We start from the raw sequence: 56,023 nt of genomic DNA, 5'->3' as shown, positions 1-56,023 counted from the left end.
CGTGCGCGTGGTCTTCAGATCCGTGCTGTCGCTCAAGTTCAACTCCGCGCCTCGCTTGGGGAGGCTTCGTGTGAGGGGGATGAGCGCGCAGCCTAACCGGGCGCGCCCGCGAAATCGAGAGGCAAGAGATGCTTGCGTCGCCCGGCCGCGATTTCGCGCACGTCGAGCACGGCCATGTCGCGCGGGCCGGTGTCGATGCGGATGGGCGCGAGGGCGGAGGTTGGGGCATCGGCGCCCGCGCGGCCCGGCTGGCCGACCGTGAAGACGAGCCCTAACCCGAGTTCGGGCTGGTCCGTGCGCGCCTCGGGGTGGCCCATGTCGGCGACGAGCGCGAGGCGCACGAGCGGTACGAAGAAGCGCGCATTGCCTTCATTGACCGCGCGGATCGCGCTCAGCGGGAGTTGCAGTTCGCCCTCGTGCACGATGTCTTCCCCCTCGGCGAGGCGCGGGATCGCGGCGATCACGGGCAGGCTTTCCAGCGCGGGCGCGAGCTGCTCCTCGCGGCTGGCCGATCCGTGCGCGGAGGTGAGGTCGGCGTGGAGGTTGGCGGGCGGGATCTCGGTCAGCGCGCGCAGCGAGAAGCGGAAGCGCAGCGAGGCGTAGACCAGCGAGAGGCGCAGCGAGACGGCCTCGAAGGCGATCTCTCCGTGTGCCCGCGGGCGGCTGGAAGCCGGAGCCGGGGCGGGCACCGGAGCCGGATTCGCAGCAGGCGGGGTCACGTCCGCGGATGGTGTCGGGGCGGCTGCGGGGCGCGGTGTCGGCCGGGGCGCGGGACGCGGTGCGGGCTGGGGCGCCACCTTGCGGCCCTCGTCCTTGCGCCGCGCGCGTGCGAAGCCGCCGAGAAGAAGCAGCGCCAGCAGGCCGGCAGGAAGAGCCCACCACCACAAGGGCCATGCCTCGGACGTGGCTGCGGGAAGCGCGGGCGTGGGAGATACAGGATCGGGCGGAGCGGGGCTGCTGGTGGTCTCGGTAGCCTCGGCTTCGTCCGGTGTCGGTGTGGCGCGGGGCGCGGCGGGTGGCGGCGCAGTCTCCTGCGCCGGGCGGGCGTGTCCAGGGCCGCTGGGCTCGGGACGAGGCCGCTCGGACGGGGTGGGGGAAGGGGCTTGCCGGGCTGCCGGGCGTGCGTCGGTCGGGAGTGCGGGCGAAGGCTTTGCCGCAGGCGTCGGCGCAGCGGATGGCGATGGGGTGGGCGCAGCTGGCGCGCGGGTCTGTGTCGGGATGGGAAGGGGCGGCAAGGGCTGCACGCCGCCCGGCAGCGTGGTCGGGTCCTCCGGATCGACCGGCCCGGCCACATCGGGCGCGCTCGGACTGGCCGGGCCAGCGGGCAGGCTCCAGGGCGCGCGCTCCTGTGCGGATGCGGCCTGTGCCAAGGACAGCGTAAGCAGCGCAAAGGCGCTGGCGGTGGTGACCTGATCGATTCCCCTCATGCCTCTCTCCCAAACGTGCGCGCGGTGAACCGTGTCTTAATGCCTGCGCCGTGGTCGTGGGCGGCGCGATGGACAGTTGCGGTTGCGAGACCTCTTGCCTCGCACGGCCTCCCGGTCCATGCGCAGGAGCATGAGCGATACACCCTCTTCCCCGTCGCTGGCGCCCGTGCATCTGGGCCAGCAGAGCGCGCTTCCCGCTTCCCCTAAGGAGGCGGTTCTCGACTATGTGCCCAATCCGCGGGCCAAGTCCCTCTATCTTGTCCGTTTTGCCGCGCCCGAGTTCACCTCGCTGTGCCCGGTGACCGGCCAGCCCGACTTCGCGCACCTCGTCATCGACTACGCGCCGGGTGAAACCATCGTCGAATCGAAGAGCCTCAAGCTCTTCCTTGGCTCGTTCCGCAACCACAACGGCTTCCACGAGGACGTGACGGTGGGGATCGGCCAGCGCCTGTTCGACGAGATGAAGCCCCACTGGCTGCGCATCGGCGGCTACTGGTACCCGCGCGGTGGCATTCCCATCGACGTGTTCTGGCAGTCCGGTGCAGCGCCCGAGGGCCTGTGGGTGCCCGACCAGGGCGTGCAAGGATATCGCGGCCGGGGGTGATGCGGGCTGGGGTTGCCAGATTCGTGTAACGTAGAAGATGAAGTTCCGAGGGCCATCGCCCTCGGGCTCCCCAAGCCTTTGAAAGATTGCGCTTGTACGCGCTTTTTCTCGAGAAGCGAGACGCTCGCAGCGGCCGAAGGCGGTTCGTGCGGCGTGAGAAATAATCTTTGATGTCCTGTTCCGCCCCTTGTTGGACGGACAGCAGGCAGAACAGGCGGCTTGCCAACCTTTCACCGCCTTCGTCATTCCCGCGAAGGCGGGAATCCAGTAGCAACCTCGCCATGAAGGATACCTTCGCGCCCTCAGTCTACATGCTTGCCTCGGGCCGAAACGGCACGCTCTACACCGGAGTTACGTCGAATCTGATCCACCGCGTCGCCCAGCACCGCAGCGATCATTTCGATGGCTTCAGCACTCGTTATGGAACCAAGCTTCTGGTTTGGTTCGAAATGCACGCCACGATGGAACATGCGATCAAGCGAGAGAAGCGGATCAAGAAATGGAACCGGGGTTGGAAGCTCCGACTGATCGAGGAAGGCAATCCACAGTGGCGTGACCTGGCAACGGATCTGGGTTTTGAAGCAATGCGCTGATCTGGATTCCCGCCTTCGCGGGAATGACGAAGAGTTGGATGCCCACTCATGCGGCGGCAATCGACTTTACCAGACCGTGATCGGACGTTCCGCTTCCCACCCATCCCAGATGCCGCATTTGACGACCAATTCACGCACGCATGGTCAGTTCTGCGCGAACTGAACCTTGCCGACACGGGTGAGATCCACTTCTCCGGTGCCCAGCGCGGCAAGCTGGGCGGAAGGGAGGCACTGGGCGTAGACGGTCGGCGCATCGGCGCGCAGGGCCGCGTCGGTCTCCAGCGCGTCTTCGAGACTGCGGTCGCATTCGGCCCGCGTCTGGAAGGTCGCGACCGGGGCCTGCGCCTCGAGGCGGCGGCACGCGGTGCCATCGTCACTGCATCCAAACAGGGCAAGGGCGATCAGGGTGGCGCTCATCGGTGTGTCTCCTTCCTTCCCCAAGACAACGGGGGCGCCCGCCAAAAGTATCCCGGAATTCTGCGAAAAATTCGGGAACTTTTGCCAAGGGAATGAATTCGCGCAGCTTTTTGTCGGTCGGTGAGCGGACTCGTGTGTGCGACGAGCCGTTTTGCCGGGGCCGCATGTCGTGGTCACCAGAGAGCTGCTCCCAAGTGCGTGCAATCTCTCGGGAATGGTGAACTCTACACTGGAACCCGTGGGGCTTTGGCGCGTATTAAGGCCCGCATGGACCATACCAAAGCCAAACTCATCATCCGCGAGGCCACGGTCGGGGACGCCCCCGCGATCGCGGCGCTGTCCGTCAAGGTCTACGGCAAGGCCGACGCCTTCACCCGGGCCGAACTGCGTGGGCAGATCATCAACTTCCCCGAAGGCCAGTTCGTGGCCGAGTACGAGGGCGTGATCGTGGGCCACTGCGCCACGATGATCATCACCACCGCGCTCGCCTTCAAGCCGCACACCTGGGAAGAGATCACCAACGGCGGCTACGGCCGCATCCCGGACCCCGACGGTGACGTGCTCTACGGCTTCGAGGTCTGCGTCGACCCGGACTACCGCCGCCTGCGCATTGGCCAGCGCCTCTACCGCAAGCGCAAGGAACTGTGCCAGCACTTCGAACTGAAGGGCATAGCCTTTGCCGGCCGCATGCCTGGCTATTACCGCCGCAAGCGCACCTTCCCCAACCCGTCCGACTATCTCCAGGCCGTCATCGACAAGAAGGCCAAGGACCAGGTCATCAATTTCCAGATGAACGGCGGGTACGAGCCGCGCGGGATCCTGCGCGACTACCTGCCCAAGGACAAGGAAAGCGGCGGCAACGCGGTCCTCATGTACTGGACCAACCCGCTCGCCCCGCGCGACACCGGCAAGGCCGTGCCCGGCCTCAAGGAGCGCGTGCCCTCGCAGGTGCGCGTGGCCACCGTCCAGTTCATGATGCGCAAGATCTCCTCGCGCGACGATTTCGAGGAGCAGGTGGAATACTGGGTCGATGTGGCGGCGGACTACGAGAGCGACTTCGTGGTCTTCCCCGAGCTCTTCACCCTCGCGCTGCTCTCGGTTGAGGAGAAGAAACTCCAGCCGGTCGAGGCGATCGAGAAGATCTCCACTTACACCAAGCGCTTCGTCTCGTTCATGCAGAACATGGCGGTGAGCTACAACATCAACATCATCGGCGGTTCGCACCCCACCCGCGTCGAGACCGAAGACGGCAAGAGCGAGATCCGCAACATTGCCTACACCTTCCTGCGCGATGGCTCGGTGCACGAATCGCAGAAGCTCCACCCCACGCCGTCCGAGGCAAAGTGGTGGAACATCAAGGGCGGCTATGGCGCCAACGTCATCCCCACCGACTGCGGCCCGATCGGGGTCATGGTCTGCTACGACAGCGAGTTCCCCGAACTGGCCCGTCACCTCGTCAACCAGGGCGCGCTCATGCTCTTCGTGCCCTTCTGCACCGACGAGCGGCGCGGGTACCTGCGCGTGCGCTACTGCTGCCAGGCGCGCGCGGTGGAGAACCAGTGCTACGTCGTCACCTCGGGCGTCGTGGGCAACCTCCCCAACGTCGAGAACATGGACGTCCATTACGCCGAAAGCGCGATCCTGACGCCCTCGGACTTCCCGTTCTCGCGCGATGGCGTGGCGGCCGACACCGCGCCCAACACCGAGACCATCGCGATTGCCGACCTTTCGCTCGATTCGCTGCTGACCGCGCGCCAGTCGGGCGCGGTGCGCAACCTGCGCGACCGTCGCTTTGACCTCTACCGTGTGGAGTGGACACAGGCGCAAGGGTAAGGCAAGGCCAAGTCCATGATCCTTCCCGGCTTTCACGCAGCGAGTGCGATGCTCATCGCGCTCGCCATGTTCTATGGCTTCTTCAATGGAAAGCTGCGGGTCGAGATCGTCTCGCTGCTGACCATCGCGGCCATTGCCCTCCTGCTCTACGTCATGCCGATGCCTGGCGAGACCAAGTACGCCGGGCTTGAACTGGCGTTCCAGGGCTTCGGGCACTACGCGCTGGTCACCATCTGCGCGCTGATGATCATGGGGCGGGGGCTGGTTGTGACCGGCGCGCTCGATCCGGCGGCGCGCGCGCTGGCGCGGGTCTGGCAATTCAACAAGAGCCTGGGCCTGCTCTTCACGCTTGTCGTGTGCCTGTTCATGTCGATGCTCATCAACGACACGCCCGTGCTCGTGCTGATGATCCCGATCCTGGCGCAGATGGCGACGCGCGGGGGCATGCCCGCTTCCAAGACGCTGATGCCGGTCAACGCGGCGATCCTCATCGGCGGCATGTCGACGACCATCGGCACCTCGACCAACCTGCTTGTCGTCTCGATTGCGCAGGACCTGGGGATGCGCACGCTTTCGGTGTTCCACTTCACCCCGATCGTGCTGATCTCGGTGCTGGTGGCGCTGCCGTATCTTTGGCTGGTCATGCCGCGCCTGCTGCCCGACAACACCAAGCAGGTCTCGGTGGAGAGCCGCCGCTTCCTTGCCAAGCTGCGCCTCTCCGACGATGCGCCGATGCGCGGCAAGACCATCGAGGAAGCGCGCGGGAACCTGCCCGAGGACGTGCGCGCCTGGCTGCCGCCGGGCAACCGCAGCCACGTCGGGCGCCGCCTTCTGGCCGAGGGCACCTACAAGGGCCTCCAGGAGGCCGCGCGCACGCTCTCGGCCACGCTGGCGCCGCGCTGGCTGACCGAGCGGATCAAGGCCGATTCCACGCGCTCGCGCGAGGACCTGATGGTGGCCGAGATGATCCTCGCGCCCGATTGCCGCCTGATCGGTCTCACGCCCAGTACCGCTGGGTTCGAGGGCGTGGCGATGCTGGGCATCCACCACGTCCACCAGCCCCTGCGCGACACCCGCGCGCACACGCCCGACACCGCCATGGCCGAAGGCGACGTGCTCCTGATGATGGGCATGCCCGAGGACCTGCGCGCCTTTGCGCAGGCCGAGGGGCTACTCCAGATCGAGGGCGGCGAGGAGATCACCCGTTCGGGCAAGGCGCTGCTCGCGGTCGCGATCATGCTGGGCTCGGTCGGTCTGGCCAGCTTCGGCCTCGTGCCCATCGCGATCTCGGCGCTGGCGGGCGCGATCCTCATGTTCGTGACGGGCTGCGTGCGCTTCGAGCGCGTGGGCCGGGCGCTTTCGGCCAAGATCATCGTCCTGGTCGCCAGTTCCATCGCGCTCGGGCGTTTCATCCTGGTTTCGGGCGCGGCGGAATGGCTCGGCCAGATCCTCTCGAGCGGCCTCCAGTACCTGCCGCCCGCCGGCGTGCTCGCCGCGATCATGGTCTTCGTGACCCTGATGACCAATTTCGCCTCGAACACCGCGGCCGCCGCCGTCGGCACGCCGATTGCCTTCAATATCGCCAAGCAGTTGGGCATGCCCGAAGAGCCGCTGGTGCTCGCCGTGCTGTTCGGCTGCAATCTGTGCTACGCAACCCCGGTCGCCTACCAGACCAACATGATGATCCTCACCGAAGGCGACTACACCTTCAAGGATTACCTGCGTTCGGGCGTGCCGCTCGTGCTCATCATGGTGGCCGCGCTCTCGACCACGCTGGTCTTCTGGTACGGGATCTGATCGGTCCGGCTGCGGCCCGAGAGGAGCGCTTCACGCAGGTCCTCCGGGCTCGGCAGGTCGAGCGCGTCGAGGTCCGCCACGCCCACGATGGCATCCTCGCCATAGCACTCGGCCAGCGCGATGGTTTTGGCCCGCACGTGCTTGTTCGTCTCCAGTGAGTAGAACGCGGTGACCGTGGGGAGTTCGGGGTCGCCGGGGCACTGGTCGACGACGAGCGCGATGCGCGCGGAACGCAGCTGCACGAACGAGCCCACCGGATAGACCCCGAGCGCTTCCTTGAAGCGGGCGAGGATCTCGGTGTCGAGCGAGCCCGACAGGCCCATGAGGGTTTCCATGGCCTCGGACGGGTCGAGCGCGCGCCCGGTGACAGCGCCCGAGACGATCAGGTCATAGCTGTCGCAGATCGCGGCCATGCGCGAGAAGACGTCGAGGTCGCGGGTGTCGAGCGCCTGGGGATAGCCCTCACCATCGAGCCGTTCGTGGTGACGCATGACCGCTTGCAGCACTTCCTCGGGCACGTCGCCCGCCGAGGCGAGCATCTCGCGCCCGATCAGGCAATGGCGGCCCAGCAGTTCGCGCTCCTCGCCGCGCGCAGGGGAAAGGACGGCCTGGGCAACCTCGGGCAGATCGGCCTCGACCCGCGCGAGGCCGACGTCGAGGAGAAGCCCGGCAAGTCCCGCGAGGCGCATTTCGCCCGGTGGCAGGCGCATCTGCCGGGCGAGCGAGACCATCAGCGCGCTGACCGCCAGCATGTGGTGATAGGTCGCCTCGCTCTCGGCCTTGCAGCGCATGAGGCCCGAGAAGGCGTAGGGGTTGCGCTGGATCGAGGCGAAGATGTCCTCCACCACCGGCGCGACATCGGCCACGCGCGGCGCCTTGCCCAGGCGCGCCTCCAGGAAGACCCTGGAGATGATCTTGTTGGCCTTGCCCGCAAGCCGCCGGGCCGAGCCGAATTCGCGGGTGAGGGGGACAGGCCCCGAGGCGGTGCGCGGGGAAGGCCGGGCGGGCGGTGCCGGGAAGACTGCGGCGGGTGGCGATGCGGGGGCCGGCGCGGGCGTGGCCACCAGCGGACGGCGCAAGGGGCGAACTGGCGCGGGCGAGGACGCGGCGGTTTCATCGCCGGGCAGGTCGCGGCCCTTGTCGGTGTCGATGACGATGGCGTCGAGCCCGCTGGCGCGCAGTTCGCTGCACCGCGCGGCGTCCTCGACCACGAAATGCGCGCGCCAGAAGGGGTGGGCGAACCAGTTGCCCTGGAAGGCGTGAATGTACATGCCCTGCTCGACCTGCGAGGGCGCGATGCGCTTGAGAACCATGGATGAACTGTCCCTGTGCCGGGGGGCGATGGTGTCAGGACATCGTCTCTTTCCCGTGATCGCGCGGCCTGGGGGATCTACGTGGTCGAGGCGCCGGACGAGGCCATGGACAAGTGGCTGGCAAGGCGGCACCATCGCGCGTGGGAAGGCTCCGCAAAGAGGGCCGTGGTCGCTATCCTGCCTCTGGGAGATGGTCTTCGTGTTCAGCGCTGTCGGCCTTGTTGCCGCTCTTGCTCTCCTCATTCTCCTGACCGTGCGCGGGGTGCATATCCTGCTCGCCGCGCCCGCCTGCGCGGCGGTGGTGGCCGCGACCAGCGGTCTGGCCTTCCTGCCGCCGCTGGCGGTTACGGGAGAAGGGGACTTCGCGACAAGCTACATGGCCGGGTTCACCAGCTTCTTTGCCGACTGGTTCTGGATGTTCCTGCTCGGCGCGATCTTCGGCGAGGTCATGGCCGCGAGCGGGGCGGCGGCGAGCGTGGCGCGCGGCGTGGTCGCGCGCATCGGCCTTCGCCACGCGGTTCTGGCCGTGGTCGCGGCGGCGGCACTTCTCACGTATGGCGGGGTCTCGGTCTTCATCGTGGGGTTCGCGGTTTATCCCCTCGCGGTCCATCTCTTCCGCGAGGCGGACCTGCCGCGCCGGTTCATCCCGGCCGCGCTCGCCTTCGGGTCGGTCACCTTCACGATGACCAGCGCGGGCTCGCCCGAGATCCAGAACCTGATCCCGATGCAGTACCTGGGCACCGATGCCTATGCGGCCTGGCCGGTCAGCCTGCTGGTCGCGGGCCTGATGGCGGGGCTGGGCTATCTCCTGCTCGACCAGATGGTGCGCCGAGCGCAGACGCGCGGCGAGCGCTTCGAGGCGCGCAAGGGGGATAGCGCGCACGATGACCATCCGCACCTTCCCCCGCCGCTGCTGTGCCTGGTACCGCTCCTTGCCGTGCTGGGCGTTTTCCTGCTGCTCCAGTACCCGCAGGGCGTGCCGGGGCTGGCCTGGGCGCTGCCGCAGCAATCGCTGGGCAAGTGGGCGCTGGTGGTGGCCCTGGGCGCGGGATGCCTGCTGGCGCTGGGCGTGGGCTACCGGGCCCGCGCGGCCATGCCGGGCGCGTTCACGCGCGGGGCGGGCGGGGCCGTGGTCGCGATCACCAACACCTGTGCGGTCGTCGGCTTCGGGTCGGTTGCCGCGCTGTCGCCCGCCTTCCAGATGGCGCTCGCGGCGCTGCAGGGTCTACCGGGTGATCCCCTCATCGGCGCGGCCGTGGCGGTGACCGTGATCGCCGCGCTGACCGGCTCGGCCTCGGGCGGGCAGACCATCGCCCTGCCGCTGCTCGCGCCCGGCTATCTGGAAGCCGGAGCCGACCCTGCGCAGCTCCACCGCACCGTCGCGATCGCCAGCGGCGCGCTCGATAGCCTGCCGCACAACGGCTATGTCGTGACCACCATTCGGGCGATCTGCGGGGAGACCCACAAGGCGGCCTATCCGGCTCTCGGCGTGCTGACGGTGCTTGTGCCGCTGCTCGGTCTCGCCCTTGCCATCGGCCTGTTTGTCCTGATCTGAGGCGCGGAGTTAACGCTAAAAAAAGGATATTGCGTCGGATTATACTCGCGTCCAATAGTTAGACGTTCGAGATTATGGAAAAAATGAACTCGCAATGACAAAGATACCAAGCGAAGCGGTGAGCGAGCGCGTGGCCGCAATTCTGGCCCGGCGCATCCTGTCGGGCGAACTGGCGCCGGGCCTGCGGATCAAGCAGGACGAACTGGCCGCCGAACTGAACACGAGCCGCATCCCCGTGCGCGATGCGCTGCGTATCCTGGAATCGCGGGGACTGGTGACGATGCGGGCCAACACCGGCGCGCGGGTCGTTGCGCCCGCGCGCTCGGACATTGCCGCCGCGTTCGACATTCGCGAGCGTCTGGAGCCGCTGCTGCTGGCCGACAGCATGGCCAACTTCGGCGCGGAGGACGTTGAGGCCCTGCGCGCGGTCGTGCGCGCAGGCGAGACCGCGACAACGCCTGAGGACATGATCGAGCACGGGCGCGAATTTCACTGGATGACCTACAGCCGTCACACCTCGACCCTGCTGGCGACTATGGTCGAGCGCGTCTGGGACGTGGGCCAGGCTTTCGTCCTGGGCACCTGGAAGACGATGGACGCGGTCGCCGCCGAGCATGCGCGCCAGGATCATCTGCGCGAGCACCACATGCTGTGCGAGGCCATCGCCCGGCGCGAGCTGGAAACCGCCCAGGCCGCGCTCGTTCTCCACGTACGGCGCATCCGCGCGGTCGTGCTGGGCCAGGTCGAGGCCATGCACAGGGCGCAGGCCGCCCGGGTCTGAAATCCGCCTGCGGCGCCGTCAGGGCGCCGAGAAGCTTTCCTCCAGAGCCGCCGCGCGCGCCGCGGCCTCGCGCTCGGCGCGCTGCGCTTCGAGGCGCGAGGGGCTGGTCGCGTAGACCGCAATCGTCGCGGTGATGGCGCGGGGGCTGGCGGGGGGGCTGGTACGGGCCCCATCCTTGGCAGGCGCCTGCGAAGTCTCGGGCGGGGGGGCGACCGCGCCATCGATCTGCGCGGCAATCCCGGCATCGGCGAGCAGGCGCGCAAGCGCCGTCAGCCGCGCATGATCGGCGCCGGAAATCGTCACTTCACCAAGTCCCCAGCGCTGGAGCGCCCAGATGCCGAGGTCGGTTGCGATGGCGTCCTCGGGAACCTGCGCGTCCTCGCTCGCCTCCAGCAGGACGGTAAGGCGCGGCTGGGGCGGGGGCATCAGGCGCACGGTCCAGCCGTTGACGCCCTGGCTCGCCGCCTTCTCGGTGGCGCGGTAGTCGGCCAGGGTCCAGTCGGGCGCGGGGACGGGCTCGAGGTAGACCATGCGCTGCGCGCGGTCGGTCCAGATCGAGCGGGTCGGCAGGCCAACTTTCTGGCGGATCGCCTTGTAGGGCGGAACGTCGGCGGCAATGCCCGCGGTCGTGCGCTCCATCGCGGCATCGACCATGGCCTGCGTCTGCGAGCGCACGTCGGCGGCGAGCACCTGCTGCAAGGAGACATCGACGTCTTCGCCCAGGGTTTCCTTGAGCGCGTTCTCGGCGGCGATCTCGGCGTTGCCGGTGTAGCTGGTGGCAATGACCAGCGCCTTGACCTTGGGCGAGCCCAGCAGGCTGGAGCTGACGTCGAGTTGGGCAATGGTCACGCCCCTCTCGCCGCAGGCCGCGATGATCGCTTCCTGCGCGGCCGAGCGGATGCGCGCCTCGTTGGTGAGCTTCATCAGCGTCATCGTGAGCGGGGTGGCGAGCGCGAGGAAGGCGGCAACAAGGATCGTCGCATAGCGGGGCGTCCACTCGACCTTGCCGAAGGGCCGCGCCGCGCCCGAAAGCCGCGCGATGAGGGCAAAGGCGAAGGTGATCGCGGCAAGGTTGGTCAGGAACAGGAGCAGCGCGCCCAGCGCGAACATGGGCTGGAGCACACCGATGCCATAGCCGATGACGGTCAGCGGGGGCATCAGCGCGGTTGCGATGGCAACCCCGATGGCGGTGCCGCCCTTGCCGATCACGGTCGAATAGCCGCCCGCGATGCCCGAGAACAGCGCGACCGCAAGGTCGAGCAGGTTGGGCTCGGTCCGCGCGAGGATTTCCGGCGTGGCGTTGCGGATGGGCGAGAGCCAGGTGAGGACGATGCCGGTGGCAATGCCGATGCCGGCACCAATGGCGACGACGCGGATCGAATCGCGGATGCGGTGCCCGTCGAGCGAGGCAAAGCCGAAGCCCATGGCCGCAATCGGGCTCATCAGCGGGGAGACGAGCATCGCGCCGATAACGACCGCGGTCGAGGACTGGAGCAGGCCCAGGATCGCGATGCCCGCCGCGAGCGCGCACATCAGCACGTAGCCGTGGGTGAGCTGGCCCTCCTGGCGGACCGTCTGGCGCAGGTCATAGGCCTGGTCCGGGCTGAGTTCGGGCAGGAGCACCGCGTGCGCGAACTTGACGCGCAGCACGTGGAAGAACGCCTCGCCCCGGCGCACCCAGTGCGGGCGGGCCGCCCACATCTCGTTGATCGGGCCCTTGGGCGTGAACGGAGCCTCGGTGTCGGGGCCGCTTGTGCCATCGCCGGGAAGCTGGGTCTCGGGCATGGCCGGATCAGGACCTTGGGCGGTATCAGGACCTTGGGGGGGATTGGTCGATGTCACTGGGAGGGTTACCCGACTTGGGCCGTGCGCGCATGGCGCGACTGGATGGTGGAAATGAGGCGGGCGATGGTGCCGCCCTGGATGACGACCGCGAAGACCACGACGATGTAGGTCACCGCGAGCAGCTCGGAGCGGATCTCGGCGAGCGGGAGCGAGAGGGCCAGCGCAATCGAGATACCGCCGCGCAGACCTCCCCAGACCAGCGTCGGGAAGGCGAGGGGGCCCATGTCGATAGCCCGCTTCATCGCCAGCAGCGGCGCGCCGACCGCCAGCGCGCGGGCCAGAAGGACGATGCCCACGGTGGCGAGCCCCACCAACATGTAGCCCGGCTCCAGGTCGAGCGCGATGACCTCGAGGCCGATCAGGAGGAACAGCACCGCGTTCAGGATCTCGTCGATGAGCGCCCAGAACTTGATGACGTGGTCGCGCGTGGTGTCGCTCATGGCATGGGCGATCCCGGCGTTGCCGATGATGAGCCCGGCAATCGCCATCGCGACAGGGCCGCTGACGTGGGTCGCCATGGCCAGGCTGTAGCCGCCCATGACAACGGCGAGCGAGATCATCACCTCGATGTTGTATTCATCGATCGACTTCATCGCGGCATAGCCGATGCCGCCTACCGCAAGGCCCAGGACCGCGCCGCCCAGCGCCTCGCGCGCGAAGTGGCCGAGCGCGAAGGACCAGGTGAATTGCTCCGTGCCGGTCGCGAGCGCGATGAGGATGGTGAAGACGACAACGCCGATGCCGTCGTTGAACAGGCTTTCCCCCGCGACGGTCGCCTGGAGCGTCTCGGGCATGGCCGCGCGCTTCATCACCGCCATGACCGAGACCGGATCGGTCGGGCTGATGAGCGCCCCGAAGACGAGGCACCAGGTGAGCGGGACCGGGATGCCGACGGCCAGCGAGAGCGCGTAGAACCCCGCGCCGACAAGCCCGGTCGAAAGGAGCACGCCCACGGTGCTGAAGACCAGGATCGGCAGCGCACCTTTTCGCATGTGTGCCCAGCTGACGTGCATCGCGCCCGCAAAGAGCAGGAACGAGAGCATCCCGTCCATCAGTGTCTTCGAGAAGTCCAGGTCGGCGAGGAACCGGCCGAAGGTCGCCGAAAGGGTGCTGGTGGGCACGAGATGGTCGTAGGCGACCAGCAGCAGTGAGGCGAGTGTCCCCATGATGGTGAGCCCCACGGTCGAGGGCAGGCGCAGCGTGCGGTAGTTGAGATAGCCCAGCGCCGCGGCCATCACGATCAGGAACGCGGCGGCATCGAAGGGGGAGAGTTCGTGCATCGCCCATCCTTAGCCCGCGCTCCCGGGCTTGCCTAGCGGTCTCGGCGGCGGCGGACGTGGCGGGAATGCGGGCAAGTGCATTGGAAAGCGGGGTTCTTTTGTTCGGCGCTGCACAATTTGGCTTGCTGCATTGCAACCTTGTGGTAGCCATGGTGCCTCGTAGTTTCGGATTCCCGGGCGCGGTTGCGCTCCGTTCAGGCTTTTGGCCGTGCATGGGCCAGTTCTTGGGGTTCTCCTGCGGGCGGGCTTCGGAGCCGGGTCCTTGCCGTTTGAGGAGAATCTCCGTGGCAGGCAGTCCTTCCGAGTTCGACGATCACATCGTTCGCGTATTGCGCCACCGTGTCGGCAAGGACGAACGCGCGGCCAAGCACCACGACTGGTACAACGCGGCGATCTACGCGCTTCGCGACCACATCATCGACGACTGGATCGACTCCACGCGCCGCACGTACGAGACGGGCGGCAAGCGGGTCTATTACCTCTCGATGGAGTTCCTGATCGGGCGTCTCCTGCGCGATGCGCTCTCGAACATGGGCATGACCCGCGAGATGGAAAAGGCGCTCGCCGCGCACGGGCTCGACCTCGCCGAGATCGAGGAATTCGAACCCGATGCCGCGCTTGGCAATGGCGGGCTCGGGCGCCTCGCGGCCTGCTTCATGGAGAGCCTCGCCACCCTCGATATCCCGGCCTATGGCTATGGCATCCGCTACGTGAACGGCATGTTCCGCCAGCGCATCGACGATGGCTGGCAGGTGGAACTGCCCGAGACCTGGCTCGAACACGGCAACCCCTGGGAGTTCGAGCGGCTGGAGAGCAGCTACCGCATCGGCTTTGGCGGCGAGGTGACGGTGGACGGCGACATCGCCTCCTGGCACCCGGCCGAGCAGGTCGAGGCGACTGCGGTCGATACGCCTGTGGTGGGCTACAAGGCGAAGCGGGTGAACACGCTTCGGCTGTGGAGCGCGACCGCGCTCGACCCGATCAAGCTCGACGCCTTCAACGCGGGCGACCACTTCGGCGCACTTTCGGAGCAGGTGCGCGCCGACAGTCTGGTGCGCGTGCTCTACCCGGCCGATTCCAGCCCGGCAGGCCAGGAACTGCGCCTGCGCCAGGAGTACTTCTTCACCGCCGCCTCGGTGCAGGACATCGTGCGCCGCCACATGCAGTACGAAGGCGATATCCGCACGCTGCCGGAGAAGGCCTCGATCCAGCTCAACGACACGCATCCCTCCGTCGCCGTGGCCGAGCTGATGCGGCTCATGGTCGATGTCCACCAGCTCGAATTCAACGAGGCCTGGGAGGTCTGCCGCAAGACCATTTCCTATACCAACCACACCCTTCTGCCCGAAGCGCTGGAGACCTGGCCGCTCCCGCTGTTCGAGCGGCTCCTGCCGCGTCACATGCAGATCATCTACGCGATCAACAGCCGCATCCTGCGCGAGGCGCGCAAGGCGGGCTGCGACGATGGCCAGATTGCCGCGATCTCGCTCATCGACGAATCGGGGGAGCGGCGCGTGCGCATGGCGAACCTCGCCTTTGTCGGCGCGCATTCGGTGAACGGGGTGGCCGCGCTCCATACCGAGCTGATGAAGGAGACGGTCTTTGCCGACCTTCACACGCTCTACCCCACGCGGATCAACAACAAGACCAACGGGGTGACCCCGCGCCGCTGGCTCCAGCAGTGCAACCCGGGCCTCACCAGGGTCATCCGCGAGGCCATCGGCGATGGCTTCATCCAGGACGCGGAGAAGCTCTCGGCGCTCAACGACCTAGCCACCGACACGCAGCTGGGCGAGCGCGTTGCCGAGGTCAAGCGCGCCAACAAGGTCGCGCTGGCCGAGCACCTCAAGGCCACCATGGGCATCCGCCTCAACCCTGACGCGCTCTTCGATGTCCAGATCAAGCGCATCCACGAGTACAAGCGCCAGCTTCTCAACCTGATCGAGACGGTCGCGCTCTACGACCAGATCCGCAGCCATCCCGAGCGCGACTGGGTGCCGCGCGTCAAGATCTTCGGGGGCAAGGCCGCGTCGAGCTACCACAACGCCAAGCTCGTCATCAAACTGGCCAACGACATTGCCCGGCGCGTCAATTCCGACCCCTCGGTGGGCGGCCTGCTCAAGGTCGTCTTCGTGCCCAACTACAATGTCAGCCTGGCTGAGAAGATCATTCCCGCCGCCGACCTCTCCGAGCAGATCTCGACCGCCGGGATGGAGGCTTCGGGCACGGGTAACATGAAGTTCGCGCTGAACGGCGCGCTCACCATCGGCACGCTCGACGGCGCCAATGTCGAGATCAAGGACAAGGTCGGGGACGAGAACATCGTCATTTTCGGCCTGACGGCCGAGGAAGTCGCCGAGCGGCGCGCCAACGGGTACGATCCGCGCGCGATCATCGAAGGCTCGCGCGAGCTTGGCCAGGCGCTTTCGATGATCGCCTCGGGCGTCTTCTCGCCCGACGACCGGGACCGCTACGCCGGGCTGATCGGTGGCCTCTACGAACACGACTGGTTCATGTGCGCGGCCGATTTCGAAAGCTACGCCGAAGCGCAGCGCGCCGTCGATGCGCGCTGGCGCGATCCCGCCGCGTGGCGCACCTGCGCCATCCGCAATATCGCCAATGTGGGCTGGTTCTCCTCGGACCGCACGATTGGCGAATACGCCAAGGATATCTGGAAAGTTACGTGAATCCTCCTGAAAGTTCTCTCGATGCCCTGCTGGACGGTACGCACGGCGATCCCTTCTCGCTTCTGGGCGTCCACTCCGGTCCTGGCGGGACCTTCGCGCGCGTGATCCTGCCGGGTGCCGAGACCGCGGAGGCCTTCTCGATCGACGGGCAGTGCCTGGGCGAAGTCGCGCGGATCGATCCGCGCGGCATGTTCGAGGGCTACCTCCTGGGCGCGCCGCAACCCGTGCGCTACCGCTGCTCGACCGCGACGCGCGACTGGATCCAGACCGACGCCTACAGCTTCGCGCCCGTGCTTGGCCCTGTCGACGACCTCTTGATCGCGCAAGGCACGCACATGCGGCTGTTCGACAAGCTGGGCGCACACCTGATCGAGCACCAGGGCGCCAAGGGCGTCCATTTTGCGGTCTGGGCGCCCAACGCCCAGCGCGTCAGCGTGGTGGGGGATTTCAACGACTGGGACGCAGGCCGCCATGTGATGCGCCACCGCCGCGACATCGGCGTGTGGGAAATCTTCATCCCCGACATCCGCGACTACCGCGCCTACAAGTTCCACGTCGTCGGGCCCGATGGCATCGCCCGCCCGCTCAAGGCCGATCCCTTCGCCTTCATGACCGAAGTGCGCCCGCGCACGGCCTCGATCACCGCGAAGGTGGAAAAGCCCGACTGGAACGATGCGGCCCACCGCACCCACTGGGCCGGCGTCGATGCGCGCCGCGTGCCCGTCTCGATCTACGAGGTCCACGCCGGGTCCTGGCAGCGCGACCGCTGGAACTGGTTTCTCAACTGGGACGAGATGGCCGAGCAGCTCATCCCCTACGTCGTCGACATGGGCTTCACCCATATCGAGTTCCTGCCCATTGCCGAGCACCCCTACGACCCCTCCTGGGGCTACCAGACCACGGGTCTCTATGCGCCCTCTGCGCGCTTTGGCGAACCGGCCGGGTTCGCCCGCTTCGTGGAAGGCGCGCACAAGGCCGGGATCGGTGTCATCCTCGACTGGGTGCCCGCCCATTTCCCGACCGATGAGCACGGCCTTGTCCGCTTCGATGGCACCGCGCTCTACGAGCACGAGGACTGGCGGCAGGGCTTCCACCCGGACTGGAACACCCTCATCTACAACTTCGGCCGCAAGGAAGTGGCGAGCTTCCTCGTCAACAACGCGCTGTTCTGGGCCGAGCGCTACCATGTCGATGGCCTGCGCGTGGATGCGGTGGCCTCGATGCTCTACCGCGACTACTCGCGCAAGGAGGGCGAGTGGACGCCCAACGAAGAGGGTGGACGCGAGAACTGGGAGGCGGTGGAGTTCCTGCGCGCGGTCAACCGCACGCTTTACGCCGAGCATCCCGGGATCATGACCTTTGCCGAGGAATCGACCGCCTGGCCCGGCGTGAGCGCTCCGGCCGACATTCCCGAGGACGGCACGCGCGCCACGGCGCTGGGCTTCGGGTTCAAGTGGAACATGGGCTTCATGCACGACACGCTGCGCTACATGGGCCGCGATCCGGTGCACCGCCAGTTCCACCACGAGGACATCACCTTTGGCCTGATGTATGCCTTCTCGGAGAACTTCGTGCTGCCCCTCAGCCACGACGAGGTCGTCCATGGCAAGGGCTCGCTGCTTTCCAAGATGAGCGGGGATGACTGGCAGCAGTTCGCAAACCTTCGCGCCTACTATGGCCTCATGTGGGGCTATCCCGGCAAGAAGCTGCTGTTCATGGGGCAGGAGTTCGCGCAGCGCCGCGAGTGGAGCGAGGAACGCGCGCTCGACTGGCACTTGCGCGAGGCACCCGCGCACGAAGGCGTGCGCAACCTGGTGCGCGACCTCAACCGGCTCTACCGCGACAAGCCCGCGCTCCACGGGCGCGACTGCGAGGGTGAGGGCTTCGAGTGGCTGGTCGTCGACGATGCGACGAACTCGGTCTTCGCCTGGGTGCGCAAGGCGCCGGATGCGAGGCCTGTGGTGGTCATCAGCAACATGACGCCCAACCTTCTGAAGGACTATGCGCTTGCCCTGCCGGGCGAAGGCAACTGGCGCGAGATCCTGAATACGGATTCGGTCTATTACGGCGGGTCGGGCAAGGGCAACCTGGGGCAGATCAGGGCGGCTGGCGGGCTCGCCCATGTCACCTTGCCGCCACTTGCCACGATCATGCTGGAATACGCGGGATAGAAGCAGGCCGTGGGCCATGAGAGGATAAAAAGGACGATGAAGACCCCCAGTCCACAACCCCTTGCGCGCGATGCCATGGCCTACGTCCTGGCCGGTGGGCGCGGTAGCCGGCTCAAGGAGCTGACCGACAACCGGGCCAAGCCTGCGGTCTACTTCGGGGGCATGAGCCGGATCATCGACTTTGCGCTGTCCAACGCGATCAATTCGGGCATCCGGCGCATTGGCGTTGCCACCCAGTACAAGGCGCATAGCCTGATCCGGCACATGAACCGGGCCTGGAACTTCATGCGTCCTGAACGCAACGAGAGCTTCGACATCCTGCCGGCCTCGCAGCGCATCTCGGAGTACATGTGGTACGAGGGCACGGCCGATGCGGTGTTCCAGAACATCGACATCATCGCCGCCCACGCGCCGCGCTACATGGTGATCCTGGCGGGCGACCACATCTACAAGATGGACTACGAGGTCATGCTGCGCGAGCACGTGGAATCGGGCGCGGACGTGACCGTGGGCTGCCTCACCGTCCCGCGCGCCGATGCGACGGCGTTCGGTGTGATGCACGTCGATGACAACGACTTCATCACCTCGTTCCTCGAAAAGCCCGAGGATCCGCCGGGCATCCCGGGCGATCCGGAACACGCGCTCGCCTCCATGGGCATCTACGTGTTCGAGACCGAGTTCCTCTTCGAGCAGCTGCGGCGCGACGCGGCCGACCCTGATTCCCGGCGCGATTTCGGCGGCGACATCATCCCCTACATCGTCCGGCACGGGAAGGCGAAGGCGCACCGCTTCACCGCCTCGTGCATCCGCGCGGCCGAGGAAATCGAGGAATACTGGCGCGATGTCGGCACCGTGGATGCCTACTTCGAGGCCAACCTCGACCTTACCGACACCGTCCCCAAGCTCGACATGTACGACCGCGACTGGCCGATCTGGACCGACACCGTGGTCGCTGCACCCGCCAAGTTCGTCCACGACCAGGACGGGCGGCGCGGGCAGGCGATCTCCTCGCTCATCAGCCAGGACTGCATCGTCTCGGGCTCGCTCGCGCGCCGCTCGCTGCTCTTTACGGGCGTGAAGATGGGCAGCTGGTCGCAGGTCAACGAGGCGGTGATCCTCCCCTACTGCAACATCGGGCGCAACGCGCGGCTCAGCCGGGTGGTCATCGATTCGGGCGTGCGCATCCCCGAAGGCCTTGTCGTGGGCGAGGACCCCGAGCTTGACGCGGTGCGCTTTCGCCGTACCGAGAAGGGCGTGTGCCTCATCACCAAGGCCATGATCGACCGGCTGGAGCTTTAGACCTTGCCCGATATTCGTGTCCTGTCCGTCGCTTCGGAGGCGGTTCCGCTGGTCAAGACGGGCGGGCTCGCCGATGTCGTGGGGGCGCTTCCGGGCGCGCTGGCGGACGAGGGCGTGGCTCTCAGCACGCTGCTTCCGGGCTACCCTTCGGTGCTCAAGGCGCTGGGCCGCGCGCGCGCGGTTCACACCTGGCCGGACCTGTTCGGCGGCCCGGCGCGCCTCCTTGCCGGCAAGCTGGGCGCGCATCCGCTCTATGTCCTCGACGCGCCCGATCTCTTTACGCGTGAAGGGCTCCCCTACGCCGACGCGGCGGGGAGGGACTGGCCCGACAACTGGCGGCGTTTCTGCGCGCTGGGCCGCGCGGCAGCCGATGTCGCGGGCGGGGCGGTCGTGGTGCGCGGCAAGGCGCAGCGCTTCGATCTGCTCCACGCCCATGACTGGCAAGGCGCGATGGCCGCGGCCTACACCCGCTACGCGCCCTTTGGCGGCGCGGCTGTGCCCAGCGTGGTCACGGTCCACAACATTGCCTTCCAGGGCCGTTTCGAGGCCGCGATCTTTGCCGAGACGGGCCTGCCGAGCCGGGCCTGGCACATGCAGGGCGTGGAATATTACGGCGGCTTCGGGATGCTCAAGGCGGGGCTTTTCTGCGCCGATGCGATCACCACCGTCAGCCCGACCTATGCGCGCGAGATCCGCAGTCCGCGCTTTGGCATGGGCCTGGAAGGCCTGATCGCCGAGCGCGGCAGCGCGGTGCACGGCATTCTCAACGGCATCGATGGGGAGCTGTGGAACCCGGCCCACGACGCCAGCCTTGCCGCGACCTACACCGCGCGCACGTTGGGCCGAAAGGCGCTCAACACGCGCGCGCTCGAGGCCGAGTTCGGTCTGGTCGAGGAGGACGGCCCGCTCTTCGTCGCGATTACGCGCCTCACCTGGCAGAAGGGCATGGACCTCCTGCCCGAGATGGCCGACCACCTTGTGGCCCTGGGCGCGCGGCTGGCGGTGCTGGGGTCGGGCGATGCCGACCTCGAAGCGCAGCTGCGCGCGGTGGCCGCGCGCCATCCGGGCCGCGTTGCGGTGCGCATCGGCTATGACGAGGGGCTGTCCCACCGCATGCAGGCGGGCGGCGATGCCATCCTCATCCCCTCGCGGTTTGAGCCTTGCGGCCTCACCCAGCTTTACGGCCTCGCCTATGGCTGTGTTCCCGTGGTCGCCCGCACCGGAGGGCTGGCCGACACCGTGATCGACGCCAATCCGGCCGCGCTCGCCGCAGGTGTGGCGACAGGCATCCAGTTCGACGGTGTGGACGCCCAGAACGTGGCCGCGGCCATCGAACGCACGGTCGCGCTCTACGGCCAGAAGGACGACTGGCAGCGCCTCCAGAAGAACGGGATGAAGGCCGATTTCTCGTGGGGGGCGAGTGGGCGGGCCTACGCGCGGCTCTACCGGGACCTGATCGGATGACCCGGCTGGGTGCGCAGGTGCAAGGCGGGGCCACCCGTTTTGCGGTGCGCGCGCCCCGGGCCGAGCAGGTCTGGCTCTGCCTGTTCGACGATACGGGCGCCGAAACGCGCCGCGAAATGCACCGCGAGGGAGAGGTCTGGACGCTGGAGTGCCCCGGGGACCTCTCCGGCGCGCTCTACGGATACCGTGCGCAGGGAACCTGGGCGCCCGAGGACGGGCTCTGGTTCGATCCGGCCAAACTCCTGGTGGACCCTTACGCCGTAGAGCTGGACCGCCGCTTCGTGCAGGACCCGGCGCTCGCCCGCTCCGGCGAGGACACGGCCCACCTCGTACCGCGCGCGCGGGTCCCGGTACCGTACGATCCCATGGTGGTCGAGCCTGCGCTCCTGCGCCCCGGTGGGCTGGTCTACGAGATCAACGTGCGCGCCTTCACCATGTGCCATCCTAAGGTGCCCGAGGCCATGCGCGGGACCGTGGCCGCGCTCGCGCACCCTGCGGTCCTTGCCCATTTGCGCAAGCTGGGTGTCGGCGCGGTGGAACTGATGCCGATCGTCGCCTGGATCGACGAGCGCCACTTGCCCCCGCTCGGGCTGGTCAACGCCTGGGGGTACAATCCGGTCGCGATGATGGCGCTCGACCCCGGCCTGTGCCCCGGCGGCGTGGCCGAATTGCGGGCAACTGTCGCCACTTTGCGCGAACACGGCATCGGGGTGGTGCTCGATCTGGTCTTCAACCATTCGGGCGAAAGCGACCGCGAGGGCGGCGTGCTTTCGCTGCGCGGGCTCGACAACGCGGCCTATGCCCACGCGGGCGATGGTTCGCTCATCAACGATACCGGCTGCGGCAATACGCTCGATTTTGCGAACCCGGCGGTGCGCGCGCTGACCTGCGCGGCCTTGCGCCACTTCGTCGAACAGGCCGGTGTCGATGGCTTCCGCTTCGATCTCGCGCCCGTCCTCGCGCGGGGGCCCGGCTTCGCAGCCGATGCCCCCATCTTCGCCGAGATCGCCGCCGACCCGGTGCTGGCGGACCGCATCCTCATCGCCGAGCCCTGGGACATCGGCCCAGGGGGCTACCAGCTGGGCCAGTTCCCCGAAAACTGGCTCGAATGGAACGACCGCTTCCGCGACGATGTGCGCCGCTTCTGGAAGGGCGAGGCAGGCGTGGGCGAACTGGCGACGCGGCTGGCGGGATCGAGCGACGTGTTTGGGGAAAGTTCGCCGCAGCGCCCCTGCCGTTCGGTCAATTTCCTCGCCGCGCACGACGGATTCACGCTGGCGGACACGGTCTCCTATGCCCAGCGCCACAACGCGGCGAATGGTGAGAATAACCGCGATGGCCACGGCGAGAACCACAGCTGGAACCACGGCGCCGAAGGGCCAAGCGCGGACCCGGCGATCCAGGCGGCGCGGCGGCGCGATCTGAAGGCCATGCTCGCCACGCTGTTCGCCTCGACCGGGACGATCATGTTGACGGCGGGCGATGAGTTCGGCCGCAGCCAGCGGGGCAACAACAACGCCTATTGCCAGGACAATCCAATCGGCTGGGTGGACTGGTCGACGCGCGATTTGGACCTGGAAGACCATGTCGCGCGCCTCTCTTCACTGCGCCGCGAGGCACAGGCCCTTCTGGCCGCGCTCCCGCAGGAAACGCGCTGGCTGGCCGGATCGGACCAGCCCATGACCGTGGCCGATTGGGAAGACCCGGCCCGCGCCGCGCTGCACCTCGTGCGGGCGCAGGCGCCCGGCGGCAGGGCCTTGCATCTGACCCTCGACAGGGATGCGCGTGAGGTATCCTTCGCGTGGAAGGACGCCTGAGAGGGCGCCTCAGGCCGGGCACCGTCCCGGCTGGGACAGGCGAATGCGATAGTCGGCACTGGCAGGCGTTGCGCCCGAAGCGCTGGCAACGATCACCTCAAGCCGGGCTCCTCTCTCACTGTGCAGGCGCCGCGTCAGGTGAACGGGCGCGGTAAGCGTGAAAGCATCCAGTTCCTGCGCGCCCAGCCGTAGCTGCACATCGAGCGCGCCCGAGGTGGGGGTGAGTTCCAGGTCCAGTTCGACCCCGGTGTTAGGGGCGATGGCGATGCTCTGGACGAGGGCGCCGTCCGTGCCTCCGAAGGCGGGGCGCAGGCTTGTCCCGTCGAGCCGGACCCCGCGATGCGCCGCGAGGCTGAGGTACGGGGTCCAGGGCACGCCGCGCCGCTCTTGTCCAGGCATGGCCGTGAGCGGTCTGTCGACGCCATCGATCCGCGCCAGACGCCGGAACGGGTCCTCCGAAGGTGCGCCCTCGTGCGGGAAGGGATAGGCAAACTGCAAACGGCTGTCCGCGATCTGCGTCTGGCAGCCCAGCGCGAAAGGCGGGCGCGTCTGGGGCTGGTCGGCAAGGAGGATCAGGGCGCGGGTCTCCGCCAGATTCAGCTCGTCGCCCGGAAGGGCGCGCCCTTGCGCGTCGTAGGCCCGAACCCCCGGTGCGGTGATGCGCAGTGTGCGCGGTGCGCCCCAGAGAACCCAGGCGCGCGGCCCGAAGGCGGCGGCAAAGGTGAAGTCATCGGCGGGGAGGCGGCGCACGGGGTGTCCGGCAAGATGCTCTCCCACGAAGCGGAAGGCCTGGCCGACAGGGGTGATCCGGCCGGCCTGATCAATGAGGGGTGCCTGCCGGTCGCCGCGCGGATTGAGCGGATACCAGTCAACCTCGGTGGCACCCAGACTGGCGAGAGCCGCGAAAGCGCGGACCAAGTCGTCCGGTGCTTGGCTGGGTCGGGCGCTGGAAAATTCGGTGACATGGAGGCTGCGGGTCCCCAAGGCCGGGCTCTGGCACAGCAGGGCAAACTGCGCAGGCAACTGGTCGATCGGGGTGGTGTAGGGATGGAGGGCCAGGCCCTCTATCACGCCGGTCCTGTCCTTTTCGAGCAGGGGCCAGAGGAAGCCGGCGGGAAGCGAATGGGTGGCCCCGCCCAGAACCGTGATGTCGGGCCGCTCGGCCTTCACCGCCAGGGAGGCCGCGCGGACCATGGCCAGGTGGTAGTCCGCGCGCCGGAGCAGACCGTCGGCCTTGACCTTGCCCTTCACGAAGTTCGCGCCGTTGACTTCGTTGCCGATTTCGAGGGTGTCGATGGCCGGAAAGCGCTGAACCGCCGCGCGTGCGAAGCGGCCGAACGCGGCCAGAGCCTCCGCGCTATGGGGTGTTTCCCCGCCGTCGTAGAGCGGGTTCCCCCAATTGAGCGTGAGGGTCAGGTGCGCCCCCTGCCGGGAGAGTTCATCGGGATAGAGGTCCCGCGCGCCCTCGAACCGGTAGCTGCCCTTGGTGCGCTCGATATCCTTCCAGCGCAGGCTGTCGCGAAACCGCCTGACGCCCAGCCGGGAGGCGGCTTTCAGGGTGGCAGGGCTCCAGCCCTGGGCGAAATTGGACGCAGCGCCCAGCCGTGTGCCTTGGGTGCCGGGGTTCTGCGGATTGCAAAAGCCCGAGAGAGGCGCGGCAAAGGCATCCACGGCGAGGGCTGGCCAAAGGCCGGCGACGAGTGCCAGCGCCCAGATCGGAAGGTGGCTGCGCAACATCTGTGCGCCTCAACGCGGCGCGGGGGCGAGGGCTTCCCGAATGGCGGCGGCAAGGGTGGCAATTCCGGTCTCGGCCTCCTCGAGCGTGGCCCGGCGGGTGGCAGGCGCGATACCCTGTGCCAGATGGTGCGCGACGCGCTCTGCCGCGGTGCCCGGAGAGGTATGGGCGATATCGGCGAGGTGATCGCTGCACTCGACCGAGGCGAGGAACGCGTCAAGCTTCGCGTCCCAGGCCAGCGCGAGGAAAGGGACCGCGCAGGAATAGGCCGCGATGATCGCGTGCATGCGGAAGGCGACCAATCCATCGAGATCGCAGATGCAGGCGACCAGATCGCCTGGGTTGCGTATTTCGGGGAAGGCGACCCGCCGAGGGCCTTCGGCCAGCTCGAAGCGCAGGCGCAGGCGCTCCACGGCGGCGCGGTCTTCCGGGCTGCCGTTGGAGAAGACGCTGAGGTGATAGCCGCGCGCCAGCAGATTACGCCCCAGCGCGAGGTACCAGGCGTCGAGCGCCTCTTCGGTAAGTGCCTGGCCACCATGGTAGGCCACCGCCAGCGCGCTCATCACGTTGAGGCCAATCCGGGCAGGTGCGGAGGGGCGCATGTCCCGCACAGCCCGCTCCGGAACGCCGTACTGGCGCGCGGCGAGCAGCCCCGGATCGCGCACGACGCCGGCAGCAAGGCCGAAGGCATCGCCGGCGAGGTCCTGCCAGAGTTCGCGTGAGCGGGCATCGCGCACCCACACCCGGCGCACCTGCCCGCAGCGCAGGGCCCGGTGGAGGCGGGCCCGGCCTTCCTTGCTCCAGCCGGGCGAGACGCCGAGGCCATAGAGGAAGATCGGCAGGTCGCGCCTGGCCGCGCTTTCGATGGCGAGTGCCAGTTTGGTCGGGAAGTTGAGGTCCATGTCGGCCAGAAGGTTGCCGCCGCCGATCACCACCGCGTCGGCCTCTTCCAGCTGAGCGGCGTAGTGGGGGGCCCAGGTCCGCCGGGAGGCGAGGGCCAGCGGCAGGCGGACCGCTTCACGCCGCAGCGGGGAGGGCAGGGCGTGAAGAAGCTGCAAGGCATGCTTGCGTGCAGCGGTGCCGTTGGAATACGCGGTGCGGCCGGCAAGGTCGATGGAGCGCGCCTGGGCGGCGCCGTGCCGGGCCAGGCCGCCCTCAAGGCACTCACTGAGAAGTCCGTCGCCCAGGTTCGGGCTGTACTTCACGTTGAAGATGCGCACGTTCGGGCCGTCCTGAAGAGAGGAGACCGAAGGCGGCGCCACGTCCATCGTGCAGGTCTGTGCAGTGCTCATATCCAAAGGGGTGCGGGAAACAGCGAAGGGCCACCAGTAGAACTACCGCCCTTTTGGACCCAATTTGGCAAGGGCTCAGGAATGGCTTGGCACCCTGGGCAATTCGCCAGCCGCGGATCGCGCATATCCGGGAGGCACCGACGGGACGGGGCAGAGGGCCTGTTCGCCCGGGGGGACGGGATCGACCTGGAGCGCCGCGCGGGCAAGCTCCTCGCCCACGCGGCGGATCACGCCGGACGAGGTGGGCAGATACTCGAAGCGGCCCTGGCGTCCGGCAAGTACGATCCCCTGCCCCTCGATCCGGGCCAGCGTATCGCGCAGAACACCTTCGGTTTCCGGGCGATAGAGCGGGTAGCAATCGGGGACATGTTCGTGCCCTTCCAGGCGCAGGTCGCGGGCGAGGCCGATGGCGGACAGGTGGTCGCGAAAATCGGCGAAGACATCCTTGGGTGCGTGTTCGCCTCCCGGGGGCAGGGTGCACTCGACGGCGAAGAATTCGCGGGGCATCTGCGGTTCGGGGTAGATGCGCGAATAGATCGTTGCGCGTTTCCAGCGCCCGCGCGTATCGAAGTTGAACAGCACGTTGCCCGTCTCGGAAGAGAGCTGGGCCGCCGAGACAAAGAGCGTGGTCATGCCGAGCGAGGTCAGCCCGCTGGGCGCGCCGAACAGGGCGCGGTGCAGCGTGTCGAGCGGGAGCGCCGAGACGACGGCGGTGGCCTCCAGCGAGCCGTGATCGGTTTCGATCCGGTAGCTGCCGTTGCCCCCGGAAAGGGTACGCAGCGCGGTTGCGGTCCGGATGTCCACGCCCCGTTCGATAAGCCGGTCGGTGATGGCCGCGAAGAGCGGGGCGTATCCCTCACGCGGGCGCACGTGCAGGGCGGGGCGGGGGCGGCCGGCCACCGAGCCCCGGCTGAGCAGCGCACGCACGGCAAGACGCGCCATTTCCCGTGGACGCGTGGCCTTCTCGATGAAGGCCATGCGGTGAAAGAAGAAGGATTCGCTCACCTCTTCGGGCGGGACGTGGTGAAAGCGGGTGATGTAGCTGCGCAGGCCGGTCTGCGCGAAGAAGCGCGTTCCGAGGCGCTGGGTCGATATTGCGGCGAGGCTGCCATCGCGCCGCACCGCAAGGCGCGAGACGGCAAGGTCGATCAGGGCTGCGGCCAGTTCGCGCGGAGGGCGGCGCAGGAACTCGCGCGGTTCGAGGGGGTAGTGCGCGAGCCCGCCGCCCGGCGCGATCCGGCGCTGGCGGCGGATGACCTGCGGGCACATCTCGCGAAGTCCGGGGGCCAGATGGAAAAGGCGCGCGCTGTTCTCGTAGAAGATCGAGCCCACGTCGAAGGTGTAGGGGCCGATGGTGCGGGAGCGGTGGGTGCCGCCGCACGCATCGCGCTCCTCGATCAGGGTGACGCGCATGCCCGCCGTGCTGAGAATATCCGCTGCGCTCAGGCCTGCGATCCCGCCGCCCAGCACCACGACATGCTCCTGCGCAGGCGCGCCATGAGCCTTATCCATCGGCGCGGCGGGAACGGGCGCACAGGCGAATGGACGAGGTGGTACGCAGCGAAATCCAGATCTCAGGCACCCGCATCGCCCCTAGTCTCCTGTTCGGGCCCGCAGGCGCCTCTCTCCGGCCGTGGCTGCGGTGTGCAGCGCGCGATCCGACCGAAGAGTGGTTGCGGGGCCTCTCCATGATCGGGCGGGCGGGCGCGACGCTCAAGCCGCGATTGCTCCATTCCCGAGGCATAGGGCCCATGACCGCGCCGGTACCTTGCGCGCGACGGCGCCTCCTTTTTATCGCCGGACGGGCGATGCCCACCCTGCTACCCTTGGGGGATGAACGAGACGATCAAGGCCGTGCGGATCATGGCGGATTTCTGTGCGGACGGGGTCTGGTCGGCGTCCTCGTACATTCCTGAAAGCACGATGGAGGGCTTCCGGGTCAGCGAGGCGCTGTGGGGACGGATCCAGGATTGGCAGGCCTGGCACGACAGCCAGATTCGCTGCGGGGGTGAGGATCCCGACTTCGATCTCGTGGGGTTCGTGCGCGAAGGTTATGCGCTGGCGCACGCGGTGAAGGCCGAACTGCCCGACTGGATCGTGCTCTATTCGGACGAAATCCTGCTCAACCACGCGATCGAGAACGACATCGAGGGCACGCCATGGACGGTGGAAATCACCTAGGTCCCCCGAAGGGAGGTTTGCGCATTCATGTCGGGAGGGCCTTTGGCCCGGTTGCCGTGTGGCCCCTGAGGGCCGTGGCGGAGACGGAGGGATTCGAACCCTCGGTACCCTGATAGAGTACGGTTCCTTAGCAGGGAACTGGTTTCAGCCACTCACCCACGTCTCCGCAGCGGCTAGGGGAGCGCCTATAGCCATGGTCATCCGGGGCCGCAAGGGGCCATCGCGCGGTTTTTTCAATTCCTTGCGCAATTGGGGAGAATAGCAGGCCAGGGGATTTCGGCTGACCGCAAAAGCAGGTTGTCTGGCCGCCCGTTCATTGCGAGGTCAGGCGCACTCGATTCTTTATGGGCGTGTAACGAAGGGGCCGTGTGCAGGGGGCATGCGGCGCAAAGACATTTGGCGCAAAGGGCACCCCAGGCCCGGGAGGAACAAGCACGTGCGCAAGCAAACCACACAGCGGGCCGGTATCGGAAAGAGCCTCGTTGCTCTCGTTGCGGCAACGGCGATGGCTGTGCTGGGCCCGGCGAGCACCGCCTCGGCCCAGATCCAGACAGTCGATCCCGACACCGCCATCGACGGAGACCTGCAGGGCGGAACCACCCGCTATCCTGCGCCGCAGGGCACGGCCCCGGCAAGCCAGACCTATCCGCGTCCGGGCGAACTGCCTGCCACCGACGGCGACTATCCGGAAGAGACCTATTCGTCCGAACAGGACACGGATAGCGCCGGGAACGGTACGCCGCTCGGCACGCCGATGACCTCGCCGGTCCCGGCGCCCACGGCCTCTTCGCCGGGCCGCGTGTCGGACTGGAATGCACAGCAATTCGCCGGAGACGGTGCCGGCGCGGGCACGAACGGCACGACCTACCACGAGGACGACCTGATCGGCGCGGCCGAAGGCGTCTTCGGCAAGGGCGCGCAGGGGCTTGCGGACGTCATCCGCGATCTTCTCAAGAAGCAGGGCGAACCCAACGGCTATATCGTCGGACGCGAGGGCGGTGCGGCGCTCGCGATCGGCCTGCGCTATGGCTCGGGCACCTTGTACCACAAGATCGAAGGCCAGCGTCCGGTCTACTGGACGGGCCCCTCGATCGGTTTCGACGCGGGCGCCAACGCGGCGAGCACCTTCGTCCTCGTCTACAACCTCTACGACACCGAGGACCTCTACAAGCGCTTCGGCGCGGGCGAGGGGCAGGCCTATCTCATCGGCGGCTTCAACGTCTCGTACCTGCGGCGCGGCGATGTCGTCCTGATTCCCGTTCGCGCGGGCGCGGGCCTGCGCCTGGGCGCCAACATCGGCTACATGAAGTTCTCCGAAAAGCAGCGCTGGCTGCCGTTCTGATCGCGCGTCCTTCGCGCAACGATTGAAATGCGAGCGCGCCTCCTGTCCGGGGGCGCGTTTCGTTTTTGGGCACCTTTGCGTTTCTTGGTGTCGCAATTGTTGCATTAGGCTGTTGCGCGCCAACGGCGACCGGAGTAAGTGCCGCCCGCCATGCTTAGCAACCTTCAACAACAGCCCGCCGACGCGCTCCTTGCGCTGATCAAGCTCCACAACGACGACCCGCGCGCCGACAAGATCGATCTTGGCGTGGGCGTCTACCGTACCGGTGACGGGGAAACCCCGGTCTTCGGCGCGATCAAGGCCGCCGAGAAGAAACTCGTCGAGACCCAGGACTCGAAGGCCTACCTCGGCCCCGAGGGTGACATGGGCTTCGTGGCCGCGCTGATGCCCTACGTCTTCGGCAAGGAAAACCCGGACATGGGTGGCCGTATCGAGGGCATGCAGACGCCCGGCGGCACCGGCTCGCTGCGTCTCGCGCTTGCCATGGTGCAGCGCGCGGGCGCCAAGCGCATCATCGTGGGCAAGCCCAGCTGGCCCAACCACGCGCAGATCTGCAAGGACCTTGGCCTCGAGGTCGTTGAATTCAACCACGCCGGCGAAGACGGCAAGGTGGACATGGACGCGCTGCGCGCCGCCATCGCTTCGGGCACCGAGGGTGACGCCATGCTGCTGCACGGCTGCTGCCACAACCCGACCGGCATCGACTACACCCACGCCAACTGGGACGAGATCGCGGGTCTTCTGGCGAACAGCCCGATCATGCCGATCCTCGACCTCGCCTACCAGGGCCTTGGCCTTGGCATGGAAGAGGACGCCTACGGTCTTCGCACCGTCCTTGCCGCGGTTCCCGACGCGCTGATCTGCTACTCGTGCGACAAGAACTTCGGTCTCTACCGCGACCGCGTCGGCGCGCTCTACGCCATGGCGAAGGACCCGGCCGACCTGACCAAGATCATGTCGAACGGCCACAGCCTGGCGCGTGCCAACTGGTCGCAGCCGCCAGATCACGGCGGTGCGGCGGTGCGCCTGGTGCTCGAAGACGAAGCGCTGACCGCGCAGTGGCTCGCCGAACTCGACGAGATGCGCGAGCGCATGCGCTGGGTGCGTGACAAGCTGGCTGCGGCCGGTGTCACTGGCGGTGTCGACCTTTCGCCCATCGGTATCCAGAACGGCCTGTTCTCGATCATTCCCTTCACCCCCGAGCAGGTGCAGGAAATGCGCAAGAACCACGGCATCTACTTCGCCGGTTCGGGCCGCATCAACGTGGCCGGTCTCACCACCGGCAACATCGACAAGTTCATTGCCGCCGTGGCGGAAGTGACCGCCTGATGCCTCTTGAGCGTCAGCCGGTCCTCGATGGGGGCCGGCTGACGCTCTGGCCTCTGTGCGAGGCCGCCCCTTGCGCCTTTGGCAAGGTGGCACGTGATCCCGCCATTTGGGCGGGCCACTTCTCCCCAGATCGCTGGCGCAAACCGCAGCCGCGTGCCGGTGTGCGGCAGGCACCGGACGTCGGGGGCACCCCATGAACATCGCGATCCTGACCTTCGAAGGCTTCAACGAACTCGATTCGTTCATCGCCTCGGCCCTGCTCAACCGGATGAAGCCCAAGGGCTGGTCGGCGCAGATCACCTGTCCGAGCGCGGAAGTGACCTCGATGAACGGGGTGACCGTGCGCGCCCAGCAGCCGCTCGCCTTCGCGCGCGAGGCCGACGCGGTGCTGATCGGCAGTGGCATCTACACCCGCGAAATCGCGCAGGACCCCGCGATCCTGGAGCAGTTGCGGCTCGATCCCGCGCGCCAGCTGATCGGGGCGCAGTGTTCGGGCACGTTGCTGCTCGCGCGCCTCGGCCTCATCGGCAATCTTCCCGCCTGCACCGACCTTACGACGAAGCCCTGGGTGGTGGAGGCCGGTGTCGAGGTGCTCGACGCGCCGTTCATCGCCCATGGCCACGTCGCGACGGCGGGCGGGTGCCTGGCCTCGCAGTATCTTGCGGCCTGGATGATCGCGAAGGGAAGCGGCGAGGCGGACGCGCGCGAGGCGATCCACTACGTCGCGCCCGTGGGCGAGAAGGCGCGCACGGTGCGCCAGGCGATGGACGTGGTCGGGCCCTACCTTCGCTGAAGGCGAAAGCCCGGCGCCGGATTAGCTGCGCAGCGACTGCATGCGCTGGAGATAGCGCGCCAGCACGTCGATCTCGAGGTTTACCGCATCGCCCACGGAAAGCTGGCCAATGGTGGTGACCTCGGCGGTGTGGGGGATGATGTTGAGCATGAAGTGGCAGGTGCCATCGGCCTGATCGTCCACGGTGTTGACGGTGAGCGATACCCCGTCGAGCGTGATCGAGCCCTTGGGGGCGAGGTAGGGGGCCAGCTCCTTGCTCGCCGCGATCACGAACTGCTTGGAATCGCCGACAGGGGTGATGCTCACGACCGAGCCGACGCCGTCGACGTGGCCGGTGACGATGTGCCCGCCCAGTTCATCGCCCAGCTTCAGCGCGGGCTCGAGATTGAGCTGCGCGCCTTCTTCCCAGTGGCCGGGCGCGGTGCGCGCCATGGTCTCACCTGAGATGTCGACCGCGAACCAGGCATCGCCCGCCGCACCGCCCTTGTCGACCACGGTCAGGCACACGCCCGAGCACGCGATCGAGGCGCCGATGGCGATCGTTGCGGGATCGAAGGGGCAGGCGATCACCGCGTGCAGGTCGCCATCGTGGCGCGCGTCGCGCAGGGTGCCGATGGCGGTGACGATTCCGGTGAACATGCGGGCAAGGTCCCTTGGTGATTGGTGCTCAGCGCGCGCTGTAGACTTCGAGGGTGTCGCTGCCAAGGGCGCGGCGCTCGACCAGCGACCATCGGCCATGCGCCTGGGAAAGGGCGCAGAGGCCATAGTCGCCAAGGCCGGGCCGTCCGCCGACAAGGATGGGCGCACGGTAGATGAGCAGGCGGTCCACCAGTCGCGCTTTCAGGAAGGCCGCGGCCGCGCCTGCCCCGCCTTCGACGAAGAGGTACTGGACGGCGTCCATGTCGCGGATCGCTTCGGGGGAGGGGAGCGCGTTCCACCCTTCGGGTACGGTGCCACGTGTCAGGACCCAGCGCGTCGGACTGCGCGCCTCCAGGCCGGGCAGGCGCACATCGAGGCGCGGGGTATCGGCGCGCAGCGTGCCGCCGCCCACGAGGATGGCGTCGCTCCTGGCGCGCTGGGCGTGGGTGTGGGCGCGCGCTTCGGCCCCCGTGATCCACTGGCTCTCGCCGCTAGCCATCGCGATGCAGCCATCGAGAGAGAGGGCAAGCTTCAGCGTAACGTGCGGGCGTCCTTGCGTGCGCTGGAGGAGATAGCCGGCAAGGCTCTCCTCGCACGCGGGCGAGTGCAGATACTCTGCCGCGATCCCGGCAGCACGGATGCGGGCAAGCCCGGCACCACTGGTGCGCGGGTCAGGGTCCATGCAGCCGATGACGACGCGGGCGGGCCGCGCCGCGCAGATCAGGTCGGCGCAGGAGGGCCCGCGCGGCGACTGGTGCGCGCAGGGCTCCAGCGTGACGTAGAGGGTCGCGCCGTGGGCGGCGTCTCCGGCCAGGCCGAGCGCGACGGCTTCGGCGTGGGGGCGTCCACCCTCCTGCGTCCACCCGCGCGCGAGGACGCGCCCGTCCTTGACGAGGAGGGCGCCGACACCCGGGTTGGGGCGGCTGAGCGGACGGGCCCGCGCGGCAAGCGCAGCTGCCGCGGCAAGCCAGCGCGAATCGTCGTTCACGGCCGGGTGGGGGCGTCGCCGCTTTCGGCGGAGGGCGCATCCGCCGTCTCGCCGGGCATCCTGGGCGCAACGGCGCCTTCGGGCAGGCGCGGCTTGCCGATTTCCTTGAGCTTGGCCGCCTTTTCGGCCGCCTCTTCGGCTTCGGCCTCGCGCGCGATCTTGTCGACGTCCATGCCCGACCAGCGGCCCAGCGTCTTGTAGATCTCGCGCACTTCCTTGTCGCGCTTGGCCTGCTCGAAGGCGAGTTCTTCCTTGGCCTTCTGGTTGGCGATGTTTTCCTTGAGGATTTCCTCGTCCGAGCGGCCCTCGGGCAGCGTCGAGATCCAGGTCACCTTGGGCGGGGGATGGGGCGCAGAGCCCTCCTGGCCGGCCATCATGTAGAAGATCGCAAAGGTGCAGGCCGCCGAGATCGCGGCGATGCGCCAGCGGTTGGTGCCCGCCTGCTGCCACACGAACCGGAAGTCCGCGAGCATGCCGGTGGGCTTGACGTCCTGCCAGTATCCGGAGCGTTTTGAGAAAAGCATGGGGGCTATTTAGAGCCTATTGCGAGCAAACGCTAGCCGAAGGGGACATAGAGGCTGCGCCCGTGCGCCTTGAGCCAGCGGTTCGCCTCGTGGACCGAGCCTTCGAAGATGGTCTTGAGGCAGTGGTGGAAGGCGGGCGAATGGTCGAAATGGACCAGGTGCGCGACCTCGTGCGCGACGACCGAGCGGCGCACCGCATCGGGCGCCATGACAAGCCGCCAGTTGATGCGGATCGCGCCATCGGCCGCGCAGCTCCCCCAGCGGCGCTTGGCGCTGGAGAGGGAGAGGGCGGGCGTGGGCTGGCCTGCGCGCGCGCAGTATTCGGCCAGGTCCTCTTCCAGGAGGGGCCGCGCCTCACCCTGCATCCAGCGCGCAAGGCGCGAGGGGAGCGAGGAGGTCGGCCCTCCGACCTCCAGCGTCTCTGCCCCCAGTACCACCCGGCGCGGCGCAGCGGGATCGTGGGCGAGGACCAGCGAGGCGCCGCGAAAGAGGATCTGCGCGCCGTCGGTCAGTTCGCTCGCTTCGGGCACCGCGCGCAGTTGTTTTTCCAGCCAGGCCATGCGCGAACGCGCGAAGGCGAGTGCCTCGCTCTCGCGCACATAGGGGGGGAGGGTGATGCGCACCGCGCTGCCATCGGGGGCCAGGCGCATGGTCATGCGCCGCGCGCGCTCCATGCGGCGCAAGGCAATGGGGACGTCGCGCCCGCACAGCGTGACGCTCGGCTCCTGACGGGGATCGCGCTTGAGCCAGTCGAGCATCGGCCTCAGGCGTCCCGCGCCTCATTGTCGGTGCCGGTTCCGGTTTCGGCCTCGTTCTCGACGATGTCCCAGGGGTTCTGGCCCTCCTCGATCTCGAACTCCTGCTCCATGCCTTCGGGCCAGATGATGTGCTGTTCGAGCGGCCCGGCGTCGATCTCGCTGACCACGCGGCCCGCCACCGAAACCCCGGCGCGATGAACTGCCTCGCGGTCGCCGCAGACAAGGTAGTGCCATTCGGGCAGGGGCTGGTCCTCGGCGCGCAGGCGATAGGCGCAGGTCTCGGGCAGCCAGGGGAGCGTGCCGACCGAGCGCAGGGTCAGCGTCAGGCAATCGGCCACCGCGCGCTTGCGGTGGGGGTAGTCGCTGCACAGCGCGGTCTTGGTGTCGAGCAGCTTGCAGGCGACGTTGGTGTGGTAGATCTCGCCGCTGTCGGCGTCTTCGACCTTGTGCAGGCAGCACTGGCCGCAGCCATCGCACAGCGCCTCCCACTGGCCCTTGTCGAGGCTGGCGAGCGGGCGCTCCCAGAACGGGCGCGCGCTCACTGGACGAGCGCTGCCAGGTCGGCGGCGACGGCCTGGCGGCCCTTGTCGACGGGCAGCATGGCGACGGGTTCGCCGTCCGGGTTCATCAGGTAGACGAAGCGCGAGTGGTCCATGAGGTAGCCGCCCTGCGTTTCTGCACCCTTGCCGTAGTAGACCGCGAAGGCCTTGGCGGCGGCATCGACCTGCTCCTTCGTGCCGGTAAGGCCCTTGAGGTCCTTGCCGAAGGCGGCGGTCCATTCGCCCACGATCTCGGGCGTGTCGCGTTCGGGGTCGATGGTGATGAAGATGGGCTGGACCTTGGCGGCGGCCTCGGGATGGGCCTTGGCGAAGGCGTTGTAGCCCATCATCATTTCCTGCACGTCGATCGGGCAGGCGTCGGGACAGAAGGTGTAACCGAAGTAGAGCATCGCCCACTTGCCGCGAAAGTCCTTCCAGGTGACGGTCTTGCCGTCTTTGTCGACGAGCGTGAAGGGGCCGCCGATCTCGGCGCCGGTGATGTCGGTGCCGACGATGGGGGGCATTTCGGGCGCGTCGCGGCCGTCCGAACAGCCCGCAAGGGCAAGGCCAAGGCCAAGCGTTGCGGCAAGGAGCGTGCGGCGGACGGTGCGGGAGGCAAGATGGGTCATGGCGAAGCGGTTCATGCTCTGCTAGACCGCGACTTGCAAGGCGCGGATGGAGGGCGCGCGCCCAGCTTGTTGAGAATTCACGGAAGGATATCAAAGGTGTCGAAACTCGCGAACCGGAACGGGACGCCGCTTGGCCGGCTGTTTCTGAAAGGGGCCCTGGCGTTGGCTGCTGCGGGCCTCGCAACGGGCTCGCTGGCGAGCGGCGCGGCGGCGCAGACCGGTTTCTCCGAAGGCTACAAGTTCCTCGAATCGGTGAAGAAGAAGGAAGGCGAAGAGGTCGAGCAGGCGATCATGAGCACGCCCCTCATCGTCAATTCCAGGGACGTGACGAGCGGGGAGACCGCGCTTCACATCGTCGTCCAGCGCCGCGACATCACCTGGCTGCGCTATCTTGTGCAGAAGGGGGCCGAGCCCAACCTTGCCGACGACCATGGCCGCACGCCGCTGCAGCAGGCGGTGAACCTGGGCTGGCGCGACGGCGCGATCTACCTGATCGAGAACGGCGCGCGCACCAACGACTCGAACGATGCGGGCGAAACCCCGCTGATCTCGGCCGTCCACCGCCGCGATACCGAACTGATGAAGGCGCTGCTCAAGGCAGGCGCCGATCCTTCGCGCACCGACAATTCCGGGCGCAGCGCGCGCGACTATGCCGAACTGAATGGCAAGGACAGCTATCTGGTGAAGGTCATTGACGACAACGTGACCGCAGGCGCCAGCAAGAACTCCAAGCCCGTCTACGGCCCCACTTTCTGAAGGAACAGGGCATGGAAGAAGCCACCACCCTTGCCGACCTGCGCCGCAACCTGGCGCCCGCGACCGCCGATGCCGCTGCCTTCGATGGCTGGAGCGCGCAGGCGGTCGAGCAGGCCGCGCGCCAGCACGGCGTCGATCCCGAACTTGCCGCCTATGCCTTTGGCGGCAAGCAGATGGCGATGATCGAGGCCTGGATCGAGGCGATCGACGCGGCGATGTTCGCGGCGGTTCCCGCCGACTCGCTGGCGGGCGTGCCCGTGCGCGAGAAGATCCGTCGCCTCGTCATGGCCCGCCTCGAGGCCGCGAGCGGGCGCGAGGAAGCGCTCACCCGCGCGCTGGCAATCATGGCAATGCCGCAAAACCTCGCGCGCGCCGCGCAACTGGGCTGGTACAGCGCGGACCTCATGTGGCGCGTGGCGGGCGACACCGCGACCGACTACAACCACTACACCAAGCGCACCACGCTGGGCGCGCTCTACGCCGCGACGCTGCAGGTCTTCGCGCGCGAGAAGGACCCGGAAAAGCCTGAAACCCGCGCTTTTCTGGAGCGCCGGATCGAGGGCATCCTGCGCTTCGAGAAGGTGAAGGCGCAGCTCACCCGTTCGCCCGACGAGCGTTTCAGCCTGACCCGCCTCCTGGGGCGCCTGCGCTACCCGGCGCGCTGACACCGTCATCTTCGCAAGCAGGCGCACCGTGTTGCGCGCCTGCAAGATTTGATTTCGGCCAATGACATGGCGTCCTGCTTATTGCGAGGCAGTTGCAAAGACGCCTCTAATCTGGCAGCGCCATCTTATGACTCTCGATCAACAACCCATCGATCAGAAGGTCCGCATCGTTGCGGTCGACTGGGACCAGCTCGTCCCCGAGGAAGCGCGGCGTCTGCGCGCGCTGGGCGTCGATACCGGCGCGCAGGTTTCGGTGTCGCAGCGCGGCGTGTTCGGCGGGCGTGACCCCATCGCGCTGCGCATCGGGCGCATGGTCGTCGCGGTGCGCCGCGCCCACGCCGCCGCGATCGAGGTGAGCGATCTGGAGAGCACCCCGGCATGAGCCGCCCACGCAAGATCGCCCTCGTCGGAAATCCCAACGCCGGCAAGAGCGCGCTGTTCAACGCGCTGACCGGCGCGCGCCAGAAGATCGCGAATTATCCGGGCGTTACCGTGGAGCGCAAGTCGGGCCGCCTGGTCCTGCCGACCGGAGAGCCGGTCGAGCTGACCGACCTTCCCGGCGCTTATGGCCTCGATGCGACGAGCCCCGACGAGGAAGTGACCTCCAAGGTCATCCGTGGCCAGTTCCCGGGCGAGGCCGAGCCCGATGTGCTCGTGATCGTCCTCGACGCCTCGAATCTGGAACAGCACCTCGTCTTCGCGCAGGAACTGCTTGCACTGGGCAAGCCCACCGTGATCGCGCTCAACATGGTCGATCTGGCCGAGCGCGACGGGCTCGTGCTCGATCCCTCCGTGCTGGAGGAAGAGCTGGGCGTGCGCGTGGTGCCGACCGTCGCGGTACGCCGCCGCGGCCTGACCGAGCTCGCCGAAGCCGCGTCTTCGGCCGGGCTTCGCGAGCCGGGGCCAAGCCTGACCGAGATCGGTGAGACCGAGCGGCGCGTGGCCGCGCACGCGATGGCGAATGGCGCGATCCTGTCGGAGACCCGCCAGCGCCGCCTGCACGCGCGCCTCGATTCGGTGCTGCTCAATCCCTGGGCCGGACCGGTCGTGCTGTTCGCGCTCCTGTTCGTGATCTTCCAGGCGGTGTTCGCCTGGGCCACGCCCTTTGCCGACGCGCTGGAGGCCGGTGTGGGCGCGCTGCACGACACGGTCACGGGCCTCATGCCCGCGAGCTTCGTGCGCGATCTCCTGACCGAGGGCATCATCTCGGGCGTGGGCTCGGTGGTGGTGTTCCTGCCCCAGATCGTCATCCTCTTCGCCTTCATCCTTGCCATGGAAGCCTCGGGCTACATGGCGCGCGCGGCCTTCCTGATGGACCGCATGATGGCGAGCGTGGGCCTTTCCGGGCGCAGCTTCATTCCGCTTCTCTCCAGCTTCGCCTGCGCCATTCCGGGCATCATGGCGACCCGTTCGATCACCGATCCCAAGGACCGGCTGACCACGATCCTGATCGCGCCGATGATGACCTGCTCGGCGCGCCTGCCGGTCTATGCCGTCATCATCGCCGCCTTCATTCCCAACGAGAGCGTGGGCTGGGGCGTGGGGCTGCAGGGCCTCGTGCTCTTCGCGCTCTATGTCGCAGGTGTGCTGGGCGCGATGCTGGTTGCCCTCATCCTGCGCCGCTCGGTGACCAAGGGCGCGGCTTCGGGCTTCATCATGGAGCTGCCCAAGTACCAGCTGCCCCGGCCGGGCGACCTGCTGCTGGGCCTGTGGCAGCGCGCCTGGATCTTCCTGCGCCGTGCGGGCACGATCATCTTCATGGTCACGGTGGTCCTGTGGATCATGCTCAGCTTCCCGCGCGCCGAACCCGGGCAGAGCCAGGTCGATGCCTCGTTCGCGGGTAAGATCGCCAATGGCCTGGCCGTGGTGGTCGAGCCGATCGGCTTCAACCGCGACATGGCGCTCGCGCTGATCCCGGCGATGGCCGCGCGCGAAGTGGCGGTCTCCTCGCTGGCGACGACGTACGCGGTTGATGCGAGCGACGAGGACGAGGAAGCGGCCGAACTGGGCGAGCAGCTCAAGGGCCGCTGGACCCTGCCGATGGCGCTGGCCTTCCTCGCCTGGTTCGTCTTTGCGCCCCAGTGCATGTCGACCATCGCCGTCACCCGGCGCGAGACCAATGGCTGGAAGTGGCCGACCTTCATGCTCGCCTATCTCTTCGGCCTTGCCTACGTGGCGGCCGGGGCGACCTACTGGCTGGCGGTCTGGGCCGGGCTCTAGATCGGATTCCGGGCAGGGCTGTTCAAAAACCGGGACGCACGACTCGCGTCCCGGTCGGCCTTTCGCTAACCCCGGTGGCCGAAATTCAGAAGAAAGCGATTCATCCATGGCAGGCAGCGTCAACAAGGTCATCCTCGTCGGCAACCTCGGGGCCGACCCCGAAGTGAAGTCGTTCCAGAACGGCGGGCGCGTGGCGAACCTGCGCATCGCGACCTCGGAAACCTGGAAGGACCGCCAGACCGGTGAGCGCCGCGAGCGCACCGAGTGGCACCAGGTCGTGCTCCAGTCCGACGGCCTCGTTGGCGTCGCCGAGCGTTTCCTGCGCAAGGGCTCGAAGGTCTACATCGAAGGCCAGCTGCGCACCCGCAAGTGGCAGGACCGCGACGGCAATGACCGTTACACCACCGAGATCTCGGTGGCTGGCGTGGGCGGCGTGCTGACCATGCTCGACAGCGCGGGCGGCGGCGGCGGCCAGCGCGGCGGTGGCGGCATGGGCGGCAGCTCGGGCGGTGACAGCTGGGGCGGCGGTGGCGGCTCGTCTTCGGGCGGCGGCGACTGGGGCCGTTCGGGCGGTTCGTCGGGTGGCGGCGACAGCTGGGGCGGCGGTTCCTCGGGTGGCGGCGCGTCCTCGGGCGGCAGCGACTGGGGCCGCAGCGGCGGTTCGTCCTCGTCCTCCTCGGGCGGCGGCTTCGGCGACGATCTGGACGACGATATTCCGTTCTGATTCTGGCCGTTCTGATCGAAGCTGCGATCACAACGCAAGAAGGGCGGGACACCTTGGGGTGTCCCGCCCTTCTTGCATTCCGACCGTGCGGTGGGCTCAGTCCTTGCCGGTCAGGCCCTTGAGCGCGGCAAAGGGGCTGTTGTCTTCGGGTGTCGACAGGCCTGCCTTGGTGCGCGCGGCTTCGGCGTCGGGGCCGGTCAGGTACGGGTCGATCGAGAGCGCAAGCGACTGCGCGACCGCCTCGCCAAGGTCGACGTAGGTCCCCGAATATTCGATCTCGTCGAGATCGTCACTTTCGAGCTCGATCTCGGCATCGGGCGCGTAGCCGGTCAGCTGGGGTACGAAGCGCACATCGATGGGTTCGCCCGAAATTTCCACGGGAAGTTCGTCGGCCGAGATCGCGCAGGTCTGCACCCAGGCCGCATCGAGCGTCCCCTTTACCGAGACGGTGCGCTCCTTGCGGCTCAGTTCAAGCTGGGCAACGAGCCGGTCGAGGCGCACCAGGCCAAAGCGTTTGGCAAGCGCGGCGCGCTCGGTCTCGTTCGCTTCCAGGCGCGGGGCCAGCCCTTCGACCTGGCGCACGTCGACCGTGTGCGAGAATTCGGGGGCCGGGTTCGGGCCGGAAGAGGGGGCGTCGGGGGAAGAGGTCATCGCGCAATCCTTGCGGCTAGCAGATCGTCGTCGGAGAGGGACTGGAAGGTGGTGTGAAGTGCGCGCACGGCCTCGGCCAGCGCCGCGGTCGAGGCGCCTTCGTTAAGGGTCACGTTGCGCGCGAGGACGTCCTCGAGCGCAGTGTCGCTGTCCGGGGCAAGCGCGTCGCGCAGCGCGCCGATGCGTCCGCCAAGGACGCTCACCAGCTTGCCCATGCGCTTGCCCACGACCAGATCGCCCACGCCCGACTGGCGCAGCTGGCCGTCCATGTCCTCGACGAAGAGTTCGGTGAGGTGCGCGGAGGCATTGATGAGCGGGGCCGGGGCCTCGGTGTCCAGCGCGGCGCGCTCCATGCGCAGCATGGCCAGCGCCATCACCAGCGTCACCGCATCGAAACGGCCCGACACCGTGTCGGCAACGCCCTCGCGCGCGTACCAGTGTTCCTCGCGGGCAATTTCCACGAGGCGGTGCCAGAGCGGGCGCATGTCGGTGCGCGGCGCCTTGCGTGTGCCCATGAGGCGGGAAAACAACGACACGGGGCAGAGCACTCCTTCGTTCAGCGGCAATTCAATCGGCACTGGCCAGGCAGTGCAAATCGGGTCCCTTTGGGCGCACAGCCATTGCGCACGCGCTTGCGGGGCCTTAAGGCCTGATGCCGATACATGGGCGGCAGGCGCGCTGGCAAGGATCCTTGCCCGCCATGTCCCCGAGGTTTTGGAGTGTAGTGATGGGTAACCGTGGTTTGAAGCTCAGGTCGGCAGGGGCGCTCCTCGCGCTCGGCGCGCTGGTCGCGGGCTGCAGCTCGATCAAGGACCATCGCGGGTACATCGTGGACCAGACGCTGGTCGATTCGGTGCAGCCGGGCGTCGACAACCGCCAGTCGGTGGAGCACACGCTGGGCCGCCCGACGTTCGAAAGCCAGTTCGGCGCCAAGGACTGGTACTATGTCTCGCAGACGGTGAAGACGCCCGCGTTCCGCAAGCCGCGCACCGACCAGCAGACCGTGTTCCGCGTCCAGTTCGACGCCAACGACAACGTGCTGGATGTTCAGCGCCGCGGCATGGAGCAGGTCGCCCGGATCAGCCCCAACGGCGACACGACGCCCACGCTGGGCCGTCACCGCTCGCTGCTCGAAGACCTGTTCGGCAACATCGGCGCGGTGGGCACCGGCGGCATGGGCGGCGGTCAGGCGCCGCAGGGCCCGGGTCCGAACGGCAGCTGATCGCTCCGGCTTGAAGAGCGCGGCCTGGAACCGGGCCGCAGATCGATTGCAAAGGCGCGCGGGATGCACAGTCCCGCGCGCCTTTTGCGTGGGGGGTGTGCAATCGGGCGCAGGCTATGTCTTGAACGGCACACATGCGGGCATATATCCTCGCCCATGAATAGCGATGCAGCGAGCCACGGCCTGGTACAGTGGCATGGGACGACGATCATCGGCGTGCGCAAGGGCGGGCGTACGGTGATCGCCGGAGACGGTCAGGTCTCCATGGGCAACACCGTCATGAAACCCAACGCGCGCAAGGTCCGGCGCATCGGTGAGGGCGGCAAGGTCATCGCCGGCTTTGCGGGCGCAACGGCCGATGCCTTCACCCTGTTCGAGCGTCTTGAGCGCAAGCTGGAGCAGCACCGCGGCCAGCTGATGCGTGCGGCGGTCGAGCTCGCCAAGGACTGGCGCACCGACAAGTACCTGCGCAACCTGGAAGCGCTGATGATCGTGGCGGACGCCGATTCGCTGTTGATCCTCACCGGCAACGGCGACGTGCTCGAGCCCGAGGCGCTGGGAGATAGCCAGATCGCCTCGATCGGTTCGGGCGGCAACTACGCGCTCGCCGCCGCGCGCGCGCTCGACGCCTACGAGGAGGATCCCGAACAGATCGCGCGCAAGGCCATGCAGGTCGCCGCCGACATCTGCGTCTTCACGAACGACCGTGTCACGCTCGAAACCATCTGATTGCAGCGAAGAGACCCATGAAAGACACCCTTACCCCCAAGGCCATCGTGGCTTCGCTCGACGAGCACATCATCGGCCAGTCCGAGGCCAAGAAGGCCGTCGCGGTCGCGCTGCGCAACCGCTGGCGGCGTCAGCGCCTTTCCGCGGATCTGCGCGATGAGGTGACGCCCAAGAACATCCTGATGATTGGCCCCACGGGCTGCGGCAAGACCGAGATCAGCCGCCGCCTCGCCAAGCTGGCCGATGCGCCCTTCGTGAAGGTGGAAGCGACCAAGTTCACCGAAGTGGGCTATGTCGGCCGCGATGTCGAACAGATCGCCCGTGACCTCGTCGAGGAAGCGATCCGGCTTGAGAAGGAGCGCCGCCGCGAATCCGTGCGCGAGGCCGCCAGCAAGGCGGCGATGGACCGCCTGCTCAACGCGCTGGTCGGCGAAGGCGCCTCCGAGGCCACCCGCGCCGCCTTCCACGAGCGCATCACCCAGAACGCGATGAACGACACCGAAGTCGAGATCGAGGTCGAGGACGCGCCAAGCGGCGCCATGGAGATCCCCGGCATGGGCGGCTCGGTCGGGATGATCAATCTCTCCGACATGATGGGTAAGGCGTTCGGCGGCCAGAAGACCGTGCGCCGCAAGATGAAGGTGCCCGAGGCCTGGGACAAGCTGGTCGACGAGGAATCGGAAAAGCGGCTCGATCAGGACGATGTCCAGCGCGTCGCCATCGCCGATGCCGAGCAGAACGGCATCGTCTTCCTCGATGAAATCGACAAGATCGCGGTTTCGGACCAGCGCGGCGGCACCGTCAGCCGCGAGGGCGTGCAGCGCGACCTCCTGCCGCTGATCGAGGGCACGACCGTCGCCACCAAGTACGGCGCGATGAAGACAGACCATGTCCTCTTCGTCGCCTCGGGCGCGTTCCACGTCTCCAAGCCTTCGGACATGCTGCCCGAACTCCAGGGCCGCCTGCCGATCCGCGTCGAATTGAAGGCGCTGACCGAGGCCGACTTCGTGCGCATTCTGTCCGAAACGCGCGCCAACCTGGTCGCCCAGTACAAGGCGCTGCTGGGCACCGAGGACCTCACCATCGAGATGACCGAGGGCGCGGTGCGCGAAGTCGCGAAGATCGCCGCGCAGGTGAACGAAAGCGTCGAGAACATCGGCGCCCGCCGCCTCCAGACGGTCATGGAAAAGCTCTTCGAGGAGCTCTCCTTCGAGGCCGAGGACCGTGGCGGCGAGACGGTGACGATCGACGAGGCCTACGTGCGCGAGAAGCTCGAAGGTCTGGCCGGCAACGCCGATCTTTCCAAGTACATCCTGTAATGACGGACGGGCCGGTGCGCGAGGGACGCGCGATGATCGCGGGGATGTCGCCCCGGCTCGATCCCGAAACCTGGATTTTCTGCACCGGCGGCGCGCCGCTCACGCAGGCCATCGCCAGCTTTGCCGAGGCGGAAGGTCTCTCGCAGATCCTTCCCCTCGCGTTCGCCGAAATGGCGGGGCACGACACCTCGCTTCCCATGGCGCGCATCGTGCTGGAAGTGCACTCCGCGCTCGATGGACACGGCCTGACGGCGGCCGTTTCCACCGCGCTGGCCGAGGCCGGCATTGCCTGCAACATGGTCGCCGCCTTCCACCACGATCACGTCTTCGTTCCCTTTGCCGAGAAGGACCGGGCGCTCGCCGTGCTGGCGGCGCTCCAGTCGAAGGCTGGGTAAGAAGAAGGACTTTCCGAGGGCCATCGCCCTCGGGCTCCCGAAACGGTCCAGGTTACGTCCCGCACGCGGCCTTGGCTGCGAAAGGCGCGGTTGCCGAGAAGGGGAGCAAGGGGCGATGGCCCCTTGAATCGGATTCCTGTTTCTCTTCTTGTAAACGCGACGCGTGCGTGAAGAGAGATCCCCCAACGTGATGAACACCACACATCCTTGCCCCGTGGTGCTGGACCTGGATCGCGACGGAGCCTGCCGCGTCGCGGGGCTCGCCAACTCGATCCTGCCCGCGCTTCTGGCTGAATTTGCCGACTACCCGGTCGGACAGGCGGGCCTGCGGCTTTCCGACGCGCCGGGACTGGAGACATTGCTTGGCGCGGGGAGCTGCGTGGGCGGCGAGGTCGAGGCTCGGGCCGGACGCCCGATGCAGCCGGTACGCGCGGTGCTGTTCGACAAGCGCGCGGATCGAAACTGGGCGCTGGGCTGGCATCAGGACCGCACCATTGCCGTGCGTACGCGCCATGACGTGCCGGGCTATGGTCCCTGGAGCGTCAAGCAGGGCATTTGCCATGTCGAGCCGCCGTTCGCGCTGATCGAGGCGATGATGACCCTGCGCATTCACCTCGATCCGGTCGATGGCGGCAATGCGCCGCTGCGCATCGCGTGCGGCTCGCACAGGTGGGGGCGGGTTCCAGTGGCGGACGTGGAGGCACAGGTGGCGCAATCGCAGCAGGCCATCTGCCTCGCCGACACCGGGGACGTCTGGTTCTACCGCACGCCGATCCTGCATGCGTCCGATCCCGCGGACGGACGCGCGACGGGACGGCGCGTGTTGCAGGTGGATTATTGCGGGCAGGGCTTGCCTGCGCCTCTGGAGTGGCTAGGCATCGGGTAAACGCCATTTGGAAAGGATGCCGCGCCCATGTCGCAATACGAGACGCCCGAAGACCGCCCGATCTATCGCCTGCTTACCGGCAAGGACGACCGCGCCTTCTGCGAGCGGATTTCCGAGGCTCTGGAGCAGGGCTGGCGGCTCTACGGTTCGCCCACGATGAGCTGGGATACGGCCGAGAACTGCATGAAGGCGGCCCAGGCGGTGATCTGGCACGAGGCTGATGTCGTCATGTGACCTGTACGGTCGGCGAACACGAAAAAGGGCGAGGCGGTGGAGACCGTCTCGCCCTTTTTCGTGTCCGGAAGGCGTATCTGTCAGACCTGGAAGGGGCTGACCACCAGCAGCATCGCAGCGGCAGGAGCCAGCGCGGCGGCGTAGAGGAGGGTGGTCGTCAGGTCGGGCAGGTGGCGCAGGGAACGTTTCAACGGGGGACTCCGGGAACTCGGGCGGGGCAGTCAAGGGTTCGTTTATTTCCAACCCTTGAACAGCTACCCGGTTCCCGGAGAAACAATCAGTGCGGCACGGTGCCCAGTTCGAAGCCGGTCTTGTCGTGCGCGGCGAACTTGTCGACGATGTCCGCGCTTGCCCGGTTGTAGCCCACGACGCGCACGTCCGCGCCGCCCTTGGCCAGTTCAGCAACGACCTTGTCGAGCGCCTCGACCGAGGAGATGTCCCACAGGTGCGCCTTCTCCATGTCGATCACGACCTTGGGGGCCGTCTCGCTGGCCGCGTCCATCTGCTCGATGAAGCGGTGGACCGAGGCGAAGAAGATCTGGCCCGCGACGCGGTAGGTGGCGGTGTCGCCCTCGACCGTGCGCTCCAGCGTAAAGAGGCGCTGGACCTTCTGGGCGAAGAACACGCCTGAAAGGAGCACACCCACGATCACGCCCTTCGACAGGTCGCTGGTGGCGACCACGGTGACGACGGTTGCGACCATGACCACCGAGCTCTGCCAGGGGTGGCGCTTGAGGTTGGGGATCGAGTTCCACGAAAACGTGCCGATCGAGACCATGATCATCACCGCAACGAGGCTGGGCATCGGCACCTGGCCGACCCAGGGACCCAGCGCGGCGAGGAGGATGAACAGGAAGATACCCGCTGTCAGCGTGGAAAGGCGCCCGCGGCCACCCGAGGTGACGTTGATGACCGACTGGCCGATCATCGCGCAGCCGCCCATGCCGCCGAACAGGGCGGCGATGATGTTGGCGATGCCCTGGCCGCGGCACTCGATACGCTTGTAGGAATCGGTACCGGTCATGTCATCGACGATCTGCGCGGTGAGCAGCGTCTCGAGCAGGCCGACCGCCGCCATCGCAAGCGCGGTGGGGGTGATGATCTGCAGCGTCTCGAACGTCAGCGGGACCTGCGGCAGGCCGAAGGAGGGCAGGCCCTTGGGCAGCTCGCCCATCTCGCCCACGGTGTGGACCGGGGTGTCGAAGGTCAGCGAGATTGCGGTCAGGACCGCAATGGCGACCAGCGGCGAGGGGACGGCGGTGGTCAGGCGCGGCAGCAGGTAGATGATGGCAAGACCGCCCGCGATCATGGCGTAGGTGTGCCAGGTGACGCCGGTCAGCTCGGGCAGCTGGGCCATGAAGATCAGGATGGCGAGCGCGTTGACGAAGCCGGTGATGACCGAGCGCGAGACGAACTGCATGGCGAGGTTCAGCCGCAGGATCCCTGCGATGATCTGGAACACGCCCATCAGGATGGTCGCGGCAAAGAGATAGTCGACGCCGTGCTCGCGCACGAGCGGGCCGACCAGCACCGCCACCGAAGCGGTCGCGGCCGAGACCATCGCGGGACGCCCGCCGGTGAAGGAAATGATGATCGCGATGGCGACCGAGGCCCAGAGGCCGACCGCCGGATCGACCCCGGCGATGATCGAGAAGCCGATGGCTTCGGGGATCAGGGCGAGGCCGACGACGAGGCCCGAAAGCACGTCGGCGCGAATGTTCGACCGCCATCCCTGACGGTAGTGGGCGAGAAAGCTGCTCATTTAGGTAATTTTCCGCATCAGGCACATGGGAGCGCCGGGTTTCAATTCAAAAAACCGGGGTTCTTCAAAAGCATGTGTGTGATGTTGCCCGGCGGATCGGCGGCCGGGATAGCCACCCGGAATTGCACCGGGTCCTTGCGAATGCGCCGCTTTTGCCCAAAGGCTGCGCTGAATGCAACCCGCTGCACCAAGCTGCTAGCGGGCGGTCATCGCCGCGGCTTCAAAAGCCCGCAGCGAAAAATGCGCTGATGTCGAACCAGAACGTACGCGTCTCTCCGGTTTCGGGATGGGTCGCCTCGATCCGGTCGTAGGGCTTGTCCTGCATGACGAGGGCCTGCCGTCGCCGCTGCATCCCAAACGCGGCGAGAACCTGGTATTCCTGCTTGACGCTACGTACCTTGTAAGCGGTTTCTGGCGTGGCACCGTCACCTTTGGCGAGGATTTTGGCGATCGACTTGGGGACCTGCGCCGCGCCCGGTTGCGTGGTCGCGGTATTGTCGGCAAGAGCGCCAGTGGGCGCAATCAAAGCGGCCAGCGCAAGCGCGGCCCATGAAGCTCGTCGCATCGTACCCCTCCTCCTCTGGTTCAAAGGGAAGTTGCTAAGGTTACTCGGCGGCTTCGTCCAGATCTTCCGCTTCGCTGGCCTGGCGCGCCCACATCTCGGCATAGAGCCCGCGCTGGGCGAGAAGCTCGCCGTGGCTGGCGCTCTCGACAAGCCGGCCCTCGTTGAGGACGAGGATGCGGTCCGAGCCCGCGATGGTCGAGAGACGGTGCGCGATGGAGAGCGTGGTGCGGTCGCGCGACACGCGCTGGAGGGTGCCCAGGATGTCCTTCTCGGTGCGCGTGTCGAGCGCGCTGGTGGCCTCATCCAGCATCAGGATCGGCGGGTTCTTGACCAGCGTGCGGGCAATGGCAACGCGCTGCTTTTCGCCCCCTGAAAGCTTGAGCCCGCGCTCGCCCACTTCGGTGTCGAAGCGCTGCGGGAGGCGCTCGATCAGCGGCATCAGCGCGGCGCCGCGCGCGGCGGCCTCCACGTCCGCGATGCCCGCACCATCGCGGCCATAGGCGATGTTGTAGCCGATGGTGTCGTTGAACAGCACCGAATCCTGCGGGACGATGCCGATGGCGGCGCGCAGGCTCGCCTGGGTCACCTCGCGGATGTCCTGCCCGTCGATCAGGATGCGCCCTTCGAGCGGATCGTAGAAGCGGAAGAGCAGGCGCGCGATGGTCGACTTGCCCGCGCCCGAGGGGCCCACGAGTGCAACGTTGTGCCCGGCGGGGACGTGGAAGGAGAGGCCCTTGAGGATCGTGCGGTCGGGCTCGTAGCCGAAGACGACGTTCTCGAAGGTGACGCTGGGCTCGCGGATTGCGAGCGCGGGGGCGCTCGGGCGGTCGGGCACTTCGACCTGGGTGTCGATCAGGCGGAACATCTCGGCCATGTCGATCAGGCCCTGGCGGATGGTGCGGTAGACCATGCCGAGCATGTCGAGCGGGCGGAACAGCTGGGTGAGGTAGGTCTGGACGAAGACCAGCTGACCCGCCGTGTACTCGCCCCGGTACCAGCCCCAGACGGTCCAGGCGAGCGCGCCCGCCATCAGGAGATTGGTCACCACGGCCTGCGCGATGTTGAGGAAGCCGAGCGAATTTTCGCTCTTTACGGCCGCTTCGGCATAGGCGCGGGTGGCGGACGCATAGCGCTCCTGCTCGCGCGCTTCCGCGCCAAAGTACTTCACCGTCTCGTAGTTGAGGAGCGAATCCACCGCGCGGTCGAGCGCCTGTCCGTCGAGCCGGTTCATCTGCTGGCGCAGCTTGGTGCGCCACTCGGTGATCGTGCGCGTCACCCAGATGTAGGCGACGATGGCGGTGGCGGTCGCGGCGACAAGGCCGGGGCCGAAATTGACGTAGAAGATGACCGCGACGATCGCGAGCTGGAGCACGGTCGGCGCGATGTTGAAGAGCATGAAGTAGAGCATCGTGTCGATGCTCTTGGTGCCGCGCTCGATGGTCTTGGTGATCTCGCCGGTGCGGCGCGAGAGGTGGAAGCGCAGCGAGAGGCGATGCAACTGGCCAAAGACGTTCTCGGCCAGCGCGCGCGTCGCGTCCTGCCCGACCCGCTCGAAGACGATGTTGCGCAAGTTGTCGAAGCTGGTCTGGAGCAGGCGTCCGGCCGCATAGCCCAGCACCGTCCACATCGCGAGCTGGATCAGCTTGGGGCCGGTGGCTCCCATGGCATCGACCGCCCAGCGCAGGAGGTAGGGCAGCAGCAGCTGCGTGCCGGTAGAGGCCAGGATGAACACGCAGGCAATGACGATGCGCACGCGCAAGGCTTTGTTTTCCCGGGGCCACAGATAGGGGAGGAACCGCAGGAGGGTGCGCCAGCCGTCGTGGTTGGCATCGGAATTGGGAGCAGCGCTGTCAGGTGGCATGGGCGCTATCTAGGGGGCTTGCGCGCAAATTGCATCCCTTTGCAGGAACGGCAGGGCGTATCAGCTGCGGGGCAGGTCGAGAAAGAAGGGATCGCGGCCCATGTCGAACTTGCGCGCGAAGAAGGCGCCGCTGGCCTCCAGGGCGGGCGTGTCTTCGCACGTCAACGTGCGCGGGCTCGAAGCGCCGTGCGGGAAGTCGACGAAGCGGCGGTTGGGGGCGATGCGCTCTGGAAAGTGGGCGCCGATGATCGTGGGAATGACATGTTCGTCGCTGCACACGGTGCCGTTGAGGCGCCCGGAGGCGAGCGTGCAGGGCAGGATCTCGCCCAGGATTTGCAGCGCATCGGCGGGAAGCGACCACCAGGTCGCACCGTAGGACCACGGGCCGAAGGGGCGCGCCCGGTCGAGGCGCAAGAGGCGTCTTGCACCATCCCCCCAGCGCGCAAGGCGGCGTAGTTGCCAGGTCACCGCATAGGCGCGCGCGTCCTCCTGCGGATCGAGCCGCAGATAGCGCGTGTCGAAGCGGTAGGTCTGCATGCGCTCTTCCAGGTGGCCGGGGCGCACCTCGATATGGCACATGCCCCTCGCCATTTCCTGCGCCAGCGCGGCGCGCGGCAGGAGCGGCCAGTCGGCCCCGCTGATGAGGTGCGCTGCATCGCAGCCAAGGCGCAGCGCCTCGCCCACCAGCTTGGAGACCGCGGCGACCTGGCTCCAGTGGCCCCAGCGCACGGTCACCGGATCGGCAATGAGATGGACGCGCCCTGCAGGTCCGGGAAGCTCGCCTTCCAGCTCGGGCCAGAGCAGCGAGGCGCGGTCGGCGTGGATGATCGCGATGTCCTCGTTTCCGGACACGAGCAGGCGCTCGACGAGCCGACCCAATTGCGCGGCGTTGTCGTGGGCAAGGATGAGATAGGCCATGCGCATGGGCGTTCTCCTCAGCGGCCGAGCCGCGCGCGCAGCGGGGTTGCGAGGGCGGTGAGCATCGCGCGCACCTCGCCCCAGGCCGGGTGGCGGGTGAGGGCAAGGGTGATCAGCCAGAGCCCGACGCCCAGACCCGAAAGGGCGAGAAGGTGCAGGAAGGGCATCTCGGCCCCGCCGTGTCCGCTCCACCGGGCAAGCAGAAGCGGGAGGCCCGCCGCGAGCGCGCAGGTGCCGCTGCGCAGGTACACGCGCAGCAGCGCGGTGAAGGGAAAGGCCATGAGGCGTGCGAGATAGCTGGCGTAGATCACCCACCACACGAAGCCATAGGCAATGCGGCTCAGGCCCGCGGCTTCCAGGCTGATCCAGGCACCCGCGGTCAGGATCGCGACTGCGGCGAAGGTGTCGAGCAGGTTCACCCAGACGAGGCGCCGGATCTGCCCCAGCAGCAGCGGCACATCCATCTGCAGGGGGACGGCCACGAAGAAGATCTCACCCAGCGCCGTCCAGCGCAGCAGCGAGGCCGTGCCCATCCAGTTGGGGCCATAGAGCAGCATCACCAGCGGTTCGGCGGCAAGCGCCAGGCCCAGCATCGCGGCCCAGTTGAGCGCGGTATAGCAGGCGACAAGGTGCAGATAGGGTTCGGCCAGCGGCTCGCCCGCATCGCGTTTACGGGCAAAGGCGGCGTAGAAGACGGTGCCGATGGCGCCCGTCAGCAGGGTGGTGAGCTGTCCGGCAAGCGCACTCGCACGCGAAAACAGGCCGGTCGCGGCAAGGCCCAGAAGGCGCCCGACGATGAGGTCCTGCGAGCGCTGTCCGATGGCTGCGCTCGCGCTCAGGACAAAGGACATCGAACTGAAGCCGAGCATGGGCCGGACAGCCGCGAGCACGCGGGGCAGGCGGGGGCGCACCGGGCGCTGCCAGTTGGCAAGCGCGGCGCGCACAAGCGCGGTGGCCAGAACACCCCAGGCGAGGGACCCGGCTCCAAAGCCCATCGCCGCCAGCGCCACTGCCGTGCCGTTCCCGGCCAGCGCGCTGCCTGCATTCACCTTGAACAGCGCGCGAAAATCCATCGCGCGCACCAGCAGGGCGGCGGGGACCGTGGCGTAGGGGGTGATAAGATAGGAGGCCGCGATCAGCCACAGCAGCGGGGCGAGGGCCGGCTCTTCGTAAAGGTGCGCTACGAGCGGCGCGGCCAGCGTAACGACAAGCGCCACCGACCAGCCAATCGTCACCGCGACGCCTGCATAGAACGGCAGGGCGCCCGGCTCCATCTGCGGCTGGCCCGAGATGAAGCGGGTAATGCCCAGGTCCTGAAAGATGGAGACGAGCATCGCCGCAGCGAGCGCGATGGAGAAGAGGCCGACGTCGGCAGGCAGGAGGAAGAAGCGCGAGATGATGACGCTCGCGGCAAACTGGACGGTGAAGGTCGCGTACTGTGCGCCCATCGACCACAGGGCGGCGCCGCGGACACTCATCGTGCGCGCAAGGCCCTGGCGAGGCGCAGCGCACGGCCCGGCAGGCCAAAGCGCACAAGCCGTATTACGGTACGCCACAGGCCCTGCGTCTCGCCCCCATCCTCGACGTGCTGCAAAAGCAGGGCAAAGCCATCTCCGCCCATTGCTTCGCGCGAATAGACAAGGTGCAGGGCGATCTCGCTGCGCAGCGTGCGCGTCACGCCTTCGCGGCCGAAGAGATCGTCAAAGGCGTCAAGCGGCGGCAGGCGTTCCAGATCGGCCGTGGGGTCGCTCCGTCCGGCCGCACGCTCGGCATAGGCGAGACGGGCAACCGCGCTCCCGATCTGCTGCTCGGTCGCGTGGCGCGAGGAGACTTGCTCGGGATAGCGCCGGTACTGGAGCAATCTCTCGGGAATGTTGCCAAGGTGAGTGAGGCTGGCAAGGCGCAGCCACAGGTCCAGATCCTCGCAGTGCCGGAAGGCGGCGTGGTATCCGCCCGCGTCCACGACAACCGAACGGCGCATCATGGCCGAGGGGTGGCAGATGAGCTGGCCGCCCCGGGCAATCGCGGCCAGCATCTCGTCGTGGGTGCACGGGTGATCCGCGCCGATCGGGGGGAGCGGGCGGCCCTCGGCGTCGATGTCCGCGCTCCAGCTGCCCACAACCCCGTACTCGGGATGGGCATCCAGGAAGGCATATTGGAGGGCAAAGCGGTCCGAGCGGCAGATGTCGTCGGCGTCCATGCGCGCAATGATCGGGGCCTGTGCCAGGACGACAAGCTCGTTGAGGCTGACGATCAGGCCCCTGTTTTCGCGCAAGGTCAGGCGAATACGCGCATCGCGCCTTGCATAGCGCTCCAGGATCGCCCGCGAGCCGTCGCGCGATCCGTCGTCGAGGATGAGGAACTCGAAGTCGGCAAAGGTCTGGGCCAACACGCTCTCGATGGCCTGCGCCAGATAGCGTTCCCCATTGTAGACGCTCAGGACCACGCTGATGGCAGGAGGTGGGCAGGAGGACATCAGGCGCGCGTATTCCCATTGGGCGTCCTGCCCCCGTTTCCCAGGGTACAGGATTTCGAACTCGAAACCCTAGGCTAAGGCTGGCAGGTAAACAAACCGTCTGATGGCAAATGCCCAGACCGGGACAAAAAAGCGCATCCCGGCTGCGCCACGGCGGCCACTTGAAGTGCACGAGCAGGCTCCCCACATAGGCCGCAGGCCGGAACAAACCGGTCTGGCATGATTTGATGAAACTTTTTTGAAAAAAGGGTTTGACCGAATCGCAGGGCTCACTTAGAGGGCCTCTCACCGCAGCGAAGCACGCCGCCAAACACGGCGCTTCGGGGTGGTCGCCACGATAGACGGACAGCTTGTTCCCCGGGTCTTAGGAAGCGGGGATGGATGGTTGTCCGGTTGTTTCCGTCTTCGGGCGGGTGTGGTTGGATCTTTGACATTGTTGGTTTTTAGATGAAGGGACATGTGGGCGACGGCGCCTGCGCCTTGGGAGCTTCGGGCTCTATGGTGCAGTTTAAATCAAGCCGATGCCTTATATGTCCTTCGTTTCCATACGTTTGACAAGTGCAGGTATCGGCTCCCGAAGGTTTCGATGTTTGCGGCTGGCAAGGCTTAGGCTTTGTGCCGTGAATGTTGTTTCACAAACTTGAGAGTTTGATCCTGGCTCAGAACGAACGCTGGCGGCATGCCTAACACATGCAAGTCGAACGAACCCTTCGGGGTTAGTGGCGCACGGGTGCGTAACACGTGGGAATCTGCCTCTTGGTTCGGAATAACAGTGAGAAATTACTGCTAATACCGGATGATGACTTCGGTCCAAAGATTTATCGCCAAGAGATGAGCCCGCGCAGGATTAGGTAGTTGGTGGGGTAAAGGCCTACCAAGCCGACGATCCTTAGCTGGTCTGAGAGGATGATCAGCCACACTGGGACTGAGACACGGCCCAGACTCCTACGGGAGGCAGCAGTGGGGAATATTGGACAATGGGCGAAAGCCTGATCCAGCAATGCCGCGTGAGTGATGAAGGCCTTAGGGTTGTAAAGCTCTTTTACCAGGGATGATAATGACAGTACCTGGAGAATAAGCTCCGGCTAACTCCGTGCCAGCAGCCGCGGTAATACGGAGGGAGCTAGCGTTGTTCGGAATTACTGGGCGTAAAGCGCGCGTAGGCGGTTACTCAAGTCAGAGGTGAAAGCCCGGAGCTCAACTCCGGAACTGCCTTTGAAACTAGGTGACTAGAATCTTGGAGAGGTCAGTGGAATTCCGAGTGTAGAGGTGAAATTCGTAGATATTCGGAAGAACACCAGTGGCGAAGGCGACTGACTGGACAAGTATTGACGCTGAGGTGCGAAAGTGTGGGAGCAAACAGGATTAGATACCACGGTAGTCCACACCGTAAACGATGATAACTAGCTGTCCGGGTTCTTGGAATTTGGGTGGCGCAGCTAACGCATTAAGTTATCCGCACGGGAGTACGGTCGCAAGATTAAAACTCAAAGGAATTGACGGGGCCTGCACAAGCGGTGGAGCATGTGGTTTAATTCGAAGCAACGCGCAGAACCTTACCAGCGTTTGACATCCTCATCGCGATTTCCAGAGATGGATTTCTTCAGTTCGGCTGGATGAGTGACAGGTGCTGCATGGCTGTCGTCAGCTCGTGTCGTGAGATGTTGGGTTAAGTCCCGCAACGAGCGCAACCCTCATCCTAGTTGCCAGCATTTGGTTGGGCACTCTAAGGAAACTGCCGGTGATAAGCCGGAGGAAGGTGGGGATGACGTCAAGTCCTCATGGCCCTTACACGCTGGGCTACACACGTGCTACAATGGCGGTGACAGTGGGCAGCAAGTGCGCGAGCACAAGCTAATCTCCAAAAGCCGTCTCAGTTCGGATTGTTCTCTGCAACTCGAGAGCATGAAGGCGGAATCGCTAGTAATCGCGGATCAGCATGCCGCGGTGAATACGTTCCCAGGCCTTGTACACACCGCCCGTCACACCATGGGAGTTGGTTTCACCCGAAGGTAGTGTGCTAACCGCAAGGAGGCAGCTAACCACGGTGGGATCAGCGACTGGGGTGAAGTCGTAACAAGGTAGCCGTAGGGGAACCTGCGGCTGGATCACCTCCTTTCTAAGGATTGAAACGAAAGCGCCTGGCCTTGAGCCGGGAAGAGCTTCGCTTCTTCCAAAGAACATGCCGTCGTCCTCATGTCCCTTCATCACTGGAGATAACGCTCAGATGAGCGTTGTACGCCTGAGCTGGCTCACGCCGCCCGCGGCCCACAGGGTCAGCGATGGCAGGCACGTGGGCCTGTAGCTCAGTTGGTTAGAGCGCACCCCTGATAAGGGTGAGGTCAGTGGTTCGAATCCACTCAGGCCCACCACGTGCCAGGCAGGGCAAGCTAACCGAACCGTCAGGTTCGCAAGGCCGAACGGCCGTCCGAGCTTATGCGAGGATAGCCAAGTCGACGCATGTCGACGCCGGCGCTTGAGGCTGGCAAATACGGGGCCTTAGCTCAGCTGGGAGAGCGGTTGCTTTGCAAGCATCAGGTCATCGGTTCGATCCCGATAGGCTCCACCAGCCGTACACACGAACAGTACTCCAGCGATGAAGCGAAACAGTTCCGGTCTTCGGACCGGTTAGCGGGATTTGCCCGCAGATCTTTGACATTGTGAATGGGTTTTTTAATCGATGCCGTGGCGCATGGATTATCCAGACGTTGGGTAATCAACCATGCGTTACAACAGATTTTATTATCTGGCTGAGATAAATCGTCCGCACCTATTACGACGCAGTCTCTATGCAGGGCTGTCGTTGATGGTGTGGATTCTCAAGCGTGAGGTAAGAGCATCTGGTGGATGCCTTGGCATGTACAGGCGATGAAGGACGTGGCACGCTGCGATAAGCGTCGGGGAGTTGTGAGCAAACTTTGATCCGGCGATTTCCGAATGGGGAAACCCACCTTCACCATTTCTCTCGATGGTTGCTTCGGCAGCTTTTGAGTGAGGTGGATAAGGTA

49 protein-coding genes, 3 tRNA genes, 2 rRNA genes and 1 other annotated feature (2 of these 55 running past the window's edge) are annotated in these 56,023 nt (G+C 66.9%); of the genes, 30 read left to right on the top strand and 24 right to left on the bottom strand.

Annotation, left to right across the window (positions count from 1 at the left end):
• Positions 1-42: the start of a cystathionine beta-lyase gene (gene metC / locus HT578_RS05515; RefSeq protein ID WP_213502562.1), read on the bottom strand. Its footprint begins 1,185 nt before the window's first position; 42 of the gene's 1,227 nt are visible here — the first part of the coding sequence; its start codon is at positions 40-42; its stop codon lies off the left edge, out of view.
• Positions 43-92: 50 nt separating this feature from the next.
• Positions 93-1,427, bottom strand: a complete 1,335-nt coding sequence (locus HT578_RS22375; RefSeq protein WP_213502560.1) for a hypothetical protein — start codon at positions 1,425-1,427, stop codon at positions 93-95.
• A 130-nt stretch (positions 1,428-1,557) separates the two neighbouring features.
• On the opposite strand from HT578_RS22375, the gene queF reads away from it, so the two are divergent.
• Together queF and HT578_RS05500 are read left to right on the top strand one after the other, a co-directional pair.
• Positions 1,558-2,031, top strand: coding sequence for a preQ(1) synthase (queF, locus tag HT578_RS05505; RefSeq protein ID WP_213502558.1), 474 nt, complete (start codon positions 1,558-1,560; stop codon positions 2,029-2,031).
• A 281-nt stretch (positions 2,032-2,312) separates the two neighbouring features.
• Positions 2,313-2,624, top strand: coding sequence for a GIY-YIG nuclease family protein (locus HT578_RS05500; RefSeq protein ID WP_213502556.1), 312 nt, complete (start codon positions 2,313-2,315; stop codon positions 2,622-2,624).
• Positions 2,625-2,768: 144 nt separating this feature from the next.
• Here HT578_RS05500 and HT578_RS05495 read toward each other — a convergent pair whose 3' ends face one another.
• Positions 2,769-3,041, bottom strand: coding sequence for a hypothetical protein (locus HT578_RS05495; protein WP_213502554.1), 273 nt, complete (start codon positions 3,039-3,041; stop codon positions 2,769-2,771).
• A gap of 267 nt (positions 3,042-3,308) precedes the next feature.
• Between HT578_RS05495 and HT578_RS05490 the strand changes: the two genes are divergently transcribed.
• Both HT578_RS05490 and HT578_RS05485 read left to right on the top strand, forming a co-directional pair.
• The gene (locus HT578_RS05490; protein WP_039392636.1) at positions 3,309-4,874 is read left to right on the top strand and encodes a carbon-nitrogen hydrolase family protein; all 1,566 of its coding nucleotides are present in this window, start codon (positions 3,309-3,311) and stop codon (positions 4,872-4,874) included.
• Between the two features lie 15 nt (positions 4,875-4,889).
• Complete coding sequence (locus HT578_RS05485; RefSeq protein ID WP_039392637.1) at positions 4,890-6,671, top strand: SLC13 family permease; 1,782 nt, start codon at positions 4,890-4,892, stop codon at positions 6,669-6,671.
• On the opposite strand, the gene HT578_RS05480 is transcribed toward HT578_RS05485, so the two are convergent.
• On the bottom strand, positions 6,590-7,984 hold the full coding sequence (locus HT578_RS05480) for a cyclic di-GMP phosphodiesterase (RefSeq protein WP_213502552.1): 1,395 nt from the start codon (positions 7,982-7,984) through the stop codon (positions 6,590-6,592). The genes HT578_RS05485 and HT578_RS05480 overlap by 82 nt on opposite strands.
• A 199-nt stretch (positions 7,985-8,183) precedes the next feature.
• On the opposite strand from HT578_RS05480, the gene HT578_RS05475 reads away from it, so the two are divergent.
• A complete protein-coding gene (locus HT578_RS05475; protein ID WP_239026498.1) occupies positions 8,184-9,539 on the top strand; it encodes a GntP family permease in 1,356 nt (451 codons plus the stop codon).
• Between the two features lie 94 nt (positions 9,540-9,633).
• Positions 9,634-10,320 (top strand): GntR family transcriptional regulator, encoded by a 687-nt coding sequence (locus tag HT578_RS05470; RefSeq protein WP_213502548.1) that lies wholly within the window; start codon positions 9,634-9,636, stop codon positions 10,318-10,320.
• Between the two features lie 18 nt (positions 10,321-10,338).
• On the opposite strand, the gene HT578_RS05465 is transcribed toward HT578_RS05470, so the two are convergent.
• Both HT578_RS05465 and HT578_RS05460 read right to left on the bottom strand, forming a co-directional pair.
• Positions 10,339-12,105 carry a TIGR00341 family protein gene (locus HT578_RS05465; RefSeq protein WP_213502546.1) on the bottom strand — a complete coding sequence of 589 codons (1,767 nt, stop codon included), beginning with the start codon at positions 12,103-12,105 and terminating at the stop codon, positions 10,339-10,341.
• A 65-nt stretch (positions 12,106-12,170) separates the two neighbouring features.
• Positions 12,171-13,445 (bottom strand): cation:proton antiporter, encoded by a 1,275-nt coding sequence (locus tag HT578_RS05460; protein WP_213502544.1) that lies wholly within the window; start codon positions 13,443-13,445, stop codon positions 12,171-12,173.
• 212 nt (positions 13,446-13,657) lie between these two features.
• Between HT578_RS05460 and HT578_RS05455 the strand changes: the two genes are divergently transcribed.
• Genes HT578_RS05455 through glgX form a run of 5 tightly spaced genes read left to right on the top strand, consistent with a single transcriptional unit; the run spans position 13,658 to position 22,883 of the window.
• A complete protein-coding gene (locus HT578_RS05455) occupies positions 13,658-16,132 on the top strand; it encodes a glycogen/starch/alpha-glucan phosphorylase (protein WP_213502542.1) in 2,475 nt (824 codons plus the stop codon).
• Positions 16,129-18,303, top strand: coding sequence for a 1,4-alpha-glucan branching protein GlgB (glgB, locus tag HT578_RS05450; RefSeq protein ID WP_213502540.1), 2,175 nt, complete (start codon positions 16,129-16,131; stop codon positions 18,301-18,303). Before HT578_RS05455 ends, glgB begins: the two co-directional genes overlap by 4 nt.
• Positions 18,304-18,339: 36 nt before the next feature.
• Positions 18,340-19,602, top strand: coding sequence for a glucose-1-phosphate adenylyltransferase (gene glgC, locus HT578_RS05445; protein ID WP_084592173.1), 1,263 nt, complete (start codon positions 18,340-18,342; stop codon positions 19,600-19,602).
• 3 nt (positions 19,603-19,605) lie between these two features.
• On the top strand, positions 19,606-21,066 hold the full coding sequence (gene glgA, locus HT578_RS05440; protein ID WP_213502538.1) for a glycogen synthase GlgA: 1,461 nt from the start codon (positions 19,606-19,608) through the stop codon (positions 21,064-21,066).
• On the top strand, positions 21,063-22,883 hold the full coding sequence (glgX, locus tag HT578_RS05435; RefSeq protein ID WP_213502536.1) for a glycogen debranching protein GlgX: 1,821 nt from the start codon (positions 21,063-21,065) through the stop codon (positions 22,881-22,883). The genes glgA and glgX overlap by 4 nt, the downstream gene beginning before the upstream one ends.
• A gap of 9 nt (positions 22,884-22,892) precedes the next feature.
• On the opposite strand, the gene HT578_RS05430 is transcribed toward glgX, so the two are convergent.
• The 3 genes from HT578_RS05430 to HT578_RS05420 all read right to left on the bottom strand — a co-directional run bounded on the left by HT578_RS05430 (position 22,893) and on the right by HT578_RS05420 (position 27,422).
• Complete coding sequence (locus tag HT578_RS05430) at positions 22,893-24,620, bottom strand: hypothetical protein (RefSeq protein WP_213502534.1); 1,728 nt, start codon at positions 24,618-24,620, stop codon at positions 22,893-22,895.
• A gap of 9 nt (positions 24,621-24,629) precedes the next feature.
• Entirely contained in the window at positions 24,630-25,910 is a 1,281-nt protein-coding gene (locus tag HT578_RS05425; RefSeq protein ID WP_213502527.1) for a polysaccharide pyruvyl transferase family protein, read from the bottom strand.
• Positions 25,911-25,985: 75 nt separating this feature from the next.
• Complete coding sequence (locus tag HT578_RS05420; protein WP_239026496.1) at positions 25,986-27,422, bottom strand: protoporphyrinogen/coproporphyrinogen oxidase; 1,437 nt, start codon at positions 27,420-27,422, stop codon at positions 25,986-25,988.
• A gap of 321 nt (positions 27,423-27,743) precedes the next feature.
• On the opposite strand from HT578_RS05420, the gene HT578_RS05415 reads away from it, so the two are divergent.
• Complete coding sequence (locus tag HT578_RS05415) at positions 27,744-28,091, top strand: hypothetical protein (protein ID WP_213502525.1); 348 nt, start codon at positions 27,744-27,746, stop codon at positions 28,089-28,091.
• Positions 28,092-28,166: 75 nt separating this feature from the next.
• Here the strand turns inward: HT578_RS05415 and HT578_RS05410 are convergent.
• Positions 28,167-28,257: transfer RNA gene (locus HT578_RS05410), tRNA-Ser, on the bottom strand.
• Between the two features lie 270 nt (positions 28,258-28,527).
• On the opposite strand from HT578_RS05410, the gene HT578_RS05405 reads away from it, so the two are divergent.
• The 3 genes from HT578_RS05405 (at position 28,528) to HT578_RS05395 (ending at position 31,555) form a co-directional block, all read left to right on the top strand.
• Positions 28,528-29,433: a DUF1134 domain-containing protein gene (locus tag HT578_RS05405; RefSeq protein WP_422394374.1), complete on the top strand. Its 906-nt coding sequence runs from the start codon at positions 28,528-28,530 to the stop codon at positions 29,431-29,433.
• A 150-nt stretch (positions 29,434-29,583) separates the two neighbouring features.
• The gene (locus HT578_RS05400) at positions 29,584-30,762 is read left to right on the top strand and encodes an amino acid aminotransferase (RefSeq protein ID WP_213502523.1); all 1,179 of its coding nucleotides are present in this window, start codon (positions 29,584-29,586) and stop codon (positions 30,760-30,762) included.
• A gap of 193 nt (positions 30,763-30,955) precedes the next feature.
• A complete protein-coding gene (locus tag HT578_RS05395; protein WP_213502521.1) occupies positions 30,956-31,555 on the top strand; it encodes a DJ-1/PfpI family protein in 600 nt (199 codons plus the stop codon).
• Between the two features lie 21 nt (positions 31,556-31,576).
• Here the strand turns inward: HT578_RS05395 and HT578_RS05390 are convergent, their stop codons facing one another.
• From HT578_RS05390 to HT578_RS05365, 6 genes are read right to left on the bottom strand one after another with little or no spacing between them, the layout of a single operon-like run.
• The gene (locus tag HT578_RS05390; protein WP_213502519.1) at positions 31,577-32,194 is read right to left on the bottom strand and encodes a riboflavin synthase; all 618 of its coding nucleotides are present in this window, start codon (positions 32,192-32,194) and stop codon (positions 31,577-31,579) included.
• Between the two features lie 28 nt (positions 32,195-32,222).
• Entirely contained in the window at positions 32,223-33,182 is a 960-nt protein-coding gene (ribD, locus tag HT578_RS05385; RefSeq protein WP_213502517.1) for a bifunctional diaminohydroxyphosphoribosylaminopyrimidine deaminase/5-amino-6-(5-phosphoribosylamino)uracil reductase RibD, read from the bottom strand.
• The gene (locus HT578_RS05380) at positions 33,179-33,706 is read right to left on the bottom strand and encodes a hypothetical protein (RefSeq protein ID WP_239026495.1); all 528 of its coding nucleotides are present in this window, start codon (positions 33,704-33,706) and stop codon (positions 33,179-33,181) included. The genes ribD and HT578_RS05380 overlap by 4 nt, the downstream gene beginning before the upstream one ends.
• A 32-nt stretch (positions 33,707-33,738) precedes the next feature.
• The gene (locus tag HT578_RS05375) at positions 33,739-34,464 is read right to left on the bottom strand and encodes a M48 family metallopeptidase (protein ID WP_213502515.1); all 726 of its coding nucleotides are present in this window, start codon (positions 34,462-34,464) and stop codon (positions 33,739-33,741) included.
• A gap of 5 nt (positions 34,465-34,469) precedes the next feature.
• Complete coding sequence (locus HT578_RS05370) at positions 34,470-35,006, bottom strand: YcgN family cysteine cluster protein (RefSeq protein WP_213502513.1); 537 nt, start codon at positions 35,004-35,006, stop codon at positions 34,470-34,472.
• On the bottom strand, positions 35,003-35,632 hold the full coding sequence (locus HT578_RS05365) for an SCO family protein (RefSeq protein ID WP_239026494.1): 630 nt from the start codon (positions 35,630-35,632) through the stop codon (positions 35,003-35,005). The genes HT578_RS05370 and HT578_RS05365 overlap by 4 nt, the downstream gene beginning before the upstream one ends.
• Positions 35,633-35,728: 96 nt before the next feature.
• Here HT578_RS05365 and HT578_RS05360 point away from each other — a divergent pair, with 96 nt between their 5' ends.
• The 5 genes from HT578_RS05360 to ssb all read left to right on the top strand — a co-directional run bounded on the left by HT578_RS05360 (position 35,729) and on the right by ssb (position 39,997).
• Entirely contained in the window at positions 35,729-36,388 is a 660-nt protein-coding gene (locus HT578_RS05360) for an ankyrin repeat domain-containing protein (protein WP_338422169.1), read from the top strand.
• 11 nt (positions 36,389-36,399) lie between these two features.
• A complete protein-coding gene (locus HT578_RS05355; protein ID WP_213502507.1) occupies positions 36,400-37,053 on the top strand; it encodes a COQ9 family protein in 654 nt (217 codons plus the stop codon).
• 127 nt (positions 37,054-37,180) lie between these two features.
• Positions 37,181-37,435 (top strand): FeoA family protein, encoded by a 255-nt coding sequence (locus HT578_RS05350; protein WP_039392652.1) that lies wholly within the window; start codon positions 37,181-37,183, stop codon positions 37,433-37,435.
• Positions 37,432-39,273, top strand: a complete 1,842-nt coding sequence (gene feoB, locus HT578_RS05345; RefSeq protein WP_213502505.1) for a ferrous iron transporter B — start codon at positions 37,432-37,434, stop codon at positions 39,271-39,273. Before HT578_RS05350 ends, feoB begins: the two co-directional genes overlap by 4 nt.
• A 106-nt stretch (positions 39,274-39,379) precedes the next feature.
• Positions 39,380-39,997 (top strand): single-stranded DNA-binding protein, encoded by a 618-nt coding sequence (gene ssb / locus HT578_RS05340; RefSeq protein WP_213502502.1) that lies wholly within the window; start codon positions 39,380-39,382, stop codon positions 39,995-39,997.
• Between the two features lie 96 nt (positions 39,998-40,093).
• Here the strand turns inward: ssb and HT578_RS05335 are convergent, their stop codons facing one another.
• Together HT578_RS05335 and HT578_RS05330 are read right to left on the bottom strand one after the other, a co-directional pair.
• Positions 40,094-40,648 carry a YceD family protein gene (locus tag HT578_RS05335; protein WP_213502500.1) on the bottom strand — a complete coding sequence of 185 codons (555 nt, stop codon included), beginning with the start codon at positions 40,646-40,648 and terminating at the stop codon, positions 40,094-40,096.
• Positions 40,645-41,184, bottom strand: coding sequence for a ubiquinol-cytochrome C chaperone family protein (locus HT578_RS05330; RefSeq protein ID WP_039392656.1), 540 nt, complete (start codon positions 41,182-41,184; stop codon positions 40,645-40,647). Before HT578_RS05330 ends, HT578_RS05335 begins: the two co-directional genes overlap by 4 nt.
• A gap of 191 nt (positions 41,185-41,375) precedes the next feature.
• On the opposite strand from HT578_RS05330, the gene HT578_RS05325 reads away from it, so the two are divergent.
• The 6 genes from HT578_RS05325 (at position 41,376) to HT578_RS05300 (ending at position 45,433) form a co-directional block, all read left to right on the top strand.
• Positions 41,376-41,870 carry an outer membrane protein assembly factor BamE gene (locus HT578_RS05325; protein WP_052322419.1) on the top strand — a complete coding sequence of 165 codons (495 nt, stop codon included), beginning with the start codon at positions 41,376-41,378 and terminating at the stop codon, positions 41,868-41,870.
• Between the two features lie 156 nt (positions 41,871-42,026).
• Entirely contained in the window at positions 42,027-42,599 is a 573-nt protein-coding gene (hslV, locus tag HT578_RS05320; protein WP_039392658.1) for an ATP-dependent protease subunit HslV, read from the top strand.
• 17 nt (positions 42,600-42,616) lie between these two features.
• Complete coding sequence (hslU, locus tag HT578_RS05315; protein ID WP_039392659.1) at positions 42,617-43,918, top strand: ATP-dependent protease ATPase subunit HslU; 1,302 nt, start codon at positions 42,617-42,619, stop codon at positions 43,916-43,918.
• Positions 43,918-44,313 carry an ACT domain-containing protein gene (locus HT578_RS05310; RefSeq protein ID WP_039392660.1) on the top strand — a complete coding sequence of 132 codons (396 nt, stop codon included), beginning with the start codon at positions 43,918-43,920 and terminating at the stop codon, positions 44,311-44,313. The genes hslU and HT578_RS05310 overlap by 1 nt, the downstream gene beginning before the upstream one ends.
• A gap of 190 nt (positions 44,314-44,503) precedes the next feature.
• Complete coding sequence (locus HT578_RS05305) at positions 44,504-45,199, top strand: phytanoyl-CoA dioxygenase family protein (protein ID WP_239026493.1); 696 nt, start codon at positions 44,504-44,506, stop codon at positions 45,197-45,199.
• 27 nt (positions 45,200-45,226) lie between these two features.
• Positions 45,227-45,433: a DUF1737 domain-containing protein gene (locus HT578_RS05300; RefSeq protein ID WP_039392662.1), complete on the top strand. Its 207-nt coding sequence runs from the start codon at positions 45,227-45,229 to the stop codon at positions 45,431-45,433.
• 277 nt (positions 45,434-45,710) lie between these two features.
• Here the strand turns inward: HT578_RS05300 and HT578_RS05295 are convergent, their stop codons facing one another.
• The 6 genes from HT578_RS05295 to HT578_RS05270 form a co-directional block, all read right to left on the bottom strand.
• Positions 45,711-47,195 carry a SulP family inorganic anion transporter gene (locus HT578_RS05295; protein ID WP_213502498.1) on the bottom strand — a complete coding sequence of 495 codons (1,485 nt, stop codon included), beginning with the start codon at positions 47,193-47,195 and terminating at the stop codon, positions 45,711-45,713.
• Positions 47,196-47,277: 82 nt separating this feature from the next.
• Positions 47,278-47,333, bottom strand: a sequence feature (sul1 is cis-regulatory element that is thought to sense ions involved in sulfur or methionine metabolism; They are found in Alphaproteobacteria).
• 82 nt (positions 47,334-47,415) lie between these two features.
• Positions 47,416-47,760: a DUF4919 domain-containing protein gene (locus tag HT578_RS05290; RefSeq protein WP_213502497.1), complete on the bottom strand. Its 345-nt coding sequence runs from the start codon at positions 47,758-47,760 to the stop codon at positions 47,416-47,418.
• A gap of 40 nt (positions 47,761-47,800) precedes the next feature.
• A complete protein-coding gene (locus HT578_RS05285; RefSeq protein WP_213502495.1) occupies positions 47,801-49,621 on the bottom strand; it encodes an ABCB family ABC transporter ATP-binding protein/permease in 1,821 nt (606 codons plus the stop codon).
• 60 nt (positions 49,622-49,681) lie between these two features.
• Positions 49,682-50,545, bottom strand: a complete 864-nt coding sequence (locus tag HT578_RS05280; protein WP_213502493.1) for a glycosyl transferase — start codon at positions 50,543-50,545, stop codon at positions 49,682-49,684.
• 11 nt (positions 50,546-50,556) lie between these two features.
• Entirely contained in the window at positions 50,557-52,017 is a 1,461-nt protein-coding gene (locus HT578_RS05275) for an oligosaccharide flippase family protein (RefSeq protein ID WP_213502491.1), read from the bottom strand.
• On the bottom strand, positions 52,014-53,015 hold the full coding sequence (locus HT578_RS05270; protein WP_213502489.1) for a glycosyltransferase: 1,002 nt from the start codon (positions 53,013-53,015) through the stop codon (positions 52,014-52,016). The genes HT578_RS05275 and HT578_RS05270 overlap by 4 nt, the downstream gene beginning before the upstream one ends.
• 636 nt (positions 53,016-53,651) lie before the next feature.
• Here HT578_RS05270 and HT578_RS05265 point away from each other — a divergent pair.
• The 4 genes from HT578_RS05265 to HT578_RS05250 all read left to right on the top strand — a co-directional run.
• Positions 53,652-55,134 (top strand): 16S ribosomal RNA (locus tag HT578_RS05265).
• A 176-nt stretch (positions 55,135-55,310) separates the two neighbouring features.
• Positions 55,311-55,387: transfer RNA gene (locus tag HT578_RS05260), tRNA-Ile, on the top strand.
• 121 nt (positions 55,388-55,508) lie between these two features.
• Positions 55,509-55,584: transfer RNA gene (locus tag HT578_RS05255), tRNA-Ala, on the top strand.
• A gap of 251 nt (positions 55,585-55,835) precedes the next feature.
• Positions 55,836-56,023, top strand: a 23S ribosomal RNA gene (locus HT578_RS05250) (it continues 2,604 nt past the right edge of the window).
• The 16S and 23S rRNA genes sit together here with 2 tRNA genes alongside, the layout of an rRNA operon.

This window comes from Novosphingobium decolorationis (genome assembly GCF_018417475.1).
GTDB lineage: Bacteria > Pseudomonadota > Alphaproteobacteria > Sphingomonadales > Sphingomonadaceae > Novosphingobium > Novosphingobium decolorationis.
This window is presented reverse-complemented; position numbering and strand designations above follow the sequence as displayed.

Excerpts from the sequence above, each read along its gene's own strand:
- HT578_RS05395 (WP_213502521.1), top strand. The coding sequence starts at position 30,956 with ATGAACATCGCGATCCTGACCTTCGAAGGCTTCAACGAACTCGATTCG.
- HT578_RS05295 (WP_213502498.1), bottom strand. The coding sequence starts at position 47,195 with ATGAGCAGCTTTCTCGCCCACTACCGTCAGGGATGGCGGTCGAACATT.
- HT578_RS05280 (WP_213502493.1), bottom strand. The coding sequence starts at position 50,545 with ATGCGCATGGCCTATCTCATCCTTGCCCACGACAACGCCGCGCAATTG.
- HT578_RS05310 (WP_039392660.1), top strand. The coding sequence starts at position 43,918 with ATGACGGACGGGCCGGTGCGCGAGGGACGCGCGATGATCGCGGGGATG.
- HT578_RS05425 (WP_213502527.1), bottom strand. The coding sequence starts at position 25,910 with ATGAGCACTGCACAGACCTGCACGATGGACGTGGCGCCGCCTTCGGTC.
- HT578_RS05305 (WP_239026493.1), top strand. The coding sequence starts at position 44,504 with ATGAACACCACACATCCTTGCCCCGTGGTGCTGGACCTGGATCGCGAC.
- HT578_RS05390 (WP_213502519.1), bottom strand. The coding sequence starts at position 32,194 with ATGTTCACCGGAATCGTCACCGCCATCGGCACCCTGCGCGACGCGCGC.
- HT578_RS05335 (WP_213502500.1), bottom strand. The coding sequence starts at position 40,648 with ATGACCTCTTCCCCCGACGCCCCCTCTTCCGGCCCGAACCCGGCCCCC.
- HT578_RS05375 (WP_213502515.1), bottom strand. The coding sequence starts at position 34,464 with ATGCTCGACTGGCTCAAGCGCGATCCCCGTCAGGAGCCGAGCGTCACG.
- HT578_RS05500 (WP_213502556.1), top strand. The coding sequence starts at position 2,313 with ATGAAGGATACCTTCGCGCCCTCAGTCTACATGCTTGCCTCGGGCCGA.
- HT578_RS05270 (WP_213502489.1), bottom strand. The coding sequence starts at position 53,015 with ATGTCCTCCTGCCCACCTCCTGCCATCAGCGTGGTCCTGAGCGTCTAC.
- HT578_RS05275 (WP_213502491.1), bottom strand. The coding sequence starts at position 52,017 with ATGAGTGTCCGCGGCGCCGCCCTGTGGTCGATGGGCGCACAGTACGCG.
- HT578_RS22375 (WP_213502560.1), bottom strand. The coding sequence starts at position 1,427 with ATGAGGGGAATCGATCAGGTCACCACCGCCAGCGCCTTTGCGCTGCTT.
- feoB (WP_213502505.1), top strand. The coding sequence starts at position 37,432 with ATGAGCCGCCCACGCAAGATCGCCCTCGTCGGAAATCCCAACGCCGGC.
- queF (WP_213502558.1), top strand. The coding sequence starts at position 1,558 with ATGAGCGATACACCCTCTTCCCCGTCGCTGGCGCCCGTGCATCTGGGC.
- HT578_RS05490 (WP_039392636.1), top strand. The coding sequence starts at position 3,309 with ATGGACCATACCAAAGCCAAACTCATCATCCGCGAGGCCACGGTCGGG.
- HT578_RS05350 (WP_039392652.1), top strand. The coding sequence starts at position 37,181 with ATGACTCTCGATCAACAACCCATCGATCAGAAGGTCCGCATCGTTGCG.
- HT578_RS05455 (WP_213502542.1), top strand. The coding sequence starts at position 13,658 with ATGGGCCAGTTCTTGGGGTTCTCCTGCGGGCGGGCTTCGGAGCCGGGT.
- glgC (WP_084592173.1), top strand. The coding sequence starts at position 18,340 with ATGAAGACCCCCAGTCCACAACCCCTTGCGCGCGATGCCATGGCCTAC.
- ssb (WP_213502502.1), top strand. The coding sequence starts at position 39,380 with ATGGCAGGCAGCGTCAACAAGGTCATCCTCGTCGGCAACCTCGGGGCC.
- HT578_RS05400 (WP_213502523.1), top strand. The coding sequence starts at position 29,584 with ATGCTTAGCAACCTTCAACAACAGCCCGCCGACGCGCTCCTTGCGCTG.
- HT578_RS05365 (WP_239026494.1), bottom strand. The coding sequence starts at position 35,632 with ATGACCCATCTTGCCTCCCGCACCGTCCGCCGCACGCTCCTTGCCGCA.
- HT578_RS05485 (WP_039392637.1), top strand. The coding sequence starts at position 4,890 with ATGATCCTTCCCGGCTTTCACGCAGCGAGTGCGATGCTCATCGCGCTC.
- HT578_RS05415 (WP_213502525.1), top strand. The coding sequence starts at position 27,744 with ATGAACGAGACGATCAAGGCCGTGCGGATCATGGCGGATTTCTGTGCG.
- HT578_RS05465 (WP_213502546.1), bottom strand. The coding sequence starts at position 12,105 with ATGCCCGAGACCCAGCTTCCCGGCGATGGCACAAGCGGCCCCGACACC.
- HT578_RS05355 (WP_213502507.1), top strand. The coding sequence starts at position 36,400 with ATGGAAGAAGCCACCACCCTTGCCGACCTGCGCCGCAACCTGGCGCCC.
- glgX (WP_213502536.1), top strand. The coding sequence starts at position 21,063 with ATGACCCGGCTGGGTGCGCAGGTGCAAGGCGGGGCCACCCGTTTTGCG.
- hslU (WP_039392659.1), top strand. The coding sequence starts at position 42,617 with ATGAAAGACACCCTTACCCCCAAGGCCATCGTGGCTTCGCTCGACGAG.
- HT578_RS05470 (WP_213502548.1), top strand. The coding sequence starts at position 9,634 with ATGACAAAGATACCAAGCGAAGCGGTGAGCGAGCGCGTGGCCGCAATT.
- HT578_RS05480 (WP_213502552.1), bottom strand. The coding sequence starts at position 7,984 with ATGGTTCTCAAGCGCATCGCGCCCTCGCAGGTCGAGCAGGGCATGTAC.
- HT578_RS05300 (WP_039392662.1), top strand. The coding sequence starts at position 45,227 with ATGTCGCAATACGAGACGCCCGAAGACCGCCCGATCTATCGCCTGCTT.
- HT578_RS05325 (WP_052322419.1), top strand. The coding sequence starts at position 41,376 with ATGGGTAACCGTGGTTTGAAGCTCAGGTCGGCAGGGGCGCTCCTCGCG.
- HT578_RS05420 (WP_239026496.1), bottom strand. The coding sequence starts at position 27,422 with ATGGATAAGGCTCATGGCGCGCCTGCGCAGGAGCATGTCGTGGTGCTG.
- HT578_RS05285 (WP_213502495.1), bottom strand. The coding sequence starts at position 49,621 with ATGCCACCTGACAGCGCTGCTCCCAATTCCGATGCCAACCACGACGGC.
- HT578_RS05430 (WP_213502534.1), bottom strand. The coding sequence starts at position 24,620 with ATGTTGCGCAGCCACCTTCCGATCTGGGCGCTGGCACTCGTCGCCGGC.
- HT578_RS05460 (WP_213502544.1), bottom strand. The coding sequence starts at position 13,445 with ATGCACGAACTCTCCCCCTTCGATGCCGCCGCGTTCCTGATCGTGATG.
- hslV (WP_039392658.1), top strand. The coding sequence starts at position 42,027 with ATGAATAGCGATGCAGCGAGCCACGGCCTGGTACAGTGGCATGGGACG.
- HT578_RS05495 (WP_213502554.1), bottom strand. The coding sequence starts at position 3,041 with ATGAGCGCCACCCTGATCGCCCTTGCCCTGTTTGGATGCAGTGACGAT.
- HT578_RS05380 (WP_239026495.1), bottom strand. The coding sequence starts at position 33,706 with ATGCTTTTCTCAAAACGCTCCGGATACTGGCAGGACGTCAAGCCCACC.
- HT578_RS05290 (WP_213502497.1), bottom strand. The coding sequence starts at position 47,760 with ATGCGACGAGCTTCATGGGCCGCGCTTGCGCTGGCCGCTTTGATTGCG.